Raw genomic sequence first — 56996 nt, 5'->3', positions numbered from 1 at the left:
AATGATTGGAATACTAGCAGGAATGGGGCCAAAATCAACTGGGCCATTCGTCGATACAATTGTAGCAGAGTGCCAAACAATATACGGAGCAAAACATGATATAGACTTTCCTCATATGATGATTTATTCTTGCCCAACACCGTTTTACATGGATCGTCCTATCGATCACGAAGCGATGAAAAAAGCGATTATTGAAGGAGCACAAAAACTCGAAAGTGCTGGTGTAGACTTTATTGCTATGCCTTGCAATACAGCGCATCTTTATTTTGAAGAATTACAGCATTCTCTTTCTATTCCAATTTTGAATATAGTCGATGAGACGTTACGAGCAATTCCTGAAACTGTAAAAAGAGTCGCTCTTCTCGCAACAGAAGCGACTGTTCAAGCTGGAATTTACCAAGACGGGATTGCAAAACGTAATATAGAATACCTCCATAATGAAAAATGGCAGGAGATGATTAATCAAATTATTACTTGTATTAAAAGCGGAGAAGTTGAAAGAGCCCGCAAATTATGGAGCGCGCTCGTTTTACAATTAAAAGATGAAATAGATACTGCTATTATCGCATGTACTGATTTGAATGTTGTGGCGAGTGAGGATTTTGTGGATTCTGCTCAATGTCTTGCTGAGGCGGTTGTTAGGATGTATCTATCAAATACTAAGAGATCTTCATAAACATAGAAAACAGCCCTTTTAAAATGTGTTTTTTGTTTGCTAAAAATCCCCAAAACTTTTAACTTTCTTCACAATTCTTTCAAAGTATCCACACTTAATCTCGCTATATTAAATAAGTAGTTATTCATATAGGGAAGGTTAGGGGAACTGAAAGTATGAAAGTAAATCGTTCGCTTCATTACATTTTTTGGCGTTGGCATTTTTATGCTGGGCTTTTTATTACGCCACTTCTTATTACTTTGTCACTGAGCGGAATTGGGTATTTATTTCGGGAAGAGATTGAGGATTTCATCTATAAAGATTTGTATTTTGGGAAGAGCGCCCAAACAGAATCTATTTCGATGGCTGATTCTATTTCCTTAACAGAGAAAAAATATCCACATTATAGTGTGGCGAAAATTAGTGAGTTTAATGGGGATTATAATACGAGGCTTACTATTGCGAATGAATATACTGGGCAACAAAAATATGTGTATTTAGATAGCAATAATCAAATTGTTGGGGATCAAAACGCAAGTGAAACGTTTGCCAATATCATGCGGGAATTACATAGTTCTCTTTTAGTTGGTGGTACTGTCGTCAACTATATTGTAGAACTCGCGGCATGCTGGACAATCTTTTTAATTATGACTGGTTTATATATGAGTATACGCCAATTCAAAAACACACCATCATCCAATAAGCGAGAAAAAGCAAAACGGCGTCATTCTATTATCGGTATTATATTTACAATTCCTCTCGTTCTGCTAGTCGCATCTGGATTGCCGTGGTCAGGATTTATGGGCAACCAAATTTATAAAATCGCAGCGTCGAATGAATCGATCGGATATCCCAAATTATATATGGCACCGCCTGAATCGAAGGTAAAAGAATTGCCGTGGGCAACAAGAAAAGAAGCTCCGCCTGAATCGAATTCAAATGAACCGAAGGCAATTTCTGTCGATGAATTACAAAAAGGAATTGAAATAAAAAAGCCATATGTTATCTCACTACCAGCTGATCCAAAAGGTGTATTCACTGTTTCGAAATCGAGCGGTTCTGGTATTACAGGTATGCATGTTGCACCAAATGAAGAGATAACAGCTTACTTTGATCAATATAGCGGAGAACTCATTTCAAAAACGGACTATCGTGATTATGGCTTATTTGCACAATGGTTCACTTACGGTATCCCGCTTCACGAAGGACATTTATTCGGATGGCCAAATAAAATATTATGCTTACTAACGACATTATCTCTATTACTTCTTATTTATTACGGAGTAAAAATGTGGTTAGCAAGAAAGCCGAAAGGAAAATTAGCAGCACCTCCAAAGCAGAGAGATAAGAAAAGTATATTCGTTTTCTTTATCATGATGGTTATATTAGGCGCTGTCATGCCTTTATTCGGACTATCTGTTTTAGTTATTTTCGCAATTGAACTTCTTATATATGTATTTTCAAAAATACGATCATAATGAAAAGAAAACCACTCATATAGAGTGGTTTTCTTCATCACTGCGCCATTTTCTTTCGGTACATCTTCCCGTTCCAATAGAAGAATCGTGAAGTAAGCCCTCCGTATTTTACAATGCGCCGTGCCATTTTGTGCATATTCTTTTGTGCTGATACTTTTTGGTCTGATAAATAAATACCAAGTAACCCTCGGCTAATAAGACGATGAAACTTCGCATGAGGCAAATCACCAATGCTGTTCTCTGCTTCTTCTACAAAATGTTTCATGCGATCTAATATCGCTTGCTCATTTTCGTAATAACTACAGAAATTCAAATCTCCGCCTATACGGTCTTCTTCTTGATCAATGAAATAATCAAGCAAAATATGAAGTCCTTGTACGTAAGGGAAGTATCCTTGTCTAATTTTCGCAATATCTTCATCATGTAATTCATCATGAAATGCATATGCTACAAGACAGAAGATTCCAAGCGTAGAACCGGCACATGCTGAAAATTCAAACCAGCTCATCTCGGGTAAGTTTTCTTTATGTGCTTCAAACCATGTTTTTAAACGTGGTTCTCTTTCTTCTAACTTCACGTGTTTATGAATTTGTAAATCACAATAATAACAAGCTAGTTCATGAAGAACAGGAGCAATTTTGTCATAGTGCTTCGTTTTCTTTAAAACATCTTGGCACGTTTCAACAAGTTCATCTAAATAACCACCATCATCTTGATCATCACGATAACGATAATAATTACCGCCACCTTCTACTTCAGGTGATAATGCCATTAACATGGATTCATGCAGCGCGGCAAAATCGTTCGGATCAAGTGATGTACTGCGATCACATAAATTATCTAAATAGTCGCTAATCGTTTGATACGCTACGATAAAACGAATACATTCCTCTCGGTGTTCATTTGCTAATAGCGCTAAAATGCCACCGCCCTCGCAATGAAACGTTTTATGCTCAATACTTGCGATTGCCTGACTATGAAGCTCATCATTCGGAATATGGTAGGCACGCTCTTTCCACATCGCTAGCTCATGGTGTACAACCGGAAACACATCACGGTATACTTTCGCCATGAGCGTTATGGGATTACTCGGTACGTTCACTTCTTCCTTCATCTCCTCTATTCATTGTACAAATAATTTACTTATTTGTTTCTATTATGTTATTGATACGTATTTCAGTAAATGACTGAATATAATTCAAAATTTCATCACGCTCATACTCATTTAATAATTCATGATAACAATTAGGCCATTCTTTATATGCCTTATCACTTATTTTAACATTATCAAACCACATGCGGACACGTGTTTTATCTACAAGTTTATCCTCACATGCTTGCATTAGCAAGAGCGGAACATCTGGAAAATCGTTTATTTTCTTATGAGCCATTTCAATAGACTTAATTAATTCACTATACCAACGTACTGATACTTTGCGCAAGAACAATGAATCATTCTCCATCGCATCTCTCACTTCATGATTACGTGTCGACATTTCCACTGTAAGATTCGTTGCAAATTGCAATTTTGGTGCAACAACATTTAATATTTTTGAAGCCGCTCGAAGCGGAGCAGCAGGTGCAGCTAATACGCCTAAACATGGCGAACTTAAAATGATACCATCTATATCTTCTCTCTTCGTTTCTTGCATCATACGAATCACGATAAGACCGCCCATACTATGACCGAATAGAAAAATAGGTACCCGGTATTTTCTAGCTTCTTTCACCCATAATTTAACTTCTTCTATGTATTCATCAAATGAATCAATATGTCCTCTATTTCTCGAAGTCGTTCCATGTGACGGAAGGTCTCCCATCACGACGTGGTAGCCGATATGATTCCACATTTCCGCGACCGCTTCGTAGCGTCCGTGATATTCCATTGCGCCGTGTACAATAACGACTACAGCTTTCGCTTCCTCCGCTTCATAATTCCACATACAGACCTCCTCCATTTCACTCTTTTTCATAATTTGATACACTAAAACTAGTCTCTAGGAAAGGAAGGCTTTACATGATATATCCTTATAAAGAAAAAAACCCAAAAATTTCGAGTAGTGCTTTTATCGCTGACTATGTTACGATTACAGGCGATGTTTCCATTGGTGAAGAAGCAAGTATTTGGTTTAATACAGTCATCCGAGGTGACGTATCACCGACTATAATTGGAGACCGGGTAAATGTACAAGATCAATGTACACTCCACCAAAGCCCTCAGTATCCTCTTATTTTAGAAGATGACGTTACAGTTGGACATCAAGTCATTTTACATAGCTGTCACATTAAAAAAGATGCTTTAATTGGAATGGGATCTATTATATTAGATGGTGCTGAAATTGGTGAAGGAGCCTTTATCGGTGCTGGGAGTCTCGTTTCACAAGGGAAGAAAATTCCACCAAATACGTTAGCGTTCGGTCGCCCAGCGAAAGTCATTCGTGAATTAACAGAAGAAGACCGTAAAGACATGGAACGAATTCGCACACAATACGTTGAAAAAGGTCAATACTATAAATCATTACAAAAATAATTTTCCTGCTGCCATAAGATTGGCAGCTTTTTTCATCCCGATTGGTGAAGGCTAATAATCAGTGGTGGATGAACAGAATCCCCACTGATTAAAGTTTCACTTTATAAAAACTAACTTTTTCTTTACAAAACATTATTATTCCCTCAACAAAATCTTATTAAAATAGAAGCAAATATCTCCATATATATGTAGATGAGGGAGGAGAATTTTCATGAAGGTCAGTGGATTATATAAAATAGAATGTTACATTTTCAAAGGAATTAATCGCTACTTTGATCAAAAAACATTAAATATCTTTTTCAGCAATATTACTCATATTGGTGGTGCCACTTTCTCCATTGCACTCACACTTTTCTTTTTAATTTTCGCAAAAGGGACTTTGCATCAAGCTGCAATTGCAACTGCTATTTCTTTAGCAATTAGCCATATTCCTGTGCAAATATTAAAAAGATATTATCCACGAAAACGTCCTTATTTAACAATTCAGGATGCAAAATATCCAGTCCATCCATTAAAAGACCACTCTTTCCCGTCTGGTCATACAACGGCTGTTTTCTCTGTGTTCATTCCATTTATTTGCTATAATCCAAGCTTACTTGTTTTTCTATTACCGTTAGCATTATGCGTCGGGATTTCTCGCATTTATTTAGGGCTTCACTATCCGTCAGACGTATTCGTCGGTATGTGCCTCGGCACTTGCTCTGGCATCATCTCTTTTTATCAATGCATCCCACTTTTCACGTAAAGGAGCGATATGATGAGAGTCGCCATATTTACCGATACTTTTACACCACAAATCAATGGGGTTGCGAAAACATTAGAGCGATTAACACGTTACTTTCAAAAAGAAAATATCGCCTATTCTGTTTTCGCCCCTCAGCATACCGCTGAAGATAATTTCGTAGCAAATGTGAACAAAATGAGAAGTATCCCGTTAACAATATTATATCCAGAATGCCGCTTTTCTTTTCCTACTCCGCGCATTAAACGGGAACTTCTTACCTTTAAACCTGATATGATTCACATTGCTACACCTTTCAACATGGGACTTTGTGGATTGTATTATGCAAAAAAATTAAACATTCCAGTTGTCGGTTCTTATCATACTGATTTCGATGCCTATTTACGCTATTACAAAATCGAATTCCTCTCTAATATGCTTTGGAACTATTTAAAATGGTTTCATAGTCATATGCAAAAGAATTTTGTTCCTTCCTCTGAAACATTACATCAACTAAAAAATAAAGGGTTTCAGTCCCTCTCTATTTGGGGACGTGGTGTAGATTGCAAACTCTTTCATCCAGCTTATAATACAGACCTATTCCGAAAAAAATATAATATTACAGCGAAGTATGTCCTTTCCTATGTTGGACGGATTGCTCCTGAAAAAGATATTGATACGTTGCAAGACCTTATCGTTAAATCCGCGCATACTCGAAACGACATTCATTGGCTCATCGCCGGAGATGGTCCTCTAGCAGCAAACTTATGTGAAGCTGTCTCGAAAACAAATGTCACTTTTACTGGCTATTTACAAGGTGAAGATTTAGCTGAAGCATATGCTTGTTCTAACATAATGGTATTTCCATCAGCTACTGAAACGTTTGGAAATGTCGTACTCGAATCACTTGCATGTGGTACCCCTGTCATTGGTGCAAATAGTGGCGGAGTTAAAAATATTATTACAGATGGAAAAACGGGAGTTCTTTGTCCACCAAAAGATGCGGATGCATTTCTATCATCCATTTATTCTTTATTACAAAATGAAGAAAAACTTATACAGATGGGAATAGCAGCTTCGTCTTATGCGAAATCCAAAAGCTGGGATGAGATTTTTCGTGGCTTACTTAATCAATATGAAGAAGTCCTTCAGCACACCACATCAGAATTACTCGCTTAAACACAAAAACTCCCTTCAGAAAAATGAAGGGAGTTTATTACACGAACACAAATTTTAGTTTAATAAATGATACATAAGGTTAAATATCACTTTATTTCTATATTCATTATAACAAAAATAAACATAACTAAACAGACTTGTAATAAAAACCCATAAAAATTAATATATGGTTATACAGTTTTTTTACTGTATAGTGATTTTAAGAATTCCCCTTAAAATCAGCTTACTCACATATCTTTATACAGCAATTGTTCCCCAATTCTGTATATCAAAAAACCTTTCATTCATTTGAAAGGTTTTTTTGAGCTTGCGCATATTCTTCTTTCGTATTCACATTTATAAACCATTCTGCATTTGCTTGTATATCTTCTCCGGCAACATATTTCACATTACATTGTGATAAAAGCTGCCCCATACTTCTTTTTTCTTCTTGAAGTAAAGTATAAATCTTTTCTTTCACACGGTTATGATACGCTGCAAGTAACGGTTGTTTTCTTCCATTAATAATAGGTACAACCGCATCATATTCATTGTTCGTTTGCTCTAATAAAATAGTAAACCACTCATGCGAAACATTTGGCGCATCGCAAGGCATAATAGCGTACCAATCTGCTTCTATATATTCCATTCCTGATACAATTCCAGCAAGTGGACCGTTTCCTTTATAGTGCGGAATATCTTCTATAACAGAAACTTGTACGAATTGCTCTACTCGCTCTTTTATATCAGAATGACTAATGACTATAACTTCTGGGAGCGTACTTGTCATCACTTTCAAAATATGCTCAATAAACGTACTCCCTTGCCAGCTCGCTAACGCTTTCGGCTCACCAAACCTACTCGACATACCACCTGCTAATACAATTCCAGCCCACTTACTCATTGGCGATGCAGCTCGAATGTAATATGACCTAACTCCGGTAAAATCAACTTATTCATCGCAAGGCGAACTGCTCCGCTAGATCCTGGCATTGAAAAGACAACTTTTCGCCCAATTGTGCCACCAATCGCTCTACTTAACATTGCACTACTTCCGATATCTTCTAAATAACTAATCATGCGGAACAACTCACCAAATCCAACAATTTCTTTATCTAATAGCGCTGATACGGCTTCAATTGTGACATCACGTTTCGTAATACCTGTACCACCATTTGTTAATACAACATCAACATCTTCCTTATGATAACCAGCTAACACTGCTTGCTGAATACTTTCTTGATCATCTTTTACAATTTCATAAGAAGTCACTGTATGGCCTGCTTCTTTTAACAATTCATGTAATAGTTGTCCGCTCTTATCTGTCTCTTCCGTACGTGTATCGGAAATTGTTACAATCTTGCAACGCACTTCTTTTGGCGCTTGTTTTTTATGTTCATTGACACTCATTTTTCTTCTTCCTTTCTTAAAGACTTTTCTTCATTTTATCATACATACCTTTACACAATTATGTATGAAGACGATGATGCATCATGATACAATATAAGTATAGTAATCCACAAAAAGGAAAATGAAAAACATTCTTTCTTATCCCCCTAGACTTCACATCATTAGCTAACCTTTAACTTTTCTTATATTTTCTACGTAGTAGAATTCAGTTTTTAAAATTGCACTACCAAATAAATCGGAGGTCTACCTATTATGGAACTATACAAAAAATTAGCAACAACATTCATCCTCTTATTCGTTGCTTCCATCACTGTCGGTTTTTCTCTAAAAGGAGCAATTCCATACGCCACATTAGTAAGTATTATATTCGCAACGCTATTTTTACTAAGCAGTGCCTTTTGCGCGGGTAAAGCACGTCAAATGAAAGGTTGATTGCATATGTTACATAAGAAACGGACCATTTGTAAATCATGTGAAAAAGAAATACAAACATATGAAAAATCACGGATTCATATGCCATTTCCAGCAAGTGGTATGACTAATATGAAAAAATATATTGAGCTAGACGGAGAAGTGTATTGTAAATCATGTATTCAAATTGTAAGTAAAACGAAATAAAAAAAGCTTTGCGCTCACTGCGCAAAGCTTTTTTTCATATATTATAGACCAGCTTGCTCTTTTAAAGTAGCTGCTTTGTCTGTACGTTCCCATGAAAGATCTACATCAGTACGTCCAAAGTGACCGTAAGCTGCTGTTTGTTTGTAAATTGGGCGACGCAAGTCTAGCATTTTAATAATACCAGCTGGACGAAGATCGAAGTTGTTACGAACTAGTTCTACTAGTACGTCTTCAGATACTTTACCAGTGCCAAATGTATCAACTGAAATTGATACTGGTTGTGCTACGCCAATTGCGTATGCAAGTTGTACTTCTGCTTTGTCAGCAAGGCCAGCTGCTACGATATTTTTCGCAACATAACGAGCTGCATATGCTGCAGAACGGTCAACTTTCGTTGCATCTTTACCAGAGAATGCACCGCCACCGTGGCGAGCGTATCCACCGTAAGTATCAACGATGATTTTACGTCCTGTTAAACCAGCATCACCTTGTGGTCCACCAATTACAAAGCGGCCAGTTGGGTTAATGAAGAATTTCGTTTCTCCATCCATTAATTCTGCTGGAACTACAGCTTTAATTACATGCTCTTTTAAATCGCGATCGATTTCTTCCCATGTAACATCTGGATGATGCTGTGTAGAAATTACAATTGTATCTACACGTACAGGTTTACCATTTTCATCATACTCAATTGTAACTTGCGTTTTTCCATCCGGACGTAAGTATGATAATGTGTCATCTTTACGTACTTCAGTTAAACGGCGAGCTAATTTGTGAGCAAGCGAGATTGGAAGTGGCATTAATTCTTGTGTTTCATTACATGCAAAACCAAACATTAAACCTTGGTCTCCTGCACCAATTGCCTCAATCTCAGCGTCAGTCATTTGACCTTCGCGTGCTTCTAGCGCTTGGTCAACACCCATAGCGATGTCAGCAGATTGCTCATCGATAGATGTTAAAACTGCACAAGTTTCTGCATCGAATCCGTATTTTGCGCGTGTGTAACCAATGCCTTGAATTGTTTCACGAACGATTTTTGGAATGTCTACGTAAGTAGAAGTCGTAATTTCCCCCGCTACCAATACTAAACCAGTTGTTACAGTTGTTTCACAAGCTACACGTGCATTTGCGTCTTTTGATAAGATCGCATCTAAAATTGAATCAGAAATTTGGTCACAAATTTTATCTGGATGTCCTTCAGTTACAGACTCAGATGTGAACAGATGACGTTTTTTTGTCATGTGGTAAACCTCCCTACAGTAATTGTATATATTGTACGGAACTCATCCTTAATTTGCCACAAACTGCGACATACATTTATTCTCCCACACAAGCATACAGAAAAACCTTTCCTACTTAACATAGAGGAAAGGTTTAATTTGCTACTTGCATACTGCTTTTTGCCCTTTGCTCTTATCGTTCGAGACCATTAGCCTCGCACAGGTTTTAGCACCTATTCACATGTATTTACCACTACAAGTGAGGTTGCTGGGCTTCATCGGGCCTGTCCCTCCGCCAGCTCGGGATAAGAGAGTATCCGTCCCAACCTATACTAAAGAAATGATATTCATTTGTCAATTAATATTCACATTTTCCTGAAAGTTTTTCTCAATACGCCTGGAATGAAATATTAATAAGGAAATAATACATTCACACAAACAAAAATAAATAAATAGTATACATTATTTATATAATTGTGTTATACTCTTGATGGGGATTACGAGAAATATTTCATTAAATGAAAAGGATGGTATATAAATATGAGTACTGTGAATGTCCAAATCGGTTTACATGAATTATTGAACGGAAGCAATGCACAGATTCAACTAAGTGTTCCGCAATTAGTGGAAAAAGTATTAATGCGAAATGAAGGGAAATTAACTTCTACTGGTGCAGTTTCTGCTTCAACAGGAAAATACACAGGACGTTCTCCTAAAGATAAATTTATTGTGAAAGAAGCATCGGTTGCTGACAAAATTGCTTGGGGAGCTGTGAACCAACCGATTTCTGAAGAACATTTTAATAAATTATATACTAAAGTTTTAGAATACTTAAAAGAAAAAGAAGAGTTATTCGTCTTCAAAGGATTTGCAGGCGCTGATCGCAACTATCGCCTACCAATTCAAGTTATTAACGAATATGCATGGCACAATCTATTTGTACATCAATTATTTATTCGTCCAACTGAAGAAGAATTAACAACTCATGAATCAGAGTTTACAATTGTTTCTGCACCGAACTTTAAAGCAGATCCAGTAATTGACGGTACAAACTCTGAAGCATTCATCATGGTTTCATTCGAAAAACGTATCGTACTAATTGGTGGTACAGAATACGCTGGAGAAATGAAAAAATCAATCTTCTCTATTATGAACTTCTTACTACCTGAACAAGATATTCTTTCTATGCATTGCTCTGCAAACGTAGGTGAAGAAGGTGACGTAGCACTATTCTTCGGTTTATCTGGAACAGGTAAAACAACTTTATCTGCTGATCCAAACCGTAAATTAATCGGTGATGATGAGCATGGTTGGTCTGATAACGGTGTATTCAATATTGAAGGCGGTTGCTATGCGAAATGTGTAAACCTTTCTCATGAGAAAGAACCACAAATCTTTGATGCAATCAAATTTGGATCTGTTTTAGAAAACGTTGTCATTAATGATCAAACACGCATCGCTGACTATAACGATACTACTTTAACAGAAAATACACGTGCTGCCTACCCTATGCATGCGATTGACAATATCGTGTTGCCAAGTGTTGCAGGACATCCAAATACAATCATTTTCTTAACTGCTGATGCATCTGGCGTATTGCCTCCAATCAGTAAGTTATCAAAAGAACAAGCTATGTACCATTTCTTAAGTGGTTACACTAGTAAACTAGCAGGAACAGAGCGCGGCGTTACATCTCCGCAAGCTACATTCTCAACTTGCTTCGGTTCACCATTCTTACCACTTGATGCATCTCGCTATGCTGAAATGCTTGGTGAAAAAATTGAGAAACACGATGCGAAAGTATTCTTAGTAAACACTGGCTGGACTGGTGGCGAATACGGTGTTGGTAAGCGTATGAACTTAGGTTACACTCGCGCAATGATTCAAGCAGCACTAAGCGGTGAACTTGCAAAAGCTGAAACTGCTAAACATGACATCTTCGGTCTTGAAGTACCTCTTCACGTACCAGGTGTACCTGACGAAGTATTAATGCCTGAACAAACTTGGGCTGATACAGCTGCTTACAAAACAAAAGCAATTGAACTTGCAAACGAATTCAAAGCTAACTTCAAAAAGTTCGACAGCGTTTCTGAAGCTATTATTAACTTAGGCGGTCCAATCGCTTAAGTTAAAACTTTCTGTTGGAATAACCCTTTACTCATATGAATAAGTGTCGTGTAACCGTAAAGTTTCGCGTACTCACCGACAAAACCCAATGCGGCTTAACGGTTACACACACTTACATAAAAAAGAAGCTTACGTTTTTACGTAAGCTTCTTTCTATCTATTTTTTATACAAGTACGGAGCTAAAAAAGGCTCTAATCGCTTCTAACCATCGCCGGATTCTCTATTCCATCTAAAAAATTCCCAACCACAATCTACAATTCATATACTTACATTTTCACACATACAAATCACGGATTCAAACACACAAACTATTTCCCTACTTACTACATCCTTCTGTTCTCACACTGTATGGAGCTAAAAAAGTCTCTAACCGCTTCTATCCACCGCTGGATCCTCTATCCCATCTAAAAAGCAGCTTTTATCTTTTTATCTCTTCGTTAATTCTTTCTCATCTTTCATGCTATAGTAGCCTAAATTAACAACAATTAAGAAATAACCGCCCATAATCCCTACTGCAAAAGCCCACATCACCATATGGTGCTCAATTTCGTACATAATAATAGCACCCAAAATAGCAGCGGCAAAACGGTTAAACATACCGAGCGTCGGTGCTTTCGTTTTCTTTACAATGCTATCTCCAAGCTTCTCAATTCGTCTCCCTAAAAGCCAAACACAATACATACTTACGATAAGTCCAATTCCTGCACCTAGAAAATGCGCTGAAAACGGCGTTAACATCCAGCCTAATAGCAGAATACCTAGTAAATAATACGATTGAATTTTAAACGATCTTAATGACATACTAATCATGCTGTACCCCTCTTCAGTAGTTTTAATCTATCCAACAAAAGCTGTATAACTCATTTCTTTCGAGTTCATACTACTTAAAATTCTCTTCACTCAAATTAAAAACAACATAAACCCAATGTTTATGTTGTTTAAATGTTTTCAGAAAATAATATTATACAAGATTTCGAACATCATATTCTTATAATTTGTGACGTTTTTCCAAACATTTTTCGTCCATTTATGAAAAAAGTGATATCAATCTATGAACATACGGATATGATGTAATAAATACACAAATAAAGGGGGCGTCTAATGATTTATTTTTTAATGGCTCTCATTCATCTCATTGTCCCTGCACTTATTGGACTTTCGCTATATTGGTACACGAAAAATCATAGTATTTTCTACGCTGTCCTCGGTGTTCTCCTTCCAGGTATTATTCTTATCACACTCTTCCGTATTCCATTTTTAAACTTAATTCCACTTATTACTGCTATCTTATTTCTCGTCTTCTTACCAAAAATAAAAAAATAGGAAAGCAGATCATAAGTGATCTGCTTTCCTATTTTGATATAGGTTCCTGTACGGTAGTATGAACTTTTACTTTCTCCAATTTTACAAACCATAGACCAAAGAAAATGATTATCCCACCGATCATTTGTTGTAATGAAATAGATTCATTTGCCCATATAGCTGCAAATAAAACCGCTACAATCGGTGTAATATACATATATACCATCGTATGGGATGCCCCAATTTTTTGAACACCGATATACCACATTACTAAACCAAATACTGTTACAAAGAAAATAGAATATAGTAAAGCAAATAGTGTCATCCCTTTTGTAATGTGAAACGGCATGACAAATACATGTGGACCACTTAATAATAAAAGCGGAATTGCTCCAACTAATGCCGACCATGCAGTAACACGTAGTGCTGAATATTTTTTAATTAATGGCCCTGCTAAAACAGGATAAAGCCCCCAGCATATTGATGTAATCATTCCAATTCCATTCCCGTAAAAAGAACTAGCGAGTGAATGCCCCGCTACTAAAACTAATGCTGCACCCACAAAGGCAATCATAGAACCAATTAACTTCCGAGAAGAAAACTTTTCTTGTTTCAAAAAAACCGCAAATAAAGTTGTAAAAATAGGTGAAATAGAAATGAGTAAAGAGGCATTTGTAGCGGATGTATATTTAACAGTTTCCATAAATAACGTTTGATATAGTACAATACCTACAAAACTAACAACGATTAATCTTGGTATATCTTTTCGCTCCACATAAAACGACTTTTCAATAAAGAATGTAAGCAATAACAGTAACGGTGCCGCCGCCATCATCCGAATAGCAGTAAACTCAATTGCTGTAAATTCTACAAGCCCATATTTTGCAATGGTATAGTTAATACCCCAAATCATAACGACACTTAAAATTAATAACTCAATTCCCCATCTTCTCATGCGTATCCCCTCCGCAAAGAAAATTATACAGAAAATTCAATCATGTGTACATTTCATTATGTGAAAAAATCTTTTTATTGTATCAAGAGCTTTACTTTGACACATGAAATTATATCGGCGATTTTTTAAGTATATCGACTTATCAACAAAAAACGGCAATAATAACACCTTATGCAATAAAAAAGACGATTCCAAAAACATATTGGAACCGTCTTTTCTTTATTATACTCGAACATGTAACTTCATATTTGGATTATAAAACTGGCTCGGGCTTTTCAACTGAAGAGTTCCTCCACCTTCATGCCAATCAACCGTTAACTTATCATCCATAAATACAAGCTTTGTACGATCGGCGATAAAGCTAAGTGTACTTGATTCAATATCTACATCACGCTCATCTTTTTCAGCTACAGCTACTAAATCAATGATTCCGCTCATAACACAACCGCAACCTTCATTATCGTAAAATAATTTTATATATTTCGCTTCATTTGGAATCGTATCCATAATTTTTTTATATGCTGCTTCTGTTACAGTAACGTACATCTGTTAATGTTCATCCTCTCTTCTCATATCATTCATATATTGTACCACTATTTTTCTAAAACTTTGTATACAGAAAATTAAGACTAATATACAATGTATGTGATAAAGGAGGTTCTATCACTGATGTCTCAACTAAAGCGATATCCTATTTTATTAGGCCTATTAGGTAGCTTTTTTATTTCTAGCGGAATGATATTACAACATATACTTCCCTATTCTCCTTCTATTGGTTGGATTCTAGGTTTTATTTGTTTCCTATCCGCTTCTTATTTTGCCATGAACAATAAAAATAACTAATAGAGTAAGAATTAGTTTAAGGAGGATAACACAATATGCCAGCTTTAAAAGAAATAGAACAATCACTCAATCATATATTCCAAATCGAAAAATACGGTAAAGACATTGCCTTTAGTCGCTTTATCCCTGCTGTATATGATTCTATCCAATTTCCATGGCAACAATTTTTTGAAGCAACTTTTGTAGAGCTATTTAACGGTCTTATGATACGAGGGGCTGAAAATGTAAACAAAGTATTTTTAGCTGTATTCCCTACAGATGACGTTCTTGAAGCTTTCATTTCACAATCGACACCCGGTGATTTACTCTTTATGCATCATCCACTTGTAATGGAGTGCGGTGATCCGCTTGGAAAATCAGGCCGTGGTTTTATTCCCATTCCAGAAAAATATTTGCAGGCGATAAAAGAAAAACAACTTTCTATATATACATGTCACGGACCAATGGATTTTCATCAAACGTATGGAACAAGCATTTCAATCGCAAAAGCACTCCAAGCCAGTGTAATTGACGGATTTGCTTACGGTGGTCCAGAAAGCGAGCCAGTCGGTCTCATTTGTGAAATAGATGAAACATCAACAGAAGCACTCCAAAAACGTCTAAAAAAACTCTTCCACATTCCTTACACAGACTTCGAAGGTAAACAACACGATTCCATTAAAAAAATTGCAATTATCGCTGGATGTGGCGATGTCGTATCTTTAATGAACGAAGCAGAAGAAAAAGGTGCTGAAGCATATATTGCAGGAGAAATCCATTGCCATATCGACAATGATTACGGTAGACATAAATACTCGCTCATTATGGATTATGTAAAAACAACGAATATGTCACTCATCGGTGTGTCGCACTCTGCCTCTGAATACTTAGTGAAAGAGACATTGATATATGATTGGTTTAAAGAGAACTTTCGTTTGGATATTACTTTAATTCCGCAGGAGAAATGGTGGTTATAAAAGGACGCTTTAATTAGTGAAGATGGGTACACACACCAATTTATTTTTTACAGAATAAAAAAGGAGATCGCTCTCAAGTAAGTAATCTCCCTTTTTCGAATATTTTATCATTACATCGGCAACATTACCTTTACCGTCGTTCCAACTCCAACTTCACTTTCAAAGCTCATTTTACCGTTGTGGTCTTTAATAATTTTTTCTGTAACTACTAACCCTAAACCTGTGCCCGTTTCTTTCGTTGTGTAAAAAGCTTCATTTAACTTTGGAATTTTATCTTTTGGAATGCCGCACCCCTCATCTTTCACCTGAACGACGATTCCATCTTCTACGGTAACTTTAATCGTAATCGTCCCACCAACTGACATTGCTTCAATCCCATTTTTGATTAAATTAAAAAATACTTGTTTTAATCGTTTTTCGTCGCATGTAATTGACGGTATGTCTTTACTGTAAATACCTTGTATGTGCACCCCTTGTTCTAAAGCAGGCTTACCCATAACCCGAATAACATAAGCGATAATTTCTTGTATGTTATGAGTTTCTGATTCTAGCGATTTAGATTTCTCAAACCCACTAAGTTCTGTAGTAATTGTATGAATTCGTTCTACCTCTTGCTTCATAATATCGCTATAAATCTTATCCTCGGGATGCTTGTTTGCTTGTTTATTCACAAGTTTTTTTAAAGTTGCTAAAGGTCTTCTAATCTTATAGCCAATAACTGTTGCCATTTTTCCAACAGTTGCTAGCTTTTCTGTTTGTTTTATTTCTTTATCCATCATCTCAATCGTACGAATGTAAGACTGGAATCTCAAAAATATAATCCAACATATAATGGAGAATACGCTACATAATGCCATTGGGATTAAAACGAGAGAAGATTGAATAATGATTCCAATAAGAGCGTACCTTCCAACAATTATCCCTATAACTAACCAAAAATATTTTTTACTCACGAAGATTGGTGCAAATAAAATGAAAAATCCTTCTACTATATTTCCACCATCAAACTCAGCATCACTACCAGAATAAATCATAATATTATGGATAAAATCTAATATATTATAGCCAATTAAAATGATATACTTTACCGCAAATGGATTCTTCCATTTCATAAAATATATGCCGATGCAAAACAATATCACCATCCAAAAATAGAGCCATAAACCTAAACCATCTTCGAATTTTCCTACTCCTTCTTGTTCTCCCCCTATTAGAGGTACGATAAATTCATAGGCAAGATCATATACAAAAAATATAATAAAAAATAAGCTTAAAAATACTTTGAGTGCCTTTATTTCTTCATTTTTAAATATATAGCCTTTATTCATATGGTAACTCCTAGCTTTTCTTCCACTTGGATTTCATAATTTCCAAACTTCATTGGAAGAATGATGTCTATTCTTGTTCCAATATCTCTTTCACTTACAATGCATAATTCACCAAGATGCTCGGCAACAATTCGATCCGCTACCGTAAGTCCTAGACCAATTTTATCTTGTTTCGTTGTATAAAAAGCCTCTGTCACACGGGCTAAATTTTCCTTCTTAATACCGTAACCACTATCGATTATACTTATCATCACATAATCTTTCCCTTTATTTTCTAATCGCAAATCTAAAATGCCACCTTGCTCCATTGCCTCCAGAGCATTATTTATGACATATAAAAAAACTCCTCTTATTTTTCGTTCATCACATTCAACTTCCACTGTTTTTTCTTCCACATTAGAAATAAGTTGAACATTTGATTCATTCATTTTTTCGCGAAGAGTTTTTACTGCTTGTAATACAATTTTTCCTACATCATGTTTCTCATAAATAGAAGGTTTACATGTAGCAACTTCCATTAACTCACTTATCATATTATTCATATTTTCTATTTCAAAGATCATTCGTTTATAAATAGGATCATCTTCATGCTTCTCTCGCTGTAATTGTGTAAATCCTTTTAACGAAGCAAGTGGATTTTTAATTTCATGCCCGACTGTCGCTGCCATTTTTCCGATCACTGCTAATTTTTGTGATTCACTAGCAATCTTAATACTTTCCTTTACAGCTGAAAGATATTGTACAAATCGATTTAAAATGATGTATGCAGCTATTAATAAAAGTGTATACATAATAAGAAACATAAACGCTTTTACTTCCTCTAATACAAATAAATAAATCACATATTTCCCTATAATCGTAGCAAGTAAAAACACAAAATACTTTTTATTTAAAAATATAGGTACAAAGAAAATGAAAATAATTTCTATTATATTTACCCCATCAAATGCCGCCTTATTATAAAGAATATACGAAAGTACATTCGCCATTTCTATCCCTATGTATGCAAATAAACATGTATATTTAACAAGGTTTGCTTTCTCTTTTTTTATTAAATATATATTCACGCCGAGTATTGCTGTTCCACAAATAACTTGCCATAGTATGTTATGTCCCTTATCCGTTAGTGATTTATTTTCTAATACGATTGCATAGAAAATTTGATAGGCAGTAACAGTAACAAATAGCACCCATAAGAAAATTTTTGCATTCCTTTCTTCTTCTTTATATGATAGAAAACTTTCTTTCACTTTAACACCCCTTCAAAATAATATCTCGAAGAATACCATTTATTATAATAAATGATTTTCATAGACAAACAAAGATAAATCGAACATTTGAGGAAAATCATACCAACATTGTAATATCTTCAGACTATATGCAAGCATAAAAACTACAATCAATAATACGTATATTATGGGAGGTGTTTTATATGGACGGCAAAAAAATAAAAAGACAGCACAGCTCCAATCCTTTACACGCGAAAATGAAGGAAAGGAGATGACAACAAATACAGGTGTTAAAATTTCAAATGATGAAAACTCTTTAACTGCCAGTGATCGTGGCCCTACCCTTCTCGAAGATTTTCTTATGCGAGAAAAACTTTCTCATTTTGATCGTGAACGAATTCCTGAAAGAGTCGTTCATGCACGAGGATTCGGAGCACATGGCATTTTTGAGTTATATGAATCTTTAGAAGAGCTAACAATGGCACACTTTCTACAAAACCCTTCAAAAACAACACCACTTTTCGTTCGTTTTTCTGAAGTAGCGGGATCAAAAGGAGCCAATGAAACGAATCGAGATGTTAGAGGATTCGCTGTTAAATTTTATACAGAAGAAGGGAATTTCGACTTAGTAGGAAATAACATACCAATTTTCTTCATTCAAGATGGTATTAAATTTCCTGATCTTATTCACGCCCTTAAACCAGAGCCACATAATGAAATTCCACAGGGCCAAACAGCACATGATACTTTTTGGGACTTCATCGCCAATAATCAAGAATCCGCTGCAATGATGATGTGGATTATGTCCGACCGTACAATTCCAAGAAGTTTTCGAATGATGCAAGGATTTGGCGTTCATACATTTCGTTTCGTTAATAAAAATGGAAAGTCGCGATTCGTAAAATTCCACTGGAAGCCAAAGCTCGGCGTTCATTCGTTAATTTGGGATAGAGCATACTAACACATATAAGGGGGATACTTCATGTTTGTTACGGTCGAGAAAGATGTTCATATTTTTGTGCAAGACGTTAATCCCGGTCCCGGTAGTAAAACTGTTTTTTTCGTCCATGGCTGGCCTTTAAATCATCAAATGTATCAATATCAACTCAATGTTTTACCGGAGCACGGCTTTCGCTGCATCGCCATGGATATACGCGGAAATGGGCAATCTGATAAGCCATGGACTGGTTACACGTATGACCGATTAGCTGATGATATTGCAATTGTTCTGGAAGCACTCCAAGTAGAAAATGCTACGTTAGTCGGTTTTTCAGTCGGCGGTGCTCTTTCTATTCGCTATATGTCTCGCTACAATGGGCGTCGTATTTCTAAGCTCGCATTAATTGATGCCGTCTCTCCTTCTTTCGTGAAAAATCAAGAGTCCCCTTACGGTGTACCAAAAGAACAAGCAGATACCCTCATTCATCAAATGTATGTAAATTTACCAAAATTTTTAAGTGATGTATCTTTATCATTTTTCAATAGAAACTTAGGAGCTGCAACCCTTGAATGGTTTTCTTATCTCGGTATGCAGTCCGCTTCCTATGCTCTCATCAAAATTTTGCAAGCAGCTGCAAACGAAGACGTAACGAAAGACTTAAGTAAAATTAACGTTCCAACAAAAATATTCCACGGCGTTCACGACCAACTGATCCCATACAAAAGTGCTGAACTCACGCAAAAACGGATTAAAAATGCTCAACTACATGCTCTTACAAATAGTGGTCACGGCTCTCCAATCGACCAAGCAGATGAATTAAATGCAGAACTTATAAAATTTTTAAATTCATAGTTTCCGTACAGCAAATTCTTTTTTATTAACTATCTTTTTTGTTTATCCAATTAAACCGGCCCATTCGTAAGTAAGAATAACTACGATACGAATGATACATTTCGTTATCTTCTCATCTCCTTTTTTAATTTATCCCATCGAATATCATTACAACTTATTTTTCCGTTAATATAATTTATTTTTCAAAGAAAGTGAAAGTATATGCCCTATAGGTTATTTGTTGAAGTGAATGAAGTTTTTACAAAATAAAATTCACACATTTCTCACAAATCAATCAATAAAACGATTACAGTTTTGTTTATACTAAATGTACAAGTAATACTCCCTAAACCCAGCTTGTCTGGTTCCCCCGTTAAATACTATGAAAAAAGGACTTGTATCCTATACAAGTCCTTTTTTGTTTCCCCTATTTAAAGAGTATATCTTTACTATACTGCTTTCCAGCAAGTAAATCATATTGAATCATTTTATATTGCTCTAACATTTCTTTTTGTTTCTTTGTTAAGTCTTTAATCTCTTCGCCATTTTTATCAACTTTTAATTCATCTCTAAGCACTGGGATTTCTTTATATAATCCCGATAAAAATTGATAAAATGGTGATTTATTTAATCCTGCGTAATCAAAAACAAGATTTGAGAAATACATTGGACTTACTAAACCTAAGTTGTCATTTGGTATATCAAAATTTGCATACATTAACAATGGTGTTTCTGCCATTGATAATCTTTCACTTACAGTTTCTTCATTCTCTATATATCCAGCCTCTTTATAAATAGCCTTATTTGTCCCTAGTACTGGTAAATGATCTCCAAAAAAGACTAATAAAGTAGGTCTTTCTAATTCATTAAGCTGGTCTATTAAATATTTTAAAGCTTCATCGGAGCGCCTTACACCTTCCGTATATATTTCTAATTCTGCCTTCGATGCATCTTCTGTTAATCCATTAACTTCTATTTGATTTTCTTCAAATCGTCCCGGATTATACGGAAAATGATTTTGCATCGTTACCGCATGAATAAATGTAGGCTGTTTTCTCTTATTCAATTCATCTATTATTTCTTTACTCATAGACAAATCACTAACATTGTCCCCAGCTAATTCTTTATGCTTCATCGTATCTTCTGCATTAAAGTTATCAAATCCAAATACATTATATACAGTATCTCGTTTGTAAAATGAACGATCAAAAGCATGAATTGCACTTGCATAGTATCCTTGTTTTTTCAATTCACTTGCAATAGATGGGATTTCTTTCTGACCTGTAACAGCTTGTTGATACGGTATAGAACCGGGCATTAACAAACTCATTGAATAACTCGTTAGCGCTTCAAATTCGGTATTCGCTGTATTCCCCCCAAATGTAGGAGCTATTGTTTGTCCACCTGGAAAATTCTCAATATAATGATGTAGATTCGGGACTGGATCTTCGCTAAATGAAAGATTCGTTAGTTTTGTAGGGTCCCAAAAAGCCTCGCTCATCAGAAATATAATATTCGGTTTCTCAGCTTTTTTTTGTTCACTCACATTAACACCATATTGTTTCTTTATGTCATTCGCAATTTGAAGCATATTTTCCTTTGAATATTTTTCTGGTTCCTGAATAACTGTCGTATCTAAGTTACTTAAAAATCCTAAAACCAAGCCATTTTGACCATAGTTCATATTTTGATTCCATAAAGGGAAATATACCCCACCCTTTACAAATAACTTATTCACAAATGTATTAGGGTAATTACTAAACGCATATACCATAAACAGAGATGTACATATTAAAACAATTCGCATACCGATATGGATTTTTATAGATTTAATATGCTTTCGAATAGTAAAAACAACAAATGCAAATACAACTATACTAATGATTCCTATTAATATATTTTTCAAACTAAAATAATCCATAACCATTGGTATAACTGACTGCATATGCCCTATTTGTGTAAAGTCAGATGGATATAGCGGCTCTCCTCTGAACATACTCTTGAAGTAATTAACAATCCCTAAAATAATAAAAGAACAACTAGTTAACATTACACTTAGTAAAATTTTCCCAATTGAATTGTAAACTAAAATATACACCATATAAATGAGTAAAACGCTGAATAGGCACTGTGTATACTGCAAATAAATCCAGTTATTCACAAGCAAAAAATTCATATATTCTTGTATGAATATATAAATAAAAACTATTAAATGAGCTATTGGCAGCAATAAAATATGAACTCTTATAGCTGGTCTAAGTTTATTGATTATCCCTTTATTCAAATAATTAATAAAAAATAGTATGCTCCATAAAATTATAGTAATTATACTTAACGTGATTCCTTCATTAAAAAATAACTTCGTCTTCTCTAATTCGAAATAGCCTAATGTAATAACAAACAACGTTTCTAAAAAAACAGTCCATATTCCGCTAATAATGAAAGAAAGTAATGGGCTCTTTCTTTCTTGCTGAACAGAAAAATTATAACGAAATTCATTTCTTCTTTGTTGCTGAACTACAAAATCCAAACTCAACTTATTTCCCTCTTTTCTCTTCTTGTTTTCTTCTCTCTATTTCACCCCGCATCAGTAAAAAACATTATACTTATGATCTTTATATCTATTTTTATTATATATATATAACCTTAAATACCCCTTAAAAAATAACATTTTTTCGTACTTTTTACAACAAAATAGATTCTAAAAAGCACAAAAATACTGCATATACAAACTATATTACAAAAGGATTCTACCCTCAAAAAAAGTTAAAATTTACTATTATTTTAGGAGATATAATCTATTTATTATGCAAATTAAAATCCGAAGCAAAACCTGATCAAACTTGTAGGTTTTGCTTCGGATTTTGATTTTGATTTCTATTTCTTTATCCCTTACAAACTAAGAGGACAAATCATGATGCCTTTAAGAACGTGTTGAAATATCTACTATAAATACAAAATCAAAAAAATCTAGTCTCGGACCCTTTTCCATATGCATATGTAGCCACATATGAACCCATTTCATTTTTTATACTTATGAATATTTTTCTGGGTAAATTGATAAATGAGCAGTTGCATGATGTAAAAACCGACTACAAAAATGAATACTAAAATGAGAAATCCAATCACGAAATTCCTTCCTATTTTTGTAGCGCTTTTTCGACGATATGGTTCTTCAAAACCCACTCCTCAAACTGAGCACTTCCAAATTCCCAGCTTAAATCACGAGCATGTACAGAAAAAACGTAATAACCAGCATATTCGTCCATAAACCTTCCTAACTCTACATCCTCTTGCTGAATACCGTATACTCCAAAATTAAAATACACATCCCATACGTCTTCATTCTTCCTCTTATAAGCAATCGATTCCATATCACATTCTGTTCCGAAATAATCAAGATGTAAATGTACGCTATCATCATATTCGTACTTCATTTTATCACCCCTTATATTTGTACTTCTTTATCACTCAAAAAATTCCTGCTATCTATACTCACATATGGGCACTTACCTACATATCATGCTTGTAGAGTGACTTCTAGGAGGTGTTATATAGTGAAAAAATTAATAGCTGTTTTTTGCATCATGTTACTAACTGTTTTCACTTTTGCTGCTTGTAGTAGTAAAAAAGAAGGGCCAAAAGATCAAACTCAAAACATTCGCGTCGGCGAAGTTACCCATTCTCTTTTCTATGCACCGTTATATGTTGGGATTGAAAAAGGTTTTTTTAAAGATGAAGGACTAAATATTGACCTACAAACAACAGCTGGCGGAGATAAGACGATGACCGCCCTATTATCTGGTGGAATTGATATTGCTCTTGTCGGTTCTGAAACGTCTATTTACGTTCATCAACAAGGAGCAAAAGACCCTGTTATTAACTTCGCACAGCTTACACAAACAGATGGGACATTTTTAGTTTCACGTAAAAAGCTAGATTCTTTTAATTGGAATGACGTAAAAGGTGTTACGTTTTTAGGTCAGCGTAAAGGCGGCATGCCGCAAATGGTTGGAGAATACGTTTTAAAGAAAAATGGCATTGATCCTCACATAGATACGAACTTAATTCAAAACATCGAGTTTGCTAATATTGCAAATGCCTACGCATCTGGTACGGGAGAATTTGTACAGCTCTTTGAACCGACTGCAAGTATATTCGAAAAAGAAGGTAAAGGTTATATCGTCGCTTCGTTCGGAAATGAATCTGGTACTGTTCCTTATACATCGTTCATGGCAAGAGAAAGTTTCTTAAAGAAAGATAAAACTGCTGCTGAAAAGTTCACACGTGCGCTCTATAAAGCGCAGCAATGGGTTGATACACATAGTCCCGAAGAGATCGCTAATGCCGTTTCTCCGTTATTTAAAGACACTTCAAAAGACATTACAGTAAAAGTAATTGAACGTTATAAAAAGCAACATTCTTATGCGACAAATCCGCTATTAGATGCGGAAGAATGGAAACAGCTCCAAACTATTATGAAAGACGCTGGTGAATTACAAAAAGAAGTCCCACATGAAGCGCTCGTCAATACGAAAATTGCCGAAAGCGTTATTAAGAAATAGAGGCGAAGTGTATGAGTTTTTTACAAATACGTAACGTTTCTCACTGCTTTTTCGCAAAAGAGAATGCCAAACTGATTCTCGAAGATATGAGTTTACAAGTGGAAGAAGGAGAATTTATTTCTATACTCGGTCCAAGTGGTTGCGGGAAAACAACGCTTCTCTCGATTATCGCCGGTCTACTTGATCCAATTGAAGGCATCGTATTTTTAGATGGTGAACCAATTACAACAAAAAGTCCATCTATGGGTTATATGCTCCAGCAAGATTACTTGTTTCCGTGGAAAACAATTGAAGAAAATATTATGCTTGGACTTCATATTCGAAAGATTTATGATGAACGAACGAAAGAACATACTTTAAAGCTTTTAAAACAAGTCGGTTTGCATGATGTAGAACAGCAATATCCTCGTGAATTATCCGGTGGTATGCGTCAACGCGCTGCACTCGTTCGAACATTAGCGACTGATCCAAAAATTTTATTGTTAGATGAACCATTCTCCGCTCTCGATTATCAAACAAAGTTAAAACTAGAGGATCTCGTCTTCACATTATTACGTAACTTTAAAAAAACATCTTTACTCGTGACACATGATATTGAAGAAGCAATTGCGATGAGTGATCGTATTTATTTACTACAAGCGAATCCTGGGAAAATTGCAAAAACGTTCGTCGTCCCAGAAAGTATTCGCTCCTTATCACCGTTAGAATCGCGCCATCACTACGACTTCCCAGCCCTTTTCCAAGACATATGGAAGGAGCTGGAGCGCCTTGGATAATATAAAACAGCTACATGAACAATTTCGAAAGAAAGAACGCAGGCGTGCATGGATTGCTCGCTCGCTACAACTTTTATTGCTCATTCTTTTCTTTGCATTATGGGAAATAGCTAGCAAAAACGAATGGATTGATCCTTTACTCTTTAGCTCTCCGTCGAGTATTTGGGATCTCTTTCTTAGCAAGTGGATTGATGGTTCGCTTTGGATTCACATATGGACGACACTACTTGAAACAGGAGTAGGCTTCATTCTTGGAACAGTACTCGGCGCTATTATTGCCACGTTCCTTTGGTGGATACCACTTTTAGCTCGCGTTCTTGATCCATATCTCGTCGTCCTAAATGCAATGCCCAAAGTCGCACTCGGGCCTATTATCATTGTAATCTTCGGTCCTAATATTTCATCGTCTATTGCAATGGGCGTAATCATTTCCATCATCATTACCATTCTCGTTATTTACAGCGCATTTCAAGAAGTCGATTCTAACTATATAAAAGTAATGGACACATTTGGCGCAAATAAATGGCAATGCTATAAGCAAGTTATACTCCCCTCATCGTTCCCTGCAATTATTTCAACGCTAAAAGTGAACGTTGGATTATCATGGGTCGGTGTTATTTTCGGTGAGCTTCTCGTTTCTAAACAAGGGCTTGGCTACTTAATTAGCTATGGATTCCAAGTCTTTAACTTCACACTCGTCTTACTGAGTGTGCTACTCACATGTGTTCTCGCAACACTGATGTATGTATTTGTAGAAGCATTTGAAAAACTTCTAATCGGAAAACGAAAAAGAAGCTGACTCAAAACGATATGCTAGAGTCAGCTTCTTTCTTTTACCTTTTATCACACATTTTTGTTTCATTTGTAACATTTCCATCGGCAACCGTAACTGTATGGAAACAGTCTTTCACACGTACTGTAACGACATTATCTTTTCGATCTATTACATGATAATCGTTGAACTTTTTATTTAGTGCACTACGAATTTGCTCCCCTTCAAAAATCGGAAAACCGTGAGACATTACCCAAATGAGACCAGCAACAGCAAGAATCGTTTTCATACGTTTCATTACCTCCTCGAGAGTAAACTTATAGTCCCTACAACACGCGCATTATAATTGTGTCTAAATTGTGACATTTTTATACTAATTCTCTTTTATAGCACTAGTTCCTTCTTCTTTTTTAAAAAAAGACAGAATTTTCAACTTTTTCAACATAAAAAACGTAAAGAACTAAAATTCTTCACGTTTTCTCTTGGCTAAAATATATCGGATACATAGCTCACATTCATGTCCAATTGGTTACTCTATCGTTTTCGAAACATCATATAATCCAGCTAACACTTCCGCTCTCATTTTTACAAGCTCAGGGAACTGATAGAAAAACGCAATTTTTTTATATTTTAACTCCGTTCCTTCTTTCACCTTTTTTGAATCTTGTAAAATAAACGCTGTAAATGTATCTGCAATGTCTTCTGCTACATTTGTCGTCCCGTAAAGAGAAACAAACTCATTTTGTTTCTCTTTAAAAAATTCAATTTGAGCTTCTTCGCTTTCTTCCACTTTCTTTTCTGTCCACTCCTGCTCAATTGGTTTCCAGAACAAATTGTGGAATTGATTTATATAAGAGCTCTCCTTCGCACATCCTTCTTGCAAGAAAAGAGATTTACATTTATTTTGGTATGATGAAATATCTTTTTCTTCTTCAAAAGCCTTTAAGTATTTTTCATTTACTGATATTTGTTTATGCCCGAGTGTTAATACGTGTGCTGTCTCATGTATTAATGTTTTCATCACTTGATCAATATTTACTGCAGAATCAAGCGTATCTAAACTAAGGGTCCACTCCTTCGGATACTCTACATTCGGCATAACGTGGGCGACAATTCCATCGTAACCATCTGTTACCATGTCAAACTCTTTTATGTCAGTGCGATACTTAGCTGGAATAAGAGTGCTATACATCTCCCATAATGATTGATGATACGCTTTATCTTGACGTTGTTTTAGTATCTCTTCTTTCGCTTCTTTATCTTCTGCGAACGCCTTATTCAATCGTTTCCGATCTAGTTTATCGAAATACGGATCTACAATTTCATCACCATCAATATAATAAGAAGCTAAAAAGAAATAATTTTCATCATCCTCTTTTTTCATTTCCGCTTCTTTCATATCATTACTTGAATTTCCTTCTAAAACATAATCCTCTAGTACTTCAAGTTCTGAAAGTCCATCTATTTTTTTATATACTTTTTGAAGCGTCTTATCACCTATTTGTGCACATTCTTCTGTCGTTTTGCACACATCTTTTTTCTCTCTTTTTGAAGTTTGCTCCGACATATCACATCCAGCTACTAAGCCCGTTGAAATCATAAAACACACTAACTTGCCATACAGTTTTTTCATACGCCCCTCCATTATTCCATTCTACAAAAATATCATAATCATTTTTTAACGAATATGCGATAATTAATTATAAAAACTGTATGGAGGTTTCCCATGATTCGAGCAGTATTATTTGACTTAGATGGAACACTATTAGATCGTCGCCAATCTCTAGAGCAATTTATTCGTGATCAATATAATCGTTTCGCCTTTCATTTGATAAACATAGAAAAATTCGAGTATTGCTCTCGTTTTCTCGAGCTCGATAATAATGGTTACACGTGGAAAGATAAGGTATATTCCACTCTCCTTTGCGAATACAACATTACCACTTTAACGCCAGAGCAACTGTTGCACGACTACATTACAAACTTCCGACATCATTGTATTCCTTTCCCAAACATGCATGAACTACTTCAACAATTAAAACAGCGAAACATTAAAATTGGTATAATTACAAACGGCTTTACTGAATTTCAAATGAGCAACCTTCGAGCATTAAACATACATACGTATACAAATACAATTCTCGTTTCAGAAGCGGAAGGAATCAAAAAACCTCATCCTGAAATTTTCGAACGTGCTTTACAAAAGCTGAATGTAAAAGCCGAAGAATGTCTTTACGTTGGAGATCATCCAGAAAACGACGCGCTCGGTTCTGAACAAGTAGGAATTCTTGGCGTTTGGAAGAGAGATTTATTTTGGGGTGACTTCGAGCATTCACGTGTGATAGATGATTTATTAGATGTTCTTTCATTTTTAGAGGTAGAGATAAAAACAAGATAATAGTAAATAAATTATATAAGCGATTTACCGCCAAAAAGAGGAGGCCGTTATTTAAAAACGCCTCCTCTTCCTTTATTGTTCATAAACTGTAAACTGCGGTTTACTCGGATGATCTTTTACTAGTGCATCATCTGGAAACTTTGAAACTTTTTGATACAGAGCAATGTCACCAATACAACCTGCTGTTAGTAGAACCCCTAAAAATGAGATCGCTTGAACATTCATCGCTAATCCAATTGCAATTGGTAAAATTCCAGTCGGTAAAAATGGCAACATTAAAACTTTCTTCATTTGCTTTACTGTAATTTCTTTTTTAGAATGAGCGTATGCTACACCTAATTTCCAATTGACACCCCATGTTAGTTCACTCCACGGAACACCTCCGATATAGCGAAATCCTATTAAATGTATCGCTTCATGTATACAAACGAGAACAATCATTCCAATAATTAAAAGAAACATAACGGGCAATGTAATTTCAACTTGAAACCCGCCTGAAAAAAGCGCATGTAAAAAACTAATTCCAATCGCTAGAGCTAATATTATAAAAAATGAATAGATATTTAATTTAACCATCGAAACAGTAACAGTCGTTTCTTTTCTTTTATCCATCTTCTCCTCCTAAAATGTAAATACATCTTTACAAAATTGTATAATATACCCAAAATTATGTAAAGATATATTTACATTCTCGAACAAAAAAAGAAACCGGCCATTTTACTTCGTAAAACAGCCGATTTCTTCTATATGTTTCATCGTACGCGCTAATACATCGTCGCGCATAATAAAGCTAAATTTTCTATCAGTTTTAATGTTATCAGGAATGTCTTTTAATAAAACAGACCCTTTCGTTTCTTCGTAATGCGTATGTTCTTCTACCGCACTAATTGTTGCAAAATAAATGTTTTTAATGATTATTTTGTCTTTTCCAGATACTTTATATTGTCCTAAGTAAGTTAAATCCGAAACTATGCCGCCGGTTTCTTCATGAACTTCTCGAACCGCCGCTTCTTCCGGTGTTTCCCCTAGTTCTACTTTACCACCTGGAAATTCAAGACCGCGACGTAAATGATGCGTTAATAACCATTGATCCCCGTACCGGCATACAACCCAAACATGCTTTGGCTCAGGAGAAAATGGATAACGTTCAAACGATAATTGTACAGTGTTGTGGTAATAATCTTTAAATTTGTACATGCCATTACTCCCCTATTGATGGTTACAAGTTTTTCCTACCACAAATTGTAGCATATTCTCGCTTTTCTGCATAATATTATCCAATTACAATCCATTGATTATTCCCATTTGTGCGACTAATTCTTTCGTCTCATGATTTCCTAATTCGTAAATCATTTTATATGCTTTTTGTAGTTGTTCATCATATCGATCATTATTTGAATCGTGATGATATTCAACAAATGGAACGTGAGACCGTACAAATGAACCTAAATCCTCTACATATGCTTGATCAAAGTACGCTCTTAACTCCGTAATTTCCTCATCATTTGCGTAAACTTCAAAATTGTACGTATCTGCCGTCTTCACTTGTGAAATTTGACCATTACCTATTGATATATAATATGTTTTTTTCTTCTCCATGTAACACCCTTCTTTCATCCTTTTAGTTTCTATTGTTTTCATTAATTACAAAATTATGTAAAATAAAGAAAAGGAGGGATTTCATGTTCAAAATATTAATTATCGGTATCATAATCGTCCTAGTCATACTAGTACTCTCCGTCATGACGATTAATAAAGGCTATGCATACAAACATTCCGTTGATAAACCAGAAGATAATCCTTATACAAAAAATAATAAGGAGGATTCATAATATGCTTCGTGTACTTCGCATTGCAATCGCACTCACTGTGATCATAATGTCGATAATCGGGCTCTATACAGGTCAAAATAACTTTCTACCACTTTCACAATTTTTATTAGGAGCTCTCATGTTCCTCATTGCAATGGAACAAATAAAAAAGAAGGATTCAGGAACAGGATTCATTTGTATTGTTGCCGGTGCTTTCATTTGGATTGTTCTTATCATTAGCTATATAAAATAAAGGGGATACATGTATGCTAAAAGGATTGCGAATTACTTTTTCACTTATTGCTTTATGTATAGCAATCTATAGTTTCTTTACTAGTAATAGAGAAATTATGCCTTATATGTTCATCTTTTTAGGGATGATGGCTTTCGTTATTAGTATAGAGGAAATCTTAAAACAGCAAAAAGGTGGTAGTATACTTGCTCTGTTAGCAGGAGCTGGTGCTTTATTTCTTGGCTTCTCAGAAATATTTCGATAAATAGTCTCTTTAAAGGAGGTATACAATGCTAACTGGATTACGCTATTTTTTCATGCTTCTCACACTCTCTCTTTGCACTTATTCTCTTGCTACCGACAACTTCACACTTCTCCCATACATGCAATTTGCTCTCAGTTGTTTCTTTATTCTTCTAGGAATTAATGAACTGAAATCCGGAAGAAAATCAATGGGTATCTCGCATTTTTTCGTTTCTAGTCTTATGCTCTTCATTGTAATATCGAACTACTTTCACTAAAGATAACATGTAATTTCCAATCACCTACTGACCATTACCTCTCACTAATTTGGATTTTTTAAACAGTTAATAAATTGGAGGATACTGTGCTAACAAACCTTCGAATCTTACTATCTGCTATTGCTTTTATTCTTGCTTTTTTTAGTCTTTTTGCACAAATTTCTATTCTTTCCTCTTATGTATTTATCCTTTTAAGCATCACATTTATTCTTTCGGGAGTTGCTGAAATACAACAAAAACAAAAATCGAAAGCTATCTTTTGTTTTATAGTTGGGATAATCACTTTCTTCGTTGGGATTTCTGACATACTTCCATAAAAAAGAAGAGCTTATGTGCTCTTCTTTAACTCACTACTTTCAATACAATAATCGTCCCCATAATCCCAACGATACAAATAATCCGAAAAGCGTTTTTAGGTTCTTGAAAAAATAAAATACCGGCAACTGCTGCCCCGAGCGTTCCGATTCCAGTCCAAACTGCATATGCGATCGATAACTGAATTTCTTGAAGCGCCATCGTTAAAAATTGAAAACTAATAATAAAACCACCTATTAAAATAATATTATTCGTCCAACTATTATTTTTTGCTACTTTCTTTATCCCAATTACACCGACAATTTCAAAGAGCCCAGCTATAATTAAATAGATCCATGCCACTCTATTTCACCTCTTCCTTATTCCCACTAAATTTCAATCCGATAATAAATAGTGCCAATAAGCAAACGAGGAAAATTTTGATGAGCGAAAATGGTTCTTTGAAATATAAAATATCTACCAATATCGTTCCAACTGTACCAATTCCAGTAAATACTGCATATGCCGTACCAATTGGAATTTTTTTAGTTGCTTCAATTAGTAGTTGAAAGCTCACTAAAATTGCAATGAGTGTCAAAATACTCATTGAATTTGTTTTTAATCCTGTCGCCCAATATATTTCAATTAAGCCCCCAAATACTAAATACATCCACGCCCTATTTATGCTAATCTCCTTTTTCTCTTTCACTTCTTCTTTTATTTCTTCTCTTGTTTCTTGTTTCGAAGAATTACGCTTCTTTTTCGGAAAAAGAATGTAAGACATCGCCCATATAAAATGAATAATAAGCACTGATGTCCAGACACTTGTAATCGTATTAATCGTTTCATTTTTATAAAATCCAATTTGTTTATTTAAAATCCACTCTTTCATATGAAGGAAATAGGAACCGCTTGGCAACTCTTGAGCTGGTACAAGCCCTACTATAAAAATAAATAGAAGTTGTGCAAAAATGAAAATCCCCAGATGCTTATAAAAAAATTTTGCCTCTCCATCCGCGCATGCTTAATTCCATATAGCTTCTCTTTTCCCGTGCCAGTCATTTCCCCTCCTCCTTTTTTAAATAACAATCCATCATCTTTTCTATATAATTCATCGTTTCTAAATCAAGTCCGTATACTCTGGCAATCTCTCCCTCTTCAGGTTTAATTAAATCCCAATACTTATTTATTAATTGTTCATCTTCATGAAATGCGTGCATTGAAAAAGCCACTACCCTTTCCGCTAATTTTTGAATTTCCGGTGAATCTACTGGTTCATTTATACGCTGACGAATTTCTCTTAATACTTGTAACCATCCTTTCGTTCTTTCATCATTTTCTTCAAGTGTTGGTAAATCCTCTATAACCTTCTGTTCTTCCTCCGTAAAATATTTTTGTCGGAAATTTTCTCTCTGCTCAATTCCCTGTACTGATTTTATGAATAACATTAAATCTTCTGTTTTAAGCTCTCCAGTTAATTCAATGGAATGAAATGCTGTATATAATAGTTTTTCTAAGTCCTGTAATCTTTTTACTTCCGCTTGTATTGTTTGAATTTCATTTTGAATTGCACTTTTCCATCTTTCTTCTGAATTCCCCTTTTCCTCTTTTAACACTTTTTTTATTTCCGAAAGCTTAAAACCAAGCTTTTTAAACGTTGTTATTTGTTGCAATGTAATTACATCATCTTTTGAATAGTAACGATATCCTGACTCAGCAACGTACGACGGTTTTAATAATCCAATTTCCTCATAATATCTAAGTGTTCTCGTCGTTACATTCGTTTCTTTTGAAATTTCACCAATGCTATACTTATCCATCGTTTCCTCCTCACGCCTTATTTATCTTCACTATAAACTTTGACGTATACGTTAAAGTCAATACTCCATTCACACAAAAAACTCCTGTTTTTCAAACAGGAGCTCTCATTAATATATTCACCTACTGCCTTTCATTTCTTAAAAATGCTAATAAGTGAAACTCATTGTTTTTCTATAAAACCTGTACTTTTCTCTTTTACAAATAAAAAAACTGCCTTTTCACAGGCAGTTTTTCTTTATCCAAATACTTTTTCAAGTTCGTCTTTATCTTGGCTTAACCAGAAGTTCATTAAGCGTTGTGCTCCTTCTAAATCGTGAAGCTTCGCTTGACCACATTGTGTTTCGTTTGCAGCTGGAATTTCTGTAATTTGAACCGCATCTTTTAATGTTAGTTCTAATAAATCAATGATTTCACGAACTGTTGGTGTTCCGCTTACAACAAGATAATATCCTGTTTGGCAGCCCATTGGTGAAATATCGATAATATCAAAATGCGGATAACGATCAATATATTTACGTAAATTAAATGCTAATAAATGCTCTAACGTATGAATAACATCTGGTTTCATTGCTTGTTTATTCGGTTGGCAAAAACGAATATCGAATTTATTTACAATACCGTCACTACCTACGTTATGAACTCCGCAATGTCTTACATAAGGTGCCTTTACAATCGTATGATCTAATTCAAAGCTTTCTACTGATGGCATACAACATCTCTCCCGCTTTTAATTTAATTCCGTTATATCCAATATGATATAACGGAAATGAACATTAGTAAAGTATTATGTACAGTCGTGCTATAATACTTTAAGAATATGCTGAAAAGGAGACCATTATGAAACAGATTTTCATTGGAATTATACGCTTTTATCAAAAATTTATTTCGCCGATGACACCGCCAACGTGCCGCTTTTATCCGACTTGTTCTCATTACGGATTAGAGGCGTTTCAAAAGCATGGTGCATTGAAAGGTTTTTGGCTTACTTGTAAGCGTATATTAAAATGTCACCCTTTCCACCCGGGAGGATTTGATCCTGTCCCAGATAAAAAGGATGACAAAGTAAATTCTTAATTGTCGTAACCATTCACAACTAAATCTAATTTTCCTGTATCAGGATCTATAACAAGACCGTGAACAGGTACTTCTTCCGGAAGTAACGGATGATTGCGAAGTATTGATACACTATGTTCTACACTTTCTTCAACACTAGAGAACCCTTGTAGGAATCTTTCTAAATCGATTCCAGAATAACGGAGTGTATCTAATTTCTCATCTGTTACACCGCGCTCTTTCATCTTCTCAATTGTACTGCTTGCTTGAATTTTTGCCATACCACAATCATGGTGACCAACTACACAAACTTCATCGGCACCAAGTTCGTATACAGCAACTAAAATACTACGCATAATACTTCCGAATGGATGGGAAATAACAGCGCCTGCTACTTTAATAATTTTCACATCACCGTTACGCATATTCATCGCTTTCGGTAATAATTCAACAAGACGAGTATCCATACAAGAGATAATTACCATTTTTTTATTTGGAAATTTTCCTGTTTCATACTCTTCGTATTTTTTCTCTTCAACAAATTTCTCATTGTACTGCAAAATCTCTTCTAATGACTTCATAGTAAGGAACCCTCTTTTCTCTCATTTACACTACATAAATAGTGTACCAAAATATGAAAAACTCAAAAAGGATATCGCTTTATAGTAAAAATAAGATATTTTCAGATAATCGACATAATTCTTTCAAAATATACACACAGCTTTGTAACAAGTTTCACATACTTTAAACGTATTTTCACTATAAACTGATTGTAGATAATGTAAAAAAGGAGTGAATATTTATTATGTCCGACGTTCTGTTACTAAGTCGTTTTCAATTTGCAATTACTATTTTTTATCACTTTTTATTTGTACCTTTAACAATCGGACTTGTTATTTTAGTAGCATGTATGGAAACTCAATACGCCCGCACATTGAATCCAACATACCGCAAAATGGCAAATTTCTGGGGTAAATTATTTACAATTAACTTCGTAATGGGGATTATAACCGGGATTACGATGGAATTCCAATTTGGAACAAACTGGTCTGAGTACTCCAAATATATGGGAGATATTTTCGGATCCCCTCTCGCAATCGAAGCACTCGTTGCCTTCTTCTTAGAATCTACGTTCATGGGAATATGGTTATTCGGTAAAGACAAAATTTCACCAAAGTTCCGTGCCTTCTGTATGTGGATGGTTGCACTTGGAACAAATATTTCCGCACTTTGGATTATTACAGCAAACGGCTTTATGCAAAATCCTGTTGGCTATGTAGTACGTAACGGCCGCGCTGAATTAAATGATTTCTGGGCACTTGTTACAAATCCATATGCTTGGAACATGTTCTTCCATACTGTAATTAGTTGTTATATCGTTGGTGCTTTCTTCGTTATGGCCATTAGTGCCTATCACTTGCTACGTAAAAATGAAGTGGAATTCTTCAAAAAATCATTTAAGTTTGGTTTAATGTTAGGCTTATTCGCCGCAACTATTACACCGTTTATGGGACATCAATCTGGTGTATCGGCAGCTAAATATCAACCTGCTAAAGGAGCTGCGATGGAAGCAGTTTGGGAAACTGGAAAAGGACAAGGTTTCTCAATCATTCAAATTCCTGATGTGAAAAATGAAAAGAACTTTGAACTACTTACAATTCCAAAACTCGGAAGTTTCTTCTATACAAACTCATTTGATGGAGAAATTGTTGGTTTAAAAGATATTCCGAAAGAAGATCGTCCAAACGTTAACCTCGTGTACTATAGCTTCCGCTTAATGGTCGCACTTGGCATGTTCTTTATGGCATTAACTTGGTACGGCTTCTATTTAAACCGAAAAGGAAAACTAGAAAACTCAAAACGTTATTTAAAAATTACAATGTGGTCTGTCTTACTTCCGTACATTGCGATTAACGCTGGCTGGATTGTCGCTGAAGTAGGTCGTCAACCATGGACAGTTTATAAACTCATGCGTACAGCAGAATCTGTATCACCTATATCAGTTCCACAAATTTGGTTCTCCTTAATTAGTTTAATATTGTTCTACACTTTACTTTTAATTGCAGACGTATACTTAATGCTGAAGTTCGCAAAAAAAGGACCATCTGCATTAGAAGAGCCTGCTACTGAAGGAGGTACAGCTCATGTCTCATGATATGCTTGCAATCATCTGGTTCGGTTTATGGGGCGTAATTTGGACAGTTTACTTCATTCTTGATGGCTACGCACTCGGTAACGGAATGATTTTCCCATTCGTTGCGAAAGACCGACAAGAACGAAATCAATTACAAGAAGCAATTGGTCCATTCTGGGGTGGTAATGAAGTATGGTTAATTACAGCTGGTGGCGCAACATTTGCTGCCTTTCCAATCACATATGCAAATATGTTTAGTTACCTATACACACCACTATTTTTAGTATTACTTGCACTATTTGCTCGTGCTGCTGGACTTGAATTTATGCATAAAGATGATTCACCAATTTGGCAAAAAACTTGTAAATGGGCATTTACAATTGGTAGTTTCCTAATCGCTTTTTTATTCGGTGTTACATTCGCTAACCTATATTACGGACTACAAATCGGAAAAAATGGCTATGAAGGAAATCTACTTAGCTTACTAAACCATTACGGTATTTTAGGTGGTCTGTTCTTCACTGCTATATTCGTCGTATCTGGTGCTCTTTGGGTTATGATTAAAACGACTGGTGAAGTATCCGATCGTGCTTATAAAATCGCAAGACCATTTTCAATGGCAGCTGCTATCATTTTAGCTATCTTCTATGTAGCAACTGCAAATCGCACAAACTTATTCCAAAACTTTACGGAATATCCGTTACTATTTATTCTTCCAGTACTTGCAATGTTAATGAGTGTACTCGCACTTATTATGGTGTACAAACATAAAATCGGCCTTGCCTTTACATTTGTTTGCTTAACAATCGCAATGTTTATGACAACTGGCTTTGCAGGTATGTTCCCAAGAATGTTACCTTCTCGCATTAACGACGCCTATAGTACAACGTTATACAACGCAGCTGGTAGCCAATTAAACTTAAAAATTATGTTCTTCGTTGCAATAGTTATGGTACCAATTGTTATTGGCTATCAACTTTGGAGCTACAGTATCTTTAAAAATAAAATTCATAAAGACTCCGCTAAAGGGTATCACTAAAATGAAAAAAGACACTTCGTTTGAAGTGTCTTTTTTACGTATGATTTTCGATAAAGTGAAACTATAACTAGTGGGGGTTTTGTTCATCCCCACTGATTATTAGCCCACACCAATCGGACATTTCCGGGCAGTTGATTCCCTACCTAAATGCTCAGCACAAGCCGATCTGTGAGGTGGGAGTCTTACTGCCCGCAACTAGCAGGATAAGATGTTATACTTTCAATCTAACAACTATGATGCAGAAGAATCACTAACAGCTCACAGCTAAATTGTATCACACAGCAGACACATCACATTATGCAATTTTACATATAAAAATTATAACGTAGATTGAATGACTTGGTCATACACATCGCTATCCTTTACATCTGCCGTACTAATACCACTAAATGTTCTTACATTTAATCCAGTGTTCGATGATCCCGATCCATTATAAGCTTTCGTCTTTTCAATCGGTTGCACATTATATTTATCCCCTAAATTAATCGTCCCATTGCAGTTTTCAATAATAACACCCTCAACAACTGCCGGCATATTTTCACCTACTTTCATTTCCTTACTTTCATTTTATGAAAATCGCCTATAAAAATAGCATGTTTCAATAAGAAAAAGCACTCAAAATGAGTGCTTTTTCTCTAAGCATGAATGGCAAGTTTGGAGACAGTTGACTTCTTCAAAATTTTATTAGGGGTAATATTTTGAAAAAGAAAGCCTTTCATATTTAACTTAACACCACTGGAATATATAGTAAATTGATAATGTTTATACGGAAGATTGCTAATGTTTAGTATAGATAGTTTCCACTATGTTAACAGTAAAAACTCATCTCCACTAAACAACAAAAAGTGCCCTCAAAGAAGACACTTTTCATAAACAGACACTATAAAACAGAATTATTTATCCCGCATTAACAGGCAGTAAGACCCCCACCTCAAAATTCAGCGAAAGAAAAAAAGTTAGGTGGGGGATCAACTGCCTGTAAATGCCCGATTGGTTCAACTAATAATCAGCTGGGGATGAATCCCCCACTGATTAAAGTTTCACTTTATTGTTATACGATTGTTAGATACAAAAAATTGAGGGAAATGCTTGTACAAAATTCTGCTTTATAAAGTCTGTCTACAACTTATATTTTAATCCTCTTCATTTTAAAATAAATATAATATGCACAATTACATACAAAAAAGAAAAGACACTCTACCGAGTGCCCCTTCAACCATTTTACTTTTAATATATCGCCTTACATATATTTTAACATATGTATCTATATAATTTATTGAGAAAATTCAAAATCCTTTTTCTTTCATTTTCACTTATGAAATCATGTAATATAAAAGATATGTCAAATTCTTATACAAGTTGAGGTGTACTATATTTATGCTGTATTTTGGAATTATTCCTCTTATATTGTTTATTATTTTTCTTATCTCTTATTTAAAAGATCCGCGAAAAATCATAAACGGCTTTTTATTTAATGCCTTTATCTGTTTTTTCCTTCTTTTTTGCGTAATCGCATCTTTAAACTCAGATAGTGCTGTCTTGCGTTACATTATATTTTTACCTTTTTTAGCACTCCTCATTATGCTTCCTTTCGGTATTATCGCTTTAATGTTTGGATTATTTCTTAATGCAAGAATTTTAATGAAGCGAGAAGGAAGACGGTTCACTAACTGTTTAACGCTCCTTGCTGCATTAGCGATGTTATTCTTTATGTTACTCCCTATTATAAATCCAGCAAGTTTGGTCTCATCACATTTAGAGCCTATTTTTGCAGGTATTTCTCTTATAAGCGTATATTTCTTTATACACTTATCTAACTTTTTAAGTGCTTATTTTCTATACCAATTCAACAGACCAAGACGTAATCAAGATTTCATCGTCGTTCTCGGTAGTGGCTTAATTAATGATAAAGTACCACCTTTACTTGCAAGCCGCATTAATAAAGCTATCGACTTTTATTGGAAACAAGCAGCTGTGAATACACCACCAACAATTATTTTCTCTGGTGGACAAGGTCCAGATGAAGGGCTTCCTGAAGCAGAAGCGATGCAAAATTATGCGGTCGAAAAAGGAATTCCTCTTGAACATACAGTGCAAGAAAATCGTTCTGTAAACACATATCAAAATATGTCGTTCTCTAAAGAAATTATGGATTCTTTAAAACCTGAAGGTAAGTATAGAAGTATTTTTACAACGAATAATTTCCACCTTTTCCGCGCTGGTATATATGCAAGACAAGCTGGCCTGAATAGCCAAGGAATTGGATCAAAAACTGCATTTTATTACTGGCCTAATGCAATGATTCGTGAATACGTTGCGATTGTCGTAATGGGACGTAAACGTCATATGAAGTTTTGCGGAGCTATTTTAGGATTCGCTTTATTCGTGTCAGTACTTAGTTTTATATTTTCTTAATAGCATCCCATCCTTTGAAAGGATGGGATTTCTTATACTCATTTCAAAAATATTTTAAAGATAATATGGCGATAATATTCCCTGCATACATCCATTAAAGGAGAATTTTTTCAAATTAAATGTTAAAATGAAATTTAGGTGTGAATGATGTAACAAACAAGAAACTAGTCTGAAACGAGGAAATTATATGGAGAAAACTATCAAAAACAAGCCCAATAAGCTAAAAATCGCTTCAAAAGCTTTGATGATTATTATTGGGGCATTTATTACAGCGTACGGATTAGAAGCTGTCTTAATTCCAAATAACGTATCCGACGGTGGTGTAACTGGTTTAAGTATCGTTAGTTCAAGATTATTTGGATTGCCATTAGGGGCTCTAATCGCAGTTATTAACATTCCTTTCGTTTGGTTAGGATATAAGCAAATCGGTAAAAGCTTTGCAATTTATTCCATTATCGGGATTGCTTCATTAGCAATAGGTACTGTTGTCATGCACGGAATACCAACTATTATTGAAGGCGATACATTATTAGTTACAGTTGTTGGTGGTATTATTATCGGTTTTGGTATGGGACTAGCATTACGTAATGGCGGAGCATTAGATGGAATCGATATGCTAGCTGTATTACTTTCTCGCAAGTTACCTTTTGGAACGAGTGACCTTATTTTATTCTTAAACATGTTCGTGTTTATTTTCGTATCAACAGTATTCGGTCTTCAAGGAGCTATTCTTTCGGCAATTGCTTACTTTATTGCTTCGAAAGTGATTCATATCGTTGAAGTTGGTTTAAGTGGTTCGAAAACATTTAAAATTATCACAAAAGAGCCTGAATTAATGGTAGAAACAATTCGCGATCGTTTAGGCCGAAGCGCAACGTATAACGAAGTATACGGTGGTTATTCAAGAGAGAAATTCAAAGAAATTTCTTGTGTAATTAACCGTTTAGAAGAAAGTAAAATGAAAGATCTTATTAATGAAATCGATCCAAATGCCTTTATTACAGTTTATGACGTAGCAGAAGTAAAAGGCGGTAATTTCAAGAAACGTGATATTCATTAATCGTTATGAAAAACGAGGCTGTGCCAACATTTTGGCACAGCCTCGTTTTATTATTAAGTTGCTATCGTTGTCAGTTTTTGTCGGTAAGTCGATATATTTCAATAAGCGCTGATATATTTGGAGTTGTGGTCGATATATTCCAATAAGCGCTGATATATTTGGAGTTGCGGTCGATATATTCCAATAAGCGCTGATATATTTTTACTCGCCCCACCGGCTCCCTCGTTTAATCCACTCTACATACTTTTGAAAAACCGGCACTTCTTGTTGAAAACGAAGCGGAACATATAGAAAAAGAGTACATGTACATAGTATCCATAGAATACCTACTACAAAGTGAAATTTCATCGTTGTGCTAATAAACAAACTTAAGAATAATACGAGGAACATAATTACACTAAATCTTTTATACATAGTCATAATAATCTCCTCCTTATAACTTCATTGTACCAGCTATAAGGAATTAATTTCCACGACAAAAAAAAGACCAAAAAGCAATTTACACTTTTCGGTCTCTATACTATCTTCTCTTCGTAATTTTCCCAGAACCACCGACCCTCGTTTTCGGAGGAGATGTATTCCTTGGCGGGGTTTTAATAGATGATTTCGGCTTCACATCTGATCCGCTTGAACCACCTGGTGTTTTTGTAATTTTCCCTTTGCTTCCGGTAGAAGGTGGAGGCGTCGTATTATTTCCTTTTTCAGTAATACTTCCCTTATCACCTACTGATGACTTCGAATCTACATTATCGCCTCGCTTAATGATAGATCCTTTCCCTTCCTTCGTAATTGGAGGCGGGGTTTTCTTTTCTTCTTTCGTAGGTGGCCTTTCCGGAATAACTGGTTTATGATTTTGTCTGTCATTATATCCTCGATAATCACCAGATGATGATTTTTTTGAACCGAATATATCGTTTAATATACTCCCCATAATATACCCTTGCAAGAAGGATGGTTGGTAATTTTGACGGACAAACTCTTTATTACTTATTTCAATTAACGTATCAGACGGTTTCTCTTTATCCTTTTGCAGATTATAAATCTTATCAGAATAAACGAGGAACATTTGATTTTCGTCTTCTTTAGATGCTTGCTTCGGTTCTCTTTCATTAATGAGTTCCTTTGCTACTTCAGGAACAGACCGATTGGCGGCCCTATACACGTAAGATTCTTGTTTACCTTCCTTTGCAACAGACTCGAGTGGATAACGGTCTTGAATCGACTTCGTCTGCCCGCCTTGACAGCCTGATAAAGCATAACCGGCAACAACAAGTAAAATAACGATAGCAAGTATAGGGATCACGAACGATTTAATCATGGTAAACAATCGGTTTGACATGATTACGCCCCCTTACGTTGCTCTTATAATTTGTACATCAGCAGGAATGATTGCTTCTCCCTCATACATCATTGTGCGACCATTTTGCCATTCAATACGTAATAATTTTCGGTTATCAGATTGAAATTCCCATACGTACTGTTCTTCTGAAGCAGCGAATGGTGTTTTCCCCATTACAACAACACGTCCGTTATATTGCTCTTCCATATGATACTCAGTATCATCCATTTCAATTGTCGTCGGGACTTCATCAATTGAATCTAAACGACCATCAATTGGTGTATATAATTTATAATACGTATTTTCACGATCTTCAATTTTCAAATAACGAATATCTTTCCCATCTTGCAGTGTTAAAACAATTTCCTTACGAGAATGCATGCTCGTTTTTCCAGTTAATTCGTACATAACTAATGAAACTTCAATCATATCGCCAGGAGCTAACGTTAAAAGACTCTTTTCCGGCTTCAGCGGCTCTGGACTTTTCATTATATTTTTAATTCGTTTAAATAAGCTCACAATCTACCCCTCCTTTTCTCTTTATAAACAAGCCCCTAAAATAAGTGCGCCAACAATATGTAATGATCCAGCTAACATCGCATGCGCAACGCTGCCTTCTTTCGTACCTTCTTCTAAATCTAAACCAGACATTTTCTTTAGCACAAATTCAATAAACATTTCTACCACTAATAAAATAACGAAAGAAACTGCTGAAGCAAGTAGTGCTTGCCATAAGTCATTTGCTTTCGTTATTGATTGAGATAAAATGTAACCTTGTGCGAATAATTTCATGACAAAACGAGTTGTTACAGCTGTATTCCCATTTTTTATTTCTTTTAAATCATTGTATTTTGTAAAAATTGAATCAACCCACATAATTGCAAATAAAAGTACTGCACTCGCTCCAGTCCATACGAGCATGGCTACTATATTCATCCATGTCATTGCAAAACCTCCTCTAAATATAAAGTGAAACTTTAATCAGTGGGGCATTTTCCATCCCCTACTGATTATTGGCTCCTACCAACCTCTCTGCTTTCACGAAATGTTGAGGCGGGAGTCTTACTACCGTCAAATAGCGGGGGAATAGAAAACCGACATGAATTTGTTTAGACATGTCGGTTCATTTGTCTCTATTCTATATTATTTCTCATACTGCTTCATAATACGAGCTAATTCATCGTCAACAGCAGAATTTTTGTTTAAGCTTGCGAATTCATCATCTAATGACTTTTCTTTTTTGTAAACTTCACCGCTTGCTTCTGCTTCAGCTTCTAATTGAAGAGCTTTCTCTTCCATACGGCTTAAACCAGCTTTCGCTGAATTTGAATCAAACCCAGACATCGCCTGATTAATATTCTTTTGTGCTTTCGCTGCATTTACACGTGCTACAAGTGTTTCACGTTTATTTTTCAGCTCTGTTAATTGCTTACGCATTTCTTCTAACTTCGCACGAAGATTATCAGCAGCTGCTTTATTTTGCTCATAGCTTGCTTTATACTCATTCATTTTTTGCTCTGCATTTTGTTTTTCTTCTAGTGCACGGCGCGCAAGATCTAAGTTACTAGCTTGAACAGCCATATGAGCTTGATCTTCACGCTTTTTCACAAGTGCTTCTTGTTCTTCAAATAATAATTTGAACTTTTTCTCAAGCGCGATTTGAGCTGCTACACTTTTCTCAGCTTCTTGTACATCCGCTTGCATATCGCGTAAATATTGATCCGTCATCTTAACTGGATCTTCCGCTTTTTCAATTAATGAATACACATTTGACATTGTTAAATCTCGTAATCGTTTAAATACAGACATCCAAATTCCTCCTATGATATACCTCATATTTCAAATTCACTACTTGGAAAACTTAAAAATCTCCCTTTACAGTAAAGAATATTCATTTTTACAGCCTATGTGTTTATTATAACAAAACTAATATGTCCTTACATGTTATTTCCAAAATATAACCAATATAATATGACATTTCAGATATAATATTGTATTTCTAATATATTATATTTCTAATATATTATAATTAAAATCCTCAAAAATTGACTTATTTTTATTTACTTTCACTAAATTACATTATTGTAATGTTACTGTAAGCTAATTCGATAGTTACGTTCCGATATTTCTTATACACTAATACCAGAAGCAACAAACAAGCTTCTCAAAATGTAAGAACTAATACAAAAACTGTATTTACTATAAAACATATGACAAGGAGAAATCATCATGAAAAAATTAGTAGGAATCGGATTAGCAGCAGCAATTTCATTCGGAGCATTATCAGGTTGTTCTTTATTAGGAGAGAAAGCGAACGGTTTAGTATTATACGGATCAGAAGAGCAAGTTCAAAAAATTACAGATCAAAATAAGAAAGAAGTAAAAGAAAAAGACTTCTATAAAATGAAAATGACAACATTAGAGGGTAAAAAAGTACTTGTAATGGATAAGAAAACTGGTGATGAACTTGTTAAGAAAGAATTACTTAAAAAAGTCAGCAAAAATGATGATACAAAGGCAATCGATAAATTACCAGCTGTAACAACAGAACAAGGTGTATTATTCGCAAAAAACAAAGTTGAAAATGCTACAATTGATGGCGCGAAATTAAAATATGAAGGCAATACAATTATCGGTGATGGCCGTTCTTATGCAGACATGTTTGCTATCGTTGATGATGCAACATATGTAAATGTAAAAGGTGAAGAAAAATCTGTAGGTATTTTGAAATTTGATAAAGACCCAAGCAAAGAGCTACCTGGAGCAAATGGAGTAGAAGCTTCTCAACTTGTAAAAATTAAAAAGTAAAACAAAAAAAGCCTTGCGAAATTCGCAAAGCTTTTTTCTATTTATTATGAGCAATTTGCTCCATATCCGGACTACAGGTTTGCGACTGACATGACTTATTTAAAGAACATGCTGCGCATTTTCCTTTTTTACTTCGCTTTGCGAAATTAACTAACGTATATGCTGCATAACCAAAAATGATAGCTCCAATTATAATATTGACCATCATCATACATCTCCTTTTAGAATCCGAGTAAAGATCCAACTTGGTATATAATAAGCGTTAATACATAAGCAACTACGAGCGGATAAACGACTGAGAAAATCGTCCATTTCGCTGATCCTGTTTCACGTTTAATAACAGCTACTGTCGCTAAGCACGGAACGTATAATAAAATAAAGAACATAAATGCATACGCTGATAATGCTGTATAATGTGCTCCCATTACGTTTCCAAGCACATCTTCTTTAACCGCATAAATAATCGCCATTGTAGAAACGACAACTTCTTTCGCTAAAAAACCTGTTAAAAGGGATGCTGCAGCTTGCCACGTTCCAAAGCCTAGCGGTGCAAATAGCGGTGCGATAAATCCACCAATCATCGCTAAGTAACTGTCTCCCATATCAACACCAAATCCTGATGGACCTGCATAATTTAATAGCCAAATGACAACCGAGCCACCAAAGATGAATGTACCTGCTTTACGAACAAACCCTTTCCCTTTTTCCCATGTGCTAAGCCATAACGTTTTCGCTTGTGGCACACGGTAAGGCGGTAATTCAATGACGAAAATAGATTTTTCTGCTTTTAAAATAGTAAGAGACATAATTTTTGTAACTAATAACGCAAGGACAATCCCTGCAACGTATAAAGAGAACACAACAGTTGCCTGACTATGAGGGAAGAACACTCCCGCAAATAATGCATATACAGGTAAACGTGCTGAACAAGACATAAATGGTGTTACTAAAATTGTAAGTAAACGCTCTTTTTCCTGTTCAATCGTTCTCGCTGCCATAATACCTGGAACGTTACAGCCAAAACCGATAATCATCGGAATAAAAGCTTTACCGTTTAAGCCGAAGAACTCCATAATTCTATCCATTACAACTGCAATTCGCGCCATATATCCTGAGTCTTCTAATAATGAAATGAAAAAGAATAGTGCAAAGATTTGTGGCACAAATACTAACACAGCACCAACACCGGCAATAATACCTTCTGTAACGAGTGCTTGAATAAAATCAGAAGCTCCAATACTTGTAAGTCCAGCCGTCACCCAATCCGTAAGCTGGCCACCAAAAAACTCATCTAACATATCCGATAAAGGTGTACCAATCCAAGTAAACGTAACCTGAAAAATAAAAAACATAACTGCTAAAAAGATTGGAAGTCCTAAAATTTTATGTGTAATTAATCTATCAATTTTTTCTGAAAAAGGAATTTTTCCTTCTTTCTCATGCTTCATAACATTTGTTTTTAACTTTTCAATATACGCTTCACGAGTTTTGTAAATGTGCTCTTCTAACGTACAATCAAGTTTTCCTTCTAAGCGAGATCGAATGGCTATGAGTTCCTTATAAATTGGTAATGCTTTCATTTCTTTTTCTACTACTTCGTTATTGCTTAAAAATTGAAGTGCTAGCCATCTCGGATGCTCGTAATTCACTGTCTCTAAAAGAGCAATTACTTCTCCAATTCCTTCATCCATTTGTACACCATATGAAATAAGGAATGGTTTTTTCTCTTTTTTGTCATTTTCTTTAAGAGTCGCAAGTAGTTCTTCACAGCCTTTTCCACTTCTTGCAACGACAGGAACGACTGTTACACCTAATAGTTCTGATAATCGTTTTACATCGATCACAATTCCTCTTTGCTTCGCCACATCAACCATATTTAAACCGATTGAAACTGGCTTGCCAAATTCGAGCAACTGCAACGTTAAATGCATATTTCGTTCAAACTGCGAGGAATCTACGATATTTAACATATGATTAAATTCTTCTGTTAATAGAAAGTTTGTTACAACACCTTCATCACGTGAAACTGGATTTAAATCATAAACACCTGGTAAATCAATTAATGTTCCTTGTCTATCTTTTAATTTACCAACCTTCTTTTCTACTGTTACACCGCTCCAGTTTCCTACATACTCATAAGAACCAGTAAGTGCATTAAATAATGATGTCTTCCCTGTATTCGGATTCCCTAGCAAAGCTACCTTATTCACGCTAATTCCACCTTTATCATTTTCGCGTCACAATGACGAATACTAATTAACTGTCCACGACACTCCAATGTACAAGGACCTTTAAACATCGCTTTCTGTTTCAGGCGAAGTTCGCTTCCTTCAGCAAGACCGAAAGCAGCTAGTCTACGCTTTAATAGCTGATCTAAAGACTGAATACTTTTTACTAACACTTTCTCTCCAATTTTAATATCTACTAAGCTCATAACCTTCCCCCTCAGAAGAGAATGATAATTATTTTCAAAAAAATTATACCACACCCAATTTCTCTTGTACTATACCCTTTTACTTCATATTTATTAACATTTCGCTACAATTCTATTTCAATTATTGTCATACTGTATTCGTTTGCCATTCTCATCCATTTCGCTTACAATAAACAATAGCAAATAAAGAATCTCGTTATCACTGGGGGAGCCATGCCGCTGAGAGGGAACACTTCGTTCCGACCCTTCGAACCTGTTAGTTAATGCTAACGCAGGGATTGTGCAAACGTCCGAAATACATACCTCATTTTTATTTACGTATTTCGTATCCTCCTATGATATCTATTCTTTTTTGTACAACTTGGATTTAGGGGGAGACAACATGCGTAACACTAATTTACAAGCGATGATCGAATCTGCTATTCTTGCAGCCTTCGCCATGGTCATCGACATTTTACCATTATCAATTAAACTTCCAACAGGCGGTTCTATCTCATTCGCTATGATTCCTATTTTTATTATTGCTTACCGCTGGGGCTTTAAATCAGCTTTCTTAGGTGGTTTAGTTTGGGGACTATTACAAATTGTCGTAGGTGATGCCTACATTTTAACACCAGTTCAAGCATTCATTGAGTACTTCATTGCCTTTGCTTTTATCGGATTTTCCGGGTTATTCTATCGTCCAATTCAAAATGCACTTTTAGCATCTAATGCGAATGGCAACGAACAATCAAACTTAAGTAGCCATAAAGATAAACCTTCATCAAAACAAAACCAAGGAAAGAAAGTAATTGGATTCATTATCGTTGCTACATTTATCGGTAGTCTAGCTCGTTACTTCTGTCACTTTATTGCCGGTATTATTTTCTGGGGACAATATGCACCGAAAGGTCAATCAGCTGTGCTATATTCATTAATCGTAAATGGCAGCACAATGCTTGGTTCTTTTATTCTATGTACAGTTTTACTTATATTTTTATTTATCACTTCACCACGCTTATTCAAAAGCATCAATGCTTATCAAATAAATGCAAACAAAAAGGGCGCTTAACTAGCGCCCTTTTTTATATCAAAATTCTCAATGAGTAATATCAATAATAAATACAATAAATGCACAAAGAAAAATAAATACCATCACACCTAGTAAATTGCTATTCATGGCTAATCTACTCCTTACATAACCTCTTTTTCTAACAAGATTATATCTCTTAAAAATAAAGATTAGGTAAAGATAATATGAAAATAACTTAAAAAAAAGCGTAGCATGTATGATCTACGCTTTTTTCAGTAAGTAGAAGTAAAATAACACACCATCTTCTGTATTCTTTACCCCATATTCAGCTTCGTGTAGTTCTAAAATATTCTTTGAAATGGCAAGCCCAAGCCCCGTTCCACCTTGTGAACGATGACGCGCTGCATCCACGCGATAAAAACGATCCCAAATTTTATCTAATTGCTCCTCTTCAATGTGAGTACCTTTATTTTCAATGCACACTTTTATACGATCCTTCTCATCTATTGTAGAAATAATAATATCCTCTTTATTTGGTGTATAACGTATGGCATTCGTAATGAAGTTCACGATAACTTGTTCAATTCTATTTTGATTCCCCATCACTTCTGCTGGACATATATGTTTGTGCACACTCAGTTCTTTTTTCTCTATCTCCGATGAAAGCTGTTCACATATTTCTTCAATCACCCCATCTATATAGAAAGAATCCATCTTCATGTTATATGTGCCAGACTCAAATTTAGCTAATTCAAGCATATCCAAAATTAGTATATCCATCTTGTCTACTTCTTTTTCCATCGCCTGAAAATAGTAGTCTTTCTTATGTTCAGCTACCCCATCTTTTAAAATGGAAATACAGCTTTTCATAATACTCAGCGGCGTTTTTAATTCATGCGAAACACCTGCAATAAATTCTTTCCTTGTGTTTTCTAACTTTCTTTCTTTTTCAATATCTTGTTCTAACTGTCCAATATGTGAATGTAGTTTATTAGATAGTGTATTAATATTTTGCGATAAATCACCGATTTCATCTTTTGAAGTAATCGGGATTTTTTCTGTAAAGTCTAAATGTGCTATTTTCTTCGTTGTATCATTTATTTTTAATAACGGTTTTGCGATTTGTTTTGAGTAATAGAACGAAGCTAGAAATATAAGAACGACTACAAACGCAACAATGTAAATGTAATAATCTTGCACCATTTGCACAGCCTCATCGACAGGCTGTAAAGAAGCCATCGCGTATATGTATGTCACCGATCCATCTTTTTCTTTTATTGGTTTGATTAATAATTTATATTTTATATCATTTTTTTCATAGTCCATTGTTTGTGTTGCATATTGTATGTGCTTGCTTTCTTTTAATAATAAATCCGTTTGAAATTCTTTTATGTTATCCAAGAATATACTATTTTTATAAATTGGATTCACAGGACCTTTTACATCTGGGAACTGTACTTTTGTAACACGTCCTTCTATGTAAAAGCCTAATTCCTGAGCAGCTTCTTCCTGAACAGCTGGTTTCTTTTCCTTAACAAGTTGCTCCCCAGCTGCTCTCCTTTTCTCCTCATCTAATTTAATTTTCTCCTGAAACGCTTTTTCTAATGGCTTATTAGATCCATTTAAATTTTGCTTACTTAACATGAAAGAGAATGGAATAAAACTATCTTCTTGTTTCATCCCAGAAACAGACATTGTTTGTCCTAAAAACTGATCTGATGATTTATTATCAATCTCCTCTATATTGACGAGATTGTATAAGGGAATCTTGAATATTTGTTGTCCAAACTCCTTTTGTTTCCTACGGTCTATCGTTACCTCAAAATAAAAATCATCCACATGTTTTAAATTCCCATTCTGATCTAATGTCGTAATCCACGTATTATTTTCTCTAAAAAAGTCTTGCTCCAGTTTCTGAATTCCTTCTGCATTTCCTGCGTAATTTAAATAATTCTTTTCAAAGGAATTTAAATTCACTTTAATATCTTCTACTTTTCGATTCGCATAATATTGTTTGAAAAATATCGTTTGTCCAATAAATATCGTCGCTAAAATTAACATACATAATGCTGTTGTGAGAGTAAATAATTTTAGTACAATCCCTTTTCTCATACATTCCCCTCAAATTTATATCCAGTTCGTACTACAGTTGTAATGTACTTTGCTTTCTCTCCTAATTTATTTCGCAAATTACGAATATGGCTATTAACTGTTCGATCATCGCCAGCAAATTCGTATCCCCAAATTCTTGAAATTAATTGTTCCCTTGTTAGTACAATCCCTTGGTTTTTCATGAAATACACCAATATTTCAAACTCCGTATGCGTTAAACTAACATCTACCTCATCAACAGTAACAGTACGTGATGGAAAATGAACGTGGATACCATGAATTGATAACGTATCATCTTCATTCTCTAAAGGTTTCTTCGATGCTTTTCTACTTTCTAATAATCGTTTCGCCCTTGCTAATAAAATTGGTGGACTGTACGGCTTCGTCACATAGTCATCTGCTCCAAGTTCAAAACCAAGTAACGTATCATCTTCATCTACGCGCGCCGTCAACATAATAATAGGCACCTCGGACGTCTTCCGAATTCTTCGGCAAACAGACCATCCATCGAGTTCCGGCAACATAATATCTAAAATAACTAAATCAACCTCTTCTTCTTCAAATACAACTAAAGCTTCTTTCCCGTCCCTTGCTTCAAACACTACATATTGTTCACTTAAAAAATAGTCCTTTAATATTTCACGTAATATATCTTCATCTTCAACAATTAAAATGTTTTTTGACATAACGTATGTATCCCCCTCTCGCCTTCAGAAACTATAATTTTATTTTGAATAACTAGCAGTTAACTTCGCCTCGATAATATATCTATCCGGTGCATCTCCTATATAATCAAATGGGTAACAAGTTGTCAGTGTTAATAGTGGTTCTTCTTTTTTTATAATAACAGTACGATCATCCGCATGGGTAATCCACATCTTTTGGATTTCATATGTGTAAGTTTTATTATCATACTCTAAAATAAGAGTATCCTTTTCTTTCAACTCTCCTAAATCTGTAAATACAGTATCCCGGTGCCCACTTAATACAGTATGTCCCCCTCCAGATGGCGTTGTCGTTAAATCACTAACAAACATACCAACTCCTTTTTTCAGCGTTACATCATTTGCTCCCCAATATATAGAAAACTTCTTCTTTATTTTCGGTATATTTAACATTGCTACCTTTTCTCCTTCTTTATGTTCTGTTTGAGAAGAAGGCACTTGAGAAGTTACAGGTGTTTCATGAGAAAGTTGAGTATCTTGTATATTTTTAAGATTCTTTATTTCTTCTTTCGTTAATTGTTGCGCAGAGCTTTTTCCTTTATACCATTCCACAGCGTAATATGATCCCATGAATAGCCCTATGGCCATCAATATGATACCGATATAATTGAGTAACTTCATGTTTCATCCCTCCATGCAAAAAATGGTAGGAATAACCTACCATTTTTAATATGTGAAATTATCCCATTCTTTATAGGACAATATTTTATTTACGCCTTAACTTTATTACGACGATTCAAACCAAATAATGTACCTACCGCTACAAGACATGCGCTTAATCCCATCATTGCTACATTATTAGATGCTGTATTTGGTAATTTTTCACCTTGTACAACTGGCTTTGCTACTTCTTTTTTTACCGCACCATTTTTTTGTTGTACTTGTGCTGCCTCTTTTTTTGCCATATCATTTTTCAAATGTTCTTGCGCTATTCTCTTTTTCTCTTCTTCACTTTTTTGCTGTTCCTTAATTGCGGCTTCTTTTTTAGCCATATCACTTTTTTCTTGTACTTGCGCCGCTTGCTTTTTCTCTGCATCACTCTTTTGCTGTATCTTAATTGCTTCTTCTTTTTTAGCTTTATCTTGTTGCACTTGCGCTGCTTCTTCCTTTGTTACTGTTCCAGTATCCGCACTTGCTACTGAAGAATATCCTACTGTTAAAAGTGCCATTGCACAGATCGGTAATAGTTTCTTTTTCATTTTATCGCTCTCCTCTTATACGTTTTACATCACTTCGCATCGGATGTATCACTAGAATAAACAAGAGAGATAAATATAAGATGCAGATGAAATATATTTGATTTAAAGATTTCATTGTAAAAAATAAAAAAACATCGCAATATATACGATGTTTTTTGGGTGCGTGTCTCAATATTTACATGTTACTTTCGCGTGTTTCAGAAGTAGAATGGGCCGGAGCGATAACTAATTGTCTCGGCTCAGTTTTCTTGAAGTGATTTTTGACGTTACACTTACGACGTTGAACAACCCACGCTTTAATAGGATTTGTTAAAATAATCTTTTGCTCTTCGTTAGGGGCCTCTTCTTCCAATCTACAACTTTCGCTCCATTTACGCCATTTCATTGTAAATTGCGAAGAAGAATGATCGTCTTTACGATCAAACAAGTGCAAAAAATCCATTTCTCCAGCTAGCATTACGGTGTTACTAGTCGCTAAAAAAGAAAAGGTTGTCCAACGTTTCTCCATGCCCTCCTACTCCTTCTTCACATATAGAGTGCCTAAAACTTAATTTACCTAAAATATGCTTGCCTTTTACCTTACACCCTTAGTTTATCCAAAATACTATTATGCAACTATCGATTTGTCTTACAACTACCTTACAGTTTTGTAAGAAACGAAAAAACCTTCACTATATATACGTGAAGGTTTCTTAATTCTTATCTATATGATTTTTCATATTATCAAGTCCAGCTTCTTTGAGCTGTGATATCATACCGTGGGAAATTGCGCCTAATACTAAAGTCATTCCAATTAGTGAAATGCGAATTGCAGGTACATCAATTATGTAAGCCAACATACCAAGAACAATTGTTAAAAGCAATGCTTTTATAAATGTTACACTTGTATACTGTTTCTTTTTCATCATAATCACCCTTTGTGGAAGCGTTTTCTCAATGTAATCAGTATATCATATCATCTGACTATTTTGTGGGGATTTTTGTAAAAACCTTATGTCTTCTTTGACTTTTTTCTTTCTATCCTTTACAGTCGAAATGTTCACAAGTTTTACACTGTAGGAGGATTCAAATGAAAATTGAAATAAAAGACACTTTAATTTCTGAAGAACAATTACAAGCAAAAGTAAAAGAACTAGCACTTCAAATCGAGCGTGACTTTGAAGGAGAAGAAATCGTAGTTATCGCCGTATTAAAAGGTTCATTCGTATTTGCTGCTGATTTAATTCGTCACATTAAAAACGAAGTAACAATCGACTTTATCTCTGCATCTAGCTACGGAAATCAAACAGAAACAACTGGAAAAGTAAAACTATTAAAAGATATCGATGTAAACATTACTGGAAAAAACGTAATTGTCGTAGAAGACATTATCGATTCTGGTTTAACACTTCACTTCTTAAAAGATCACTTCTTCATGCACAAACCAAAAGCATTGAAATTCTGTACGTTACTTGATAAACCTGAACGCCGTAAAGTGGACTTAAAAGCTGAATATGTTGGCTTCCAAATTCCAGACGAATTTATCGTTGGCTACGGCATCGACTGCGCAGAAAAATATCGTAACTTACCATTTATCGCTTCAGTTGTAACGGAATAATAAAATAAACTTCCATCAATTACTGATGGAAGTTTATTTTCTATCACAATTCGTAAAAGACAAAGGGAGAGAATAAAAATGACAAAGACAAAATTTGAAAAGGTACTCCTCATCGTAAATCCAAAAGCTGGACAAGGCGACTTACATACAAATTTGGCGAAAATCGTACCACCTCTTGCGGCAAATTTTCCTGACTTACGTATCCTTCATACGAAAAAACAAGGCGATGCAACAAAATATTGTCAGGAGTTTGCTAGTAAAGTAGATTTAATTATCGTCTTTGGCGGTGACGGAACTGTATTTGAATGCACAAACGGCTTAGCCTCTCTTGAAACTAGACCTACACTTGCAATTATTCCAGGCGGAACTTGCAACGACTTCTCTCGCACACTTGGTGTTCCGCAAAACATTGCAGAAGCGGCAAAACTTATCACAAAGGAACACGTAAAACCAGTTGACGTTGCAAAAGCAAATGGACAACATTTCTTAAACTTTTGGGGCATTGGTCTCGTATCTGAAGTATCAAACAATATCGATGCAGAAGAAAAAGCAAAACTTGGAAAAATCGGCTACTACTTAAGCACAATTCGAACTGTAAAAAATGCTGAAACATTCCCAGTTAAAATCACTTACGACGGACAAGTATATGAAGATGAAGCTGTTCTTGTTATGGTTGGAAACGGTGAATATCTTGGTGGTATTCCCTCCTTTATTCCGAACGTAAAATGTGATGACGGTACACTTGATATTTTCGTAGTTAAGTCAACAGGCATTCAAGCGTTTAAAGATTATATCGGAAAGAAACTATTTGAAGACTCAAATGAAAATGATATTTTCCATGTAAAGGCGAAATCCATTCATATTGAAACAGAAGAAGAAAAAGAAGTAGATACAGATGGCGAAAGTTCACTTCATACACCGTGTCATATTGAATTGTTGCAAGGGCACTTTACGATGATTTATAATCCTGCAGTTGTATAATCAATAATTAATTATACTTTAATAATTACTAAACTTCGCATTTTTGCAAAAAATACAGTATAATTAATAAGTAAAAGGTTGTTAACAAAAAATGTTAACAACCTTTTTATTTTTTCAAAAAAACTTTTCACTTTAGAGGAGCGATCACATGTATTGGAGAAAAAATGATAAGCCTGTAGAAGATCCCGAAGCGATAGCTGTATGGGAATGCACGGCAGAAGACTGCCGTGGATGGATGCGTAAAAATTTTTCATTAGAAGAAAAACCAAAATGTCCATTATGCAAAAATGATATGAATAGTAGCGAGCGTTTATTACAAAAGCTCTAACTCCTGCTTTTCTCCACTTTAAATATTAGAATAAAGGATTATCTTTCTCCTTATCTACAAGATGCATTTCCTATATGTGAATCGAAAGAAAATAGATAATAGCGTAGAACATTGAAACAGAAAAGAGATGGTTTTTCCATCTCTTTTCTGTTTCAAATTCCCCTTATTAAACCCTAGTTATGCACACCTCATTTTAGCTAATAAAGAACGAAAGAGAACATAATTTTCACTATGTTCTCTTTCGTTTCCCGGAAAACTTTATCATTATTTTCATTTACTAACAATCCGAAAATAAGCACGAACCGTCAACAAATAATAACCAATATAAATAACGCTATACACGCCAATGCTAATTACCAACGGGACTGCGATTTCATACGGAATAACTGTCGCTAATCCTTTCAGCGCAAATAAAGTGTGTACTATACCAAGTACTAAAGGAGTGAAGAAGATAAATCTCATTTGTTTTGCGATTGCCTTTTTCATTTCTTTTTTCGTAACACCGAGTTTTCGAAGAACGATGTACCGTTCACGGTCTGCATGTGCTTCTGTTAATTGTTTGAAGTAAATGATAGATCCTGTTGCAAGTAAAAATACAAGTCCTAAGAACATACCACTAAACATCATTAAACCTGATATTTCAATACCATCACGGAAAATAGTATAGAAATCACTGAATTGTTCTCTTCCTTCTGCATCTTCTTCCAGTATTACTTTCTTTAATTTCTCTGTTAACACTTTACTATTTCTTTCATCTTTTACATCAATATTTTTCACAGTATGAGCTCCAATTGCCTTCTTCGCTTGCTCATACACTTCATCCGGAACGACAACTAGAAGTTCATATAAGTTTGTAATATTTTTTGCTTGTACATCTTTCACTTGTACTGGTGCTACTTCTCCAATTGGGAAGATAGCTTCTCGATTTTTATATACGCCACTATCCCTCTTCCCTTCACTGTACATGCCATCAAATGCATACGCTTCTGTCTTCTTTAAAGACACAGTTTCTTCATTTAAATACTTTGCAATTTTATTAAATGCTGACTGTGCGATAATTTCAGTTGTTCTTGCATGTAAACTATCTTTATTTGAAATATTATCACCGTATTCACCTATCACTTTTACTGTCTCTAACTCATATTGATGAATGACTTCATTCTTTTCTTCTTTTAAAATCTCATTCACTTTACGATCCACATGATTATCTTTCACTTCATATGAATAACTAACTGGCTTATATTTTTTTGCTTGCATGTATGTGTTGT

General features: G+C 35.0%; 67 protein-coding genes, 2 pseudogenes and 2 riboswitches (1 of these 71 only partly in view). Of the genes and pseudogenes, 30 read left to right on the top strand and 39 right to left on the bottom strand.

All coding sequences use genetic code 11. The features are described 5' to 3' along the window. The first annotated feature begins 1 nt into the window (after position 1). Both JDS81_RS20725 and JDS81_RS20720 read left to right on the top strand, forming a co-directional pair. Positions 2–676 (top strand): aspartate/glutamate racemase family protein, encoded by a 675-nt coding sequence (locus JDS81_RS20725; RefSeq protein WP_097953526.1) that lies wholly within the window; start codon positions 2–4, stop codon positions 674–676. A 155-nt stretch (positions 677–831) separates the two neighbouring features. Then, positions 832–2133 carry a PepSY-associated TM helix domain-containing protein gene (locus JDS81_RS20720; RefSeq protein WP_097953527.1) on the top strand — a complete coding sequence of 434 codons (1302 nt, stop codon included), beginning with the start codon at positions 832–834 and terminating at the stop codon, positions 2131–2133. A 37-nt stretch (positions 2134–2170) separates the two neighbouring features. Here the strand turns inward: JDS81_RS20720 and JDS81_RS20715 are convergent, their stop codons facing one another. Further along, positions 2171–3235 (bottom strand): tetraprenyl-beta-curcumene synthase family protein, encoded by a 1065-nt coding sequence (locus tag JDS81_RS20715; protein WP_141499514.1) that lies wholly within the window; start codon positions 3233–3235, stop codon positions 2171–2173. 37 nt (positions 3236–3272) lie between these two features. Beyond that, a complete protein-coding gene (locus JDS81_RS20710; protein ID WP_000267439.1) occupies positions 3273–4076 on the bottom strand; it encodes an alpha/beta hydrolase in 804 nt (267 codons plus the stop codon). A gap of 74 nt (positions 4077–4150) precedes the next feature. Here JDS81_RS20710 and JDS81_RS20705 point away from each other — a divergent pair, with 74 nt between their 5' ends. From JDS81_RS20705 to JDS81_RS20695, 3 genes are all read left to right on the top strand, one after another. Then, on the top strand, positions 4151–4663 hold the full coding sequence (locus JDS81_RS20705; protein ID WP_000640217.1) for a gamma carbonic anhydrase: 513 nt from the start codon (positions 4151–4153) through the stop codon (positions 4661–4663). A gap of 211 nt (positions 4664–4874) precedes the next feature. Then, entirely contained in the window at positions 4875–5408 is a 534-nt protein-coding gene (locus JDS81_RS20700; protein WP_000868586.1) for a phosphatase PAP2 family protein, read from the top strand. 12 nt (positions 5409–5420) lie between these two features. Beyond that, complete coding sequence (locus JDS81_RS20695) at positions 5421–6563, top strand: glycosyltransferase family 4 protein (RefSeq protein ID WP_097953529.1); 1143 nt, start codon at positions 5421–5423, stop codon at positions 6561–6563. A gap of 280 nt (positions 6564–6843) precedes the next feature. On the opposite strand, the gene JDS81_RS20690 is transcribed toward JDS81_RS20695, so the two are convergent. Together JDS81_RS20690 and JDS81_RS20685 are read right to left on the bottom strand one after the other, a co-directional pair. After that, entirely contained in the window at positions 6844–7446 is a 603-nt protein-coding gene (locus tag JDS81_RS20690) for a molybdenum cofactor guanylyltransferase (protein WP_097953530.1), read from the bottom strand. Then, complete coding sequence (locus JDS81_RS20685) at positions 7443–7952, bottom strand: MogA/MoaB family molybdenum cofactor biosynthesis protein (protein WP_080326637.1); 510 nt, start codon at positions 7950–7952, stop codon at positions 7443–7445. The genes JDS81_RS20690 and JDS81_RS20685 overlap by 4 nt, the downstream gene beginning before the upstream one ends. Positions 7953–8204: 252 nt before the next feature. On the opposite strand from JDS81_RS20685, the gene JDS81_RS20680 reads away from it, so the two are divergent. Then, complete coding sequence (locus JDS81_RS20680; RefSeq protein WP_097953531.1) at positions 8205–8384, top strand: hypothetical protein; 180 nt, start codon at positions 8205–8207, stop codon at positions 8382–8384. 6 nt (positions 8385–8390) lie between these two features. Continuing rightward, positions 8391–8570, top strand: a complete 180-nt coding sequence (locus JDS81_RS20675) for a hypothetical protein (protein ID WP_000902511.1) — start codon at positions 8391–8393, stop codon at positions 8568–8570. Between the two features lie 41 nt (positions 8571–8611). Here JDS81_RS20675 and metK read toward each other — a convergent pair whose 3' ends face one another. Further along, positions 8612–9811 (bottom strand): methionine adenosyltransferase, encoded by a 1200-nt coding sequence (gene metK / locus JDS81_RS20670; RefSeq protein ID WP_000163114.1) that lies wholly within the window; start codon positions 9809–9811, stop codon positions 8612–8614. 169 nt (positions 9812–9980) lie between these two features. Continuing rightward, positions 9981–10102, bottom strand: a riboswitch (SAM riboswitch). Between the two features lie 228 nt (positions 10103–10330). On the opposite strand from metK, the gene pckA reads away from it, so the two are divergent. Next, positions 10331–11917 carry a phosphoenolpyruvate carboxykinase (ATP) gene (gene pckA / locus JDS81_RS20665; RefSeq protein ID WP_097953532.1) on the top strand — a complete coding sequence of 529 codons (1587 nt, stop codon included), beginning with the start codon at positions 10331–10333 and terminating at the stop codon, positions 11915–11917. Positions 11918–12344: 427 nt separating this feature from the next. Here pckA and JDS81_RS20660 read toward each other — a convergent pair whose 3' ends face one another. Next, positions 12345–12728, bottom strand: a complete 384-nt coding sequence (locus JDS81_RS20660; protein WP_000624935.1) for an ATP synthase subunit I — start codon at positions 12726–12728, stop codon at positions 12345–12347. A 291-nt stretch (positions 12729–13019) separates the two neighbouring features. On the opposite strand from JDS81_RS20660, the gene JDS81_RS20655 reads away from it, so the two are divergent. Continuing rightward, positions 13020–13241: a hypothetical protein gene (locus JDS81_RS20655; RefSeq protein WP_000639048.1), complete on the top strand. Its 222-nt coding sequence runs from the start codon at positions 13020–13022 to the stop codon at positions 13239–13241. A 28-nt stretch (positions 13242–13269) separates the two neighbouring features. Here the strand turns inward: JDS81_RS20655 and JDS81_RS20650 are convergent, their stop codons facing one another. Beyond that, entirely contained in the window at positions 13270–14175 is a 906-nt protein-coding gene (locus JDS81_RS20650; protein ID WP_097953533.1) for a DMT family transporter, read from the bottom strand. 222 nt (positions 14176–14397) lie between these two features. Next, positions 14398–14721 carry an iron-sulfur cluster biosynthesis family protein gene (locus JDS81_RS20645; RefSeq protein ID WP_000289564.1) on the bottom strand — a complete coding sequence of 108 codons (324 nt, stop codon included), beginning with the start codon at positions 14719–14721 and terminating at the stop codon, positions 14398–14400. Positions 14722–15053: 332 nt separating this feature from the next. On the opposite strand from JDS81_RS20645, the gene JDS81_RS20640 reads away from it, so the two are divergent. Beyond that, positions 15054–15974 carry a Nif3-like dinuclear metal center hexameric protein gene (locus tag JDS81_RS20640; RefSeq protein ID WP_001111097.1) on the top strand — a complete coding sequence of 307 codons (921 nt, stop codon included), beginning with the start codon at positions 15054–15056 and terminating at the stop codon, positions 15972–15974. A 110-nt stretch (positions 15975–16084) separates the two neighbouring features. On the opposite strand, the gene JDS81_RS20635 is transcribed toward JDS81_RS20640, so the two are convergent. Continuing rightward, entirely contained in the window at positions 16085–17302 is a 1218-nt protein-coding gene (locus JDS81_RS20635) for an ATP-binding protein (protein WP_001032640.1), read from the bottom strand. Further along, a complete protein-coding gene (locus tag JDS81_RS20630) occupies positions 17299–18552 on the bottom strand; it encodes an ATP-binding protein (protein WP_097953534.1) in 1254 nt (417 codons plus the stop codon). The genes JDS81_RS20635 and JDS81_RS20630 overlap by 4 nt, the downstream gene beginning before the upstream one ends. 166 nt (positions 18553–18718) lie before the next feature. Between JDS81_RS20630 and JDS81_RS20625 the strand changes: the two are divergent. Together JDS81_RS20625 and JDS81_RS20620 are read left to right on the top strand one after the other, a co-directional pair. Further along, positions 18719–19486: pseudogene (locus JDS81_RS20625) on the top strand (catalase); the annotation flags it as partial. A gap of 27 nt (positions 19487–19513) precedes the next feature. Beyond that, positions 19514–20323 carry an alpha/beta fold hydrolase gene (locus tag JDS81_RS20620; protein ID WP_000498281.1) on the top strand — a complete coding sequence of 270 codons (810 nt, stop codon included), beginning with the start codon at positions 19514–19516 and terminating at the stop codon, positions 20321–20323. A 406-nt stretch (positions 20324–20729) separates the two neighbouring features. Here the strand turns inward: JDS81_RS20620 and JDS81_RS20615 are convergent, their stop codons facing one another. From JDS81_RS20615 to JDS81_RS20605, 3 genes and pseudogenes are all read right to left on the bottom strand, one after another. Then, a complete protein-coding gene (locus JDS81_RS20615; RefSeq protein ID WP_141499515.1) occupies positions 20730–22838 on the bottom strand; it encodes an LTA synthase family protein in 2109 nt (702 codons plus the stop codon). Between the two features lie 387 nt (positions 22839–23225). Beyond that, a pseudogene (locus JDS81_RS30960) lies at positions 23226–23431 on the bottom strand (hypothetical protein). 11 nt (positions 23432–23442) lie between these two features. Beyond that, positions 23443–23739 carry a DUF3986 family protein gene (locus JDS81_RS20605; RefSeq protein ID WP_097953535.1) on the bottom strand — a complete coding sequence of 99 codons (297 nt, stop codon included), beginning with the start codon at positions 23737–23739 and terminating at the stop codon, positions 23443–23445. A 120-nt stretch (positions 23740–23859) separates the two neighbouring features. Between JDS81_RS20605 and JDS81_RS20600 the strand changes: the two genes are divergently transcribed. From JDS81_RS20600 to JDS81_RS20590, 3 genes are read left to right on the top strand one after another with little or no spacing between them, the layout of a single operon-like run. Further along, a complete protein-coding gene (locus JDS81_RS20600) occupies positions 23860–24867 on the top strand; it encodes an ABC transporter substrate-binding protein (protein ID WP_141499516.1) in 1008 nt (335 codons plus the stop codon). Positions 24868–24878: 11 nt separating this feature from the next. After that, a complete protein-coding gene (locus JDS81_RS20595; RefSeq protein WP_000009038.1) occupies positions 24879–25643 on the top strand; it encodes an ABC transporter ATP-binding protein in 765 nt (254 codons plus the stop codon). Then, on the top strand, positions 25636–26442 hold the full coding sequence (locus JDS81_RS20590; RefSeq protein WP_000368773.1) for an ABC transporter permease: 807 nt from the start codon (positions 25636–25638) through the stop codon (positions 26440–26442). The genes JDS81_RS20595 and JDS81_RS20590 overlap by 8 nt, the downstream gene beginning before the upstream one ends. Before the next feature lie 34 nt (positions 26443–26476). Here the strand turns inward: JDS81_RS20590 and JDS81_RS20585 are convergent, their stop codons facing one another. Then, positions 26477–26704 (bottom strand): hypothetical protein, encoded by a 228-nt coding sequence (locus JDS81_RS20585; protein ID WP_000849116.1) that lies wholly within the window; start codon positions 26702–26704, stop codon positions 26477–26479. 240 nt (positions 26705–26944) lie between these two features. Then, positions 26945–28048 carry a hypothetical protein gene (locus JDS81_RS20580; RefSeq protein WP_087970516.1) on the bottom strand — a complete coding sequence of 368 codons (1104 nt, stop codon included), beginning with the start codon at positions 28046–28048 and terminating at the stop codon, positions 26945–26947. A gap of 93 nt (positions 28049–28141) precedes the next feature. Here JDS81_RS20580 and JDS81_RS20575 point away from each other — a divergent pair, with 93 nt between their 5' ends. Further along, positions 28142–28813 carry an HAD family hydrolase gene (locus tag JDS81_RS20575; protein WP_000617323.1) on the top strand — a complete coding sequence of 224 codons (672 nt, stop codon included), beginning with the start codon at positions 28142–28144 and terminating at the stop codon, positions 28811–28813. 72 nt (positions 28814–28885) lie between these two features. Here the strand turns inward: JDS81_RS20575 and JDS81_RS20570 are convergent, their stop codons facing one another. From JDS81_RS20570 to JDS81_RS20560, 3 genes are all read right to left on the bottom strand, one after another. Next, on the bottom strand, positions 28886–29425 hold the full coding sequence (locus JDS81_RS20570; protein ID WP_000361299.1) for a DUF3267 domain-containing protein: 540 nt from the start codon (positions 29423–29425) through the stop codon (positions 28886–28888). A 105-nt stretch (positions 29426–29530) separates the two neighbouring features. Next, positions 29531–30010: an antimutator 8-oxo-(dGTP/GTP)ase gene (mutTA, locus tag JDS81_RS20565; protein WP_000276384.1), complete on the bottom strand. Its 480-nt coding sequence runs from the start codon at positions 30008–30010 to the stop codon at positions 29531–29533. An 84-nt stretch (positions 30011–30094) separates the two neighbouring features. Next, positions 30095–30412 carry a hypothetical protein gene (locus tag JDS81_RS20560; RefSeq protein ID WP_000412304.1) on the bottom strand — a complete coding sequence of 106 codons (318 nt, stop codon included), beginning with the start codon at positions 30410–30412 and terminating at the stop codon, positions 30095–30097. An 83-nt stretch (positions 30413–30495) separates the two neighbouring features. Here JDS81_RS20560 and ytzI point away from each other — a divergent pair, with 83 nt between their 5' ends. From ytzI to JDS81_RS20540, 4 genes are all read left to right on the top strand, one after another. After that, positions 30496–30645 carry a YtzI protein gene (ytzI, locus tag JDS81_RS20555; protein ID WP_000472801.1) on the top strand — a complete coding sequence of 50 codons (150 nt, stop codon included), beginning with the start codon at positions 30496–30498 and terminating at the stop codon, positions 30643–30645. Position 30646: 1 nt separating this feature from the next. Further along, a complete protein-coding gene (locus JDS81_RS20550) occupies positions 30647–30877 on the top strand; it encodes a DUF3953 domain-containing protein (RefSeq protein WP_000946673.1) in 231 nt (76 codons plus the stop codon). A gap of 13 nt (positions 30878–30890) precedes the next feature. Further along, complete coding sequence (locus JDS81_RS20545; RefSeq protein ID WP_000911975.1) at positions 30891–31121, top strand: DUF3953 domain-containing protein; 231 nt, start codon at positions 30891–30893, stop codon at positions 31119–31121. A gap of 342 nt (positions 31122–31463) precedes the next feature. Continuing rightward, positions 31464–31694 (top strand): DUF3953 domain-containing protein, encoded by a 231-nt coding sequence (locus JDS81_RS20540; RefSeq protein WP_000957182.1) that lies wholly within the window; start codon positions 31464–31466, stop codon positions 31692–31694. A gap of 25 nt (positions 31695–31719) precedes the next feature. On the opposite strand, the gene JDS81_RS20535 is transcribed toward JDS81_RS20540, so the two are convergent. From JDS81_RS20535 to luxS, 4 genes are all read right to left on the bottom strand, one after another. Next, on the bottom strand, positions 31720–32034 hold the full coding sequence (locus JDS81_RS20535; protein ID WP_097953537.1) for a DMT family transporter: 315 nt from the start codon (positions 32032–32034) through the stop codon (positions 31720–31722). Between the two features lies 1 nt (position 32035). Beyond that, positions 32036–32563, bottom strand: coding sequence for a DMT family transporter (locus JDS81_RS20530; protein WP_242481375.1), 528 nt, complete (start codon positions 32561–32563; stop codon positions 32036–32038). 166 nt (positions 32564–32729) lie between these two features. Beyond that, a complete protein-coding gene (locus JDS81_RS20525) occupies positions 32730–33491 on the bottom strand; it encodes a MerR family transcriptional regulator (protein ID WP_097953538.1) in 762 nt (253 codons plus the stop codon). A gap of 236 nt (positions 33492–33727) precedes the next feature. Then, positions 33728–34201 (bottom strand): S-ribosylhomocysteine lyase LuxS, encoded by a 474-nt coding sequence (gene luxS, locus JDS81_RS20520; protein WP_001141371.1) that lies wholly within the window; start codon positions 34199–34201, stop codon positions 33728–33730. A 128-nt stretch (positions 34202–34329) separates the two neighbouring features. On the opposite strand from luxS, the gene yidD reads away from it, so the two are divergent. Then, positions 34330–34566, top strand: a complete 237-nt coding sequence (gene yidD, locus JDS81_RS20515) for a membrane protein insertion efficiency factor YidD (RefSeq protein ID WP_000809334.1) — start codon at positions 34330–34332, stop codon at positions 34564–34566. Here the strand turns inward: yidD and JDS81_RS20510 are convergent. Further along, a complete protein-coding gene (locus JDS81_RS20510; RefSeq protein ID WP_000838170.1) occupies positions 34563–35126 on the bottom strand; it encodes a beta-class carbonic anhydrase in 564 nt (187 codons plus the stop codon). The two genes, yidD and JDS81_RS20510, sit on opposite strands and share 4 nt — an antisense overlap. Positions 35127–35350: 224 nt before the next feature. Here JDS81_RS20510 and cydA point away from each other — a divergent pair, with 224 nt between their 5' ends. Next, positions 35351–36700 carry a cytochrome ubiquinol oxidase subunit I gene (gene cydA, locus JDS81_RS20505; RefSeq protein ID WP_097953539.1) on the top strand — a complete coding sequence of 450 codons (1350 nt, stop codon included), beginning with the start codon at positions 35351–35353 and terminating at the stop codon, positions 36698–36700. Further along, the gene (gene cydB / locus JDS81_RS20500) at positions 36690–37718 is read left to right on the top strand and encodes a cytochrome d ubiquinol oxidase subunit II (RefSeq protein ID WP_097953540.1); all 1029 of its coding nucleotides are present in this window, start codon (positions 36690–36692) and stop codon (positions 37716–37718) included. The genes cydA and cydB overlap by 11 nt, the downstream gene beginning before the upstream one ends. Before the next feature lie 318 nt (positions 37719–38036). On the opposite strand, the gene JDS81_RS20495 is transcribed toward cydB, so the two are convergent. After that, the gene (locus JDS81_RS20495; protein ID WP_275952055.1) at positions 38037–38270 is read right to left on the bottom strand and encodes a spore germination protein; all 234 of its coding nucleotides are present in this window, start codon (positions 38268–38270) and stop codon (positions 38037–38039) included. Between the two features lie 825 nt (positions 38271–39095). On the opposite strand from JDS81_RS20495, the gene JDS81_RS20490 reads away from it, so the two are divergent. Continuing rightward, on the top strand, positions 39096–40133 hold the full coding sequence (locus tag JDS81_RS20490; RefSeq protein WP_097953541.1) for a YdcF family protein: 1038 nt from the start codon (positions 39096–39098) through the stop codon (positions 40131–40133). A 187-nt stretch (positions 40134–40320) separates the two neighbouring features. Next, a complete protein-coding gene (locus JDS81_RS20485; protein ID WP_000415908.1) occupies positions 40321–41193 on the top strand; it encodes a YitT family protein in 873 nt (290 codons plus the stop codon). A 201-nt stretch (positions 41194–41394) separates the two neighbouring features. On the opposite strand, the gene JDS81_RS20480 is transcribed toward JDS81_RS20485, so the two are convergent. The 5 genes from JDS81_RS20480 to JDS81_RS20460 all read right to left on the bottom strand — a co-directional run bounded on the left by JDS81_RS20480 (position 41395) and on the right by JDS81_RS20460 (position 44341). Then, a complete protein-coding gene (locus JDS81_RS20480; RefSeq protein ID WP_000180099.1) occupies positions 41395–41613 on the bottom strand; it encodes a hypothetical protein in 219 nt (72 codons plus the stop codon). Positions 41614–41713: 100 nt separating this feature from the next. Next, entirely contained in the window at positions 41714–42532 is an 819-nt protein-coding gene (locus JDS81_RS20475; RefSeq protein WP_000071184.1) for a DUF4247 domain-containing protein, read from the bottom strand. 12 nt (positions 42533–42544) lie between these two features. Further along, a complete protein-coding gene (locus JDS81_RS20470; RefSeq protein WP_000051741.1) occupies positions 42545–43051 on the bottom strand; it encodes a DUF4178 domain-containing protein in 507 nt (168 codons plus the stop codon). A 21-nt stretch (positions 43052–43072) separates the two neighbouring features. Beyond that, positions 43073–43477: a DUF350 domain-containing protein gene (locus JDS81_RS20465; RefSeq protein WP_097953542.1), complete on the bottom strand. Its 405-nt coding sequence runs from the start codon at positions 43475–43477 to the stop codon at positions 43073–43075. Between the two features lie 198 nt (positions 43478–43675). Further along, a complete protein-coding gene (locus JDS81_RS20460) occupies positions 43676–44341 on the bottom strand; it encodes a PspA/IM30 family protein (RefSeq protein ID WP_000110292.1) in 666 nt (221 codons plus the stop codon). Between the two features lie 420 nt (positions 44342–44761). Between JDS81_RS20460 and JDS81_RS20455 the strand changes: the two genes are divergently transcribed. After that, complete coding sequence (locus tag JDS81_RS20455) at positions 44762–45340, top strand: lipoprotein BA_5634 family protein (RefSeq protein WP_000737493.1); 579 nt, start codon at positions 44762–44764, stop codon at positions 45338–45340. 37 nt (positions 45341–45377) lie between these two features. Here JDS81_RS20455 and JDS81_RS20450 read toward each other — a convergent pair whose 3' ends face one another. The 3 genes from JDS81_RS20450 to JDS81_RS20440 are packed head-to-tail and all read right to left on the bottom strand — an operon-like array spanning position 45378 to position 47774. Beyond that, complete coding sequence (locus JDS81_RS20450) at positions 45378–45548, bottom strand: FeoB-associated Cys-rich membrane protein (RefSeq protein ID WP_000989588.1); 171 nt, start codon at positions 45546–45548, stop codon at positions 45378–45380. A 13-nt stretch (positions 45549–45561) separates the two neighbouring features. Beyond that, a complete protein-coding gene (gene feoB, locus JDS81_RS20445; RefSeq protein ID WP_097953543.1) occupies positions 45562–47550 on the bottom strand; it encodes a ferrous iron transport protein B in 1989 nt (662 codons plus the stop codon). Continuing rightward, entirely contained in the window at positions 47547–47774 is a 228-nt protein-coding gene (locus JDS81_RS20440; protein ID WP_000060512.1) for a FeoA family protein, read from the bottom strand. Before JDS81_RS20440 ends, feoB begins: the two co-directional genes overlap by 4 nt. A 194-nt stretch (positions 47775–47968) precedes the next feature. After that, a riboswitch (TPP riboswitch) is annotated at positions 47969–48070 on the top strand. 86 nt (positions 48071–48156) lie between these two features. Between JDS81_RS20440 and thiT the strand changes: the two genes are divergently transcribed. Beyond that, positions 48157–48825, top strand: coding sequence for an energy-coupled thiamine transporter ThiT (gene thiT / locus JDS81_RS20435; protein WP_001246603.1), 669 nt, complete (start codon positions 48157–48159; stop codon positions 48823–48825). Positions 48826–49047: 222 nt separating this feature from the next. Here thiT and JDS81_RS20430 read toward each other — a convergent pair whose 3' ends face one another. From JDS81_RS20430 to JDS81_RS20405, 6 genes are all read right to left on the bottom strand, one after another. After that, a complete protein-coding gene (locus JDS81_RS20430) occupies positions 49048–50898 on the bottom strand; it encodes a sensor histidine kinase (RefSeq protein WP_097953544.1) in 1851 nt (616 codons plus the stop codon). Continuing rightward, positions 50895–51584 carry a response regulator transcription factor gene (locus JDS81_RS20425; RefSeq protein ID WP_000041849.1) on the bottom strand — a complete coding sequence of 230 codons (690 nt, stop codon included), beginning with the start codon at positions 51582–51584 and terminating at the stop codon, positions 50895–50897. The genes JDS81_RS20430 and JDS81_RS20425 overlap by 4 nt, the downstream gene beginning before the upstream one ends. A 39-nt stretch (positions 51585–51623) precedes the next feature. Next, positions 51624–52244: a class D sortase gene (locus JDS81_RS20420; protein WP_097953545.1), complete on the bottom strand. Its 621-nt coding sequence runs from the start codon at positions 52242–52244 to the stop codon at positions 51624–51626. A gap of 89 nt (positions 52245–52333) precedes the next feature. Continuing rightward, positions 52334–52822: an LPXTG cell wall anchor domain-containing protein gene (locus tag JDS81_RS20415; RefSeq protein ID WP_097953546.1), complete on the bottom strand. Its 489-nt coding sequence runs from the start codon at positions 52820–52822 to the stop codon at positions 52334–52336. A 175-nt stretch (positions 52823–52997) separates the two neighbouring features. Beyond that, positions 52998–53330, bottom strand: a complete 333-nt coding sequence (locus JDS81_RS20410; protein ID WP_000415607.1) for a hypothetical protein — start codon at positions 53328–53330, stop codon at positions 52998–53000. Between the two features lie 184 nt (positions 53331–53514). Then, positions 53515–53730 (bottom strand): hypothetical protein, encoded by a 216-nt coding sequence (locus JDS81_RS20405; protein WP_002039823.1) that lies wholly within the window; start codon positions 53728–53730, stop codon positions 53515–53517. Positions 53731–53891: 161 nt separating this feature from the next. Between JDS81_RS20405 and hpt the strand changes: the two genes are divergently transcribed. From hpt to JDS81_RS20390, 3 genes are all read left to right on the top strand, one after another. Then, a complete protein-coding gene (hpt, locus tag JDS81_RS20400) occupies positions 53892–54419 on the top strand; it encodes a hypoxanthine phosphoribosyltransferase (protein ID WP_000687583.1) in 528 nt (175 codons plus the stop codon). A 78-nt stretch (positions 54420–54497) separates the two neighbouring features. Next, the gene (locus JDS81_RS20395; protein WP_097953547.1) at positions 54498–55400 is read left to right on the top strand and encodes a diacylglycerol/lipid kinase family protein; all 903 of its coding nucleotides are present in this window, start codon (positions 54498–54500) and stop codon (positions 55398–55400) included. A gap of 148 nt (positions 55401–55548) precedes the next feature. Then, on the top strand, positions 55549–55728 hold the full coding sequence (locus tag JDS81_RS20390) for a cold-inducible protein YdjO-related protein (protein ID WP_097953548.1): 180 nt from the start codon (positions 55549–55551) through the stop codon (positions 55726–55728). A gap of 270 nt (positions 55729–55998) precedes the next feature. Here the strand turns inward: JDS81_RS20390 and JDS81_RS20385 are convergent, their stop codons facing one another. Further along, on the bottom strand, positions 55999–56996 hold the 3' portion of the coding sequence (locus tag JDS81_RS20385; protein WP_097953549.1) for an ABC transporter permease. The gene runs 919 nt beyond the window's last position; the window shows 998 of its 1917 coding nt (coding positions 920–1917); its start codon lies off the right edge, out of view; the stop codon is at positions 55999–56001.

The organism is Bacillus cereus group sp. N31, assembly GCF_016483245.1.
GTDB classification, from domain to species: Bacteria; Bacillota; Bacilli; order Bacillales; family Bacillaceae_G; genus Bacillus_A; species Bacillus_A toyonensis.
The sequence above is the reverse complement of the archived record's forward strand: the minus strand, read 5'-3'. Positions and strand labels throughout refer to the sequence as shown.

Bases quoted from the DNA above. Each gene is read 5' to 3' on its own strand.
- JDS81_RS20490 (WP_097953541.1), top strand. From the start codon at position 39,096: ATGCTGTATTTTGGAATTATTCCTCTTATATTGTTTATTATTTTTCTT.
- JDS81_RS20580 (WP_087970516.1), bottom strand. From the start codon at position 28,048: ATGAAAAAACTGTATGGCAAGTTAGTGTGTTTTATGATTTCAACGGGC.
- JDS81_RS20695 (WP_097953529.1), top strand. From the start codon at position 5,421: ATGAGAGTCGCCATATTTACCGATACTTTTACACCACAAATCAATGGG.
- JDS81_RS20510 (WP_000838170.1), bottom strand. From the start codon at position 35,126: ATGAAGTCATTAGAAGAGATTTTGCAGTACAATGAGAAATTTGTTGAA.
- JDS81_RS20635 (WP_001032640.1), bottom strand. From the start codon at position 17,302: ATGAATAAAGGCTATATATTTAAAAATGAAGAAATAAAGGCACTCAAA.
- cydB (WP_097953540.1), top strand. From the start codon at position 36,690: ATGTCTCATGATATGCTTGCAATCATCTGGTTCGGTTTATGGGGCGTA.
- yidD (WP_000809334.1), top strand. From the start codon at position 34,330: ATGAAACAGATTTTCATTGGAATTATACGCTTTTATCAAAAATTTATT.
- JDS81_RS20415 (WP_097953546.1), bottom strand. From the start codon at position 52,822: ATGAAAAAGAAACTATTACCGATCTGTGCAATGGCACTTTTAACAGTA.
- JDS81_RS20675 (WP_000902511.1), top strand. From the start codon at position 8,391: ATGTTACATAAGAAACGGACCATTTGTAAATCATGTGAAAAAGAAATA.
- JDS81_RS20545 (WP_000911975.1), top strand. From the start codon at position 30,891: ATGCTAAAAGGATTGCGAATTACTTTTTCACTTATTGCTTTATGTATA.
- JDS81_RS20560 (WP_000412304.1), bottom strand. From the start codon at position 30,412: ATGGAGAAGAAAAAAACATATTATATATCAATAGGTAATGGTCAAATT.
- JDS81_RS20620 (WP_000498281.1), top strand. From the start codon at position 19,514: ATGTTTGTTACGGTCGAGAAAGATGTTCATATTTTTGTGCAAGACGTT.
- JDS81_RS20460 (WP_000110292.1), bottom strand. From the start codon at position 44,341: ATGTCTGTATTTAAACGATTACGAGATTTAACAATGTCAAATGTGTAT.
- JDS81_RS20475 (WP_000071184.1), bottom strand. From the start codon at position 42,532: ATGTCAAACCGATTGTTTACCATGATTAAATCGTTCGTGATCCCTATA.
- JDS81_RS20440 (WP_000060512.1), bottom strand. From the start codon at position 47,774: ATGAGCTTAGTAGATATTAAAATTGGAGAGAAAGTGTTAGTAAAAAGT.
- JDS81_RS20660 (WP_000624935.1), bottom strand. From the start codon at position 12,728: ATGATTAGTATGTCATTAAGATCGTTTAAAATTCAATCGTATTATTTA.
- JDS81_RS20605 (WP_097953535.1), bottom strand. From the start codon at position 23,739: ATGAAGTACGAATATGATGATAGCGTACATTTACATCTTGATTATTTC.
- JDS81_RS20700 (WP_000868586.1), top strand. From the start codon at position 4,875: ATGAAGGTCAGTGGATTATATAAAATAGAATGTTACATTTTCAAAGGA.
- JDS81_RS20645 (WP_000289564.1), bottom strand. From the start codon at position 14,721: ATGTACGTTACTGTAACAGAAGCAGCATATAAAAAAATTATGGATACG.
- JDS81_RS20585 (WP_000849116.1), bottom strand. From the start codon at position 26,704: ATGAAAACGATTCTTGCTGTTGCTGGTCTCATTTGGGTAATGTCTCAC.
- JDS81_RS20420 (WP_097953545.1), bottom strand. From the start codon at position 52,244: ATGAAGTTACTCAATTATATCGGTATCATATTGATGGCCATAGGGCTA.
- JDS81_RS20425 (WP_000041849.1), bottom strand. From the start codon at position 51,584: ATGTCAAAAAACATTTTAATTGTTGAAGATGAAGATATATTACGTGAA.
- JDS81_RS20455 (WP_000737493.1), top strand. From the start codon at position 44,762: ATGAAAAAATTAGTAGGAATCGGATTAGCAGCAGCAATTTCATTCGGA.
- JDS81_RS20710 (WP_000267439.1), bottom strand. From the start codon at position 4,076: ATGTGGAATTATGAAGCGGAGGAAGCGAAAGCTGTAGTCGTTATTGTA.
- metK (WP_000163114.1), bottom strand. From the start codon at position 9,811: ATGACAAAAAAACGTCATCTGTTCACATCTGAGTCTGTAACTGAAGGA.
- JDS81_RS20550 (WP_000946673.1), top strand. From the start codon at position 30,647: ATGCTTCGTGTACTTCGCATTGCAATCGCACTCACTGTGATCATAATG.
- JDS81_RS20595 (WP_000009038.1), top strand. From the start codon at position 24,879: ATGAGTTTTTTACAAATACGTAACGTTTCTCACTGCTTTTTCGCAAAA.
- JDS81_RS20725 (WP_097953526.1), top strand. From the start codon at position 2: ATGATTGGAATACTAGCAGGAATGGGGCCAAAATCAACTGGGCCATTC.
- JDS81_RS20495 (WP_275952055.1), bottom strand. From the start codon at position 38,270: ATGAAAGTAGGTGAAAATATGCCGGCAGTTGTTGAGGGTGTTATTATT.
- JDS81_RS20450 (WP_000989588.1), bottom strand. From the start codon at position 45,548: ATGATGGTCAATATTATAATTGGAGCTATCATTTTTGGTTATGCAGCA.
- ytzI (WP_000472801.1), top strand. From the start codon at position 30,496: ATGTTCAAAATATTAATTATCGGTATCATAATCGTCCTAGTCATACTA.
- JDS81_RS20405 (WP_002039823.1), bottom strand. From the start codon at position 53,730: ATGATGAAAAAGAAACAGTATACAAGTGTAACATTTATAAAAGCATTG.
- JDS81_RS20720 (WP_097953527.1), top strand. From the start codon at position 832: ATGAAAGTAAATCGTTCGCTTCATTACATTTTTTGGCGTTGGCATTTT.
- cydA (WP_097953539.1), top strand. From the start codon at position 35,351: ATGTCCGACGTTCTGTTACTAAGTCGTTTTCAATTTGCAATTACTATT.
- JDS81_RS20570 (WP_000361299.1), bottom strand. From the start codon at position 29,425: ATGGATAAAAGAAAAGAAACGACTGTTACTGTTTCGATGGTTAAATTA.
- JDS81_RS20390 (WP_097953548.1), top strand. From the start codon at position 55,549: ATGTATTGGAGAAAAAATGATAAGCCTGTAGAAGATCCCGAAGCGATA.
- JDS81_RS20485 (WP_000415908.1), top strand. From the start codon at position 40,321: ATGGAGAAAACTATCAAAAACAAGCCCAATAAGCTAAAAATCGCTTCA.
- pckA (WP_097953532.1), top strand. From the start codon at position 10,331: ATGAGTACTGTGAATGTCCAAATCGGTTTACATGAATTATTGAACGGA.
- JDS81_RS20685 (WP_080326637.1), bottom strand. From the start codon at position 7,952: ATGAGTGTCAATGAACATAAAAAACAAGCGCCAAAAGAAGTGCGTTGC.
- JDS81_RS20705 (WP_000640217.1), top strand. From the start codon at position 4,151: ATGATATATCCTTATAAAGAAAAAAACCCAAAAATTTCGAGTAGTGCT.
- JDS81_RS20680 (WP_097953531.1), top strand. From the start codon at position 8,205: ATGGAACTATACAAAAAATTAGCAACAACATTCATCCTCTTATTCGTT.
- JDS81_RS20465 (WP_097953542.1), bottom strand. From the start codon at position 43,477: ATGACATGGATGAATATAGTAGCCATGCTCGTATGGACTGGAGCGAGT.
- JDS81_RS20395 (WP_097953547.1), top strand. From the start codon at position 54,498: ATGACAAAGACAAAATTTGAAAAGGTACTCCTCATCGTAAATCCAAAA.
- hpt (WP_000687583.1), top strand. From the start codon at position 53,892: ATGAAAATTGAAATAAAAGACACTTTAATTTCTGAAGAACAATTACAA.
- JDS81_RS20410 (WP_000415607.1), bottom strand. From the start codon at position 53,330: ATGGAGAAACGTTGGACAACCTTTTCTTTTTTAGCGACTAGTAACACC.
- JDS81_RS20640 (WP_001111097.1), top strand. From the start codon at position 15,054: ATGCCAGCTTTAAAAGAAATAGAACAATCACTCAATCATATATTCCAA.
- JDS81_RS20690 (WP_097953530.1), bottom strand. From the start codon at position 7,446: ATGAGTAAGTGGGCTGGAATTGTATTAGCAGGTGGTATGTCGAGTAGG.
- JDS81_RS20430 (WP_097953544.1), bottom strand. From the start codon at position 50,898: ATGAGAAAAGGGATTGTACTAAAATTATTTACTCTCACAACAGCATTA.
- JDS81_RS20525 (WP_097953538.1), bottom strand. From the start codon at position 33,491: ATGGATAAGTATAGCATTGGTGAAATTTCAAAAGAAACGAATGTAACG.
- JDS81_RS20530 (WP_242481375.1), bottom strand. From the start codon at position 32,563: ATGAAAGAGTGGATTTTAAATAAACAAATTGGATTTTATAAAAATGAA.
- luxS (WP_001141371.1), bottom strand. From the start codon at position 34,201: ATGCCATCAGTAGAAAGCTTTGAATTAGATCATACGATTGTAAAGGCA.
- thiT (WP_001246603.1), top strand. From the start codon at position 48,157: ATGCGTAACACTAATTTACAAGCGATGATCGAATCTGCTATTCTTGCA.
- JDS81_RS20575 (WP_000617323.1), top strand. From the start codon at position 28,142: ATGATTCGAGCAGTATTATTTGACTTAGATGGAACACTATTAGATCGT.
- JDS81_RS20650 (WP_097953533.1), bottom strand. From the start codon at position 14,175: ATGAGAAGATGGGGAATTGAGTTATTAATTTTAAGTGTCGTTATGATT.
- JDS81_RS20480 (WP_000180099.1), bottom strand. From the start codon at position 41,613: ATGACTATGTATAAAAGATTTAGTGTAATTATGTTCCTCGTATTATTC.
- JDS81_RS20655 (WP_000639048.1), top strand. From the start codon at position 13,020: ATGATTTATTTTTTAATGGCTCTCATTCATCTCATTGTCCCTGCACTT.
- mutTA (WP_000276384.1), bottom strand. From the start codon at position 30,010: ATGTACAAATTTAAAGATTATTACCACAACACTGTACAATTATCGTTT.